53 protein-coding genes, 1 pseudogene and 2 riboswitches are annotated in these 48,712 nt (G+C 68.2%); of the genes and pseudogenes, 26 read left to right on the forward strand and 28 right to left on the reverse strand.

Annotated elements, in window-relative coordinates; genetic code table 11:
- Together DQP58_RS12535 and DQP58_RS12540 are read left to right on the forward strand one after the other, a co-directional pair.
- On the forward strand, positions 1–500 hold a 500-nt coding region (locus DQP58_RS12535), incomplete at its 5' end, for a chorismate-binding protein (protein ID WP_205869413.1).
- Entirely contained in the window at positions 497–979 is a 483-nt protein-coding gene (locus tag DQP58_RS12540; protein ID WP_112708698.1) for a GNAT family N-acetyltransferase, read from the forward strand. The genes DQP58_RS12535 and DQP58_RS12540, both read left to right, overlap by 4 nt.
- Here the strand turns inward: DQP58_RS12540 and DQP58_RS12545 are convergent.
- A complete protein-coding gene (locus DQP58_RS12545) occupies positions 931–1,362 on the reverse strand; it encodes a hypothetical protein (protein ID WP_112708699.1) in 432 nt (143 codons plus the stop codon). The two genes, DQP58_RS12540 and DQP58_RS12545, sit on opposite strands and share 49 nt — an antisense overlap.
- A gap of 75 nt (positions 1,363–1,437) precedes the next feature.
- Between DQP58_RS12545 and DQP58_RS12550 the strand changes: the two genes are divergently transcribed.
- Entirely contained in the window at positions 1,438–2,403 is a 966-nt protein-coding gene (locus DQP58_RS12550) for a diacylglycerol/lipid kinase family protein (RefSeq protein ID WP_112708700.1), read from the forward strand.
- Between the two features lie 282 nt (positions 2,404–2,685).
- Complete coding sequence (gene whiB1, locus DQP58_RS12555) at positions 2,686–2,940, forward strand: transcriptional regulator WhiB1 (protein WP_003874607.1); 255 nt, start codon at positions 2,686–2,688, stop codon at positions 2,938–2,940.
- A gap of 72 nt (positions 2,941–3,012) precedes the next feature.
- On the opposite strand, the gene DQP58_RS12560 is transcribed toward whiB1, so the two are convergent.
- Both DQP58_RS12560 and DQP58_RS12565 read right to left on the reverse strand, forming a co-directional pair.
- Entirely contained in the window at positions 3,013–4,512 is a 1,500-nt protein-coding gene (locus DQP58_RS12560) for a sensor histidine kinase (protein WP_112708701.1), read from the reverse strand.
- Positions 4,513–4,562: 50 nt separating this feature from the next.
- Positions 4,563–4,778: a biotin/lipoyl-binding carrier protein gene (locus DQP58_RS12565; protein WP_066867974.1), complete on the reverse strand. Its 216-nt coding sequence runs from the start codon at positions 4,776–4,778 to the stop codon at positions 4,563–4,565.
- Between the two features lie 252 nt (positions 4,779–5,030).
- Here DQP58_RS12565 and DQP58_RS27620 point away from each other — a divergent pair, with 252 nt between their 5' ends.
- A complete protein-coding gene (locus tag DQP58_RS27620) occupies positions 5,031–5,105 on the forward strand; it encodes a 50S ribosomal protein bL37 (RefSeq protein WP_085976515.1) in 75 nt (24 codons plus the stop codon).
- 7 nt (positions 5,106–5,112) lie between these two features.
- On the opposite strand, the gene rsrA is transcribed toward DQP58_RS27620, so the two are convergent.
- Positions 5,113–5,427, reverse strand: coding sequence for a mycothiol system anti-sigma-R factor (gene rsrA, locus DQP58_RS12575; protein ID WP_066867915.1), 315 nt, complete (start codon positions 5,425–5,427; stop codon positions 5,113–5,115).
- On the reverse strand, positions 5,424–6,086 hold the full coding sequence (locus tag DQP58_RS12580) for a sigma-70 family RNA polymerase sigma factor (RefSeq protein WP_112708702.1): 663 nt from the start codon (positions 6,084–6,086) through the stop codon (positions 5,424–5,426). Before DQP58_RS12580 ends, rsrA begins: the two co-directional genes overlap by 4 nt.
- A gap of 311 nt (positions 6,087–6,397) precedes the next feature.
- Here DQP58_RS12580 and DQP58_RS12585 point away from each other — a divergent pair, with 311 nt between their 5' ends.
- A complete protein-coding gene (locus DQP58_RS12585) occupies positions 6,398–7,246 on the forward strand; it encodes an SDR family oxidoreductase (protein WP_112708703.1) in 849 nt (282 codons plus the stop codon).
- Between the two features lie 18 nt (positions 7,247–7,264).
- Positions 7,265–7,750: a YbaK/EbsC family protein gene (locus DQP58_RS12590; protein WP_430915966.1), complete on the forward strand. Its 486-nt coding sequence runs from the start codon at positions 7,265–7,267 to the stop codon at positions 7,748–7,750.
- Here the strand turns inward: DQP58_RS12590 and DQP58_RS12595 are convergent.
- The 4 genes from DQP58_RS12595 to DQP58_RS12610 are packed head-to-tail and all read right to left on the reverse strand — an operon-like array spanning position 7,737 to position 11,923.
- Entirely contained in the window at positions 7,737–8,747 is a 1,011-nt protein-coding gene (locus DQP58_RS12595; protein WP_112708705.1) for a zinc-dependent alcohol dehydrogenase, read from the reverse strand. The genes DQP58_RS12590 and DQP58_RS12595 overlap by 14 nt on opposite strands.
- Complete coding sequence (locus tag DQP58_RS12600; protein WP_112708706.1) at positions 8,744–9,928, reverse strand: sulfotransferase family protein; 1,185 nt, start codon at positions 9,926–9,928, stop codon at positions 8,744–8,746. The genes DQP58_RS12595 and DQP58_RS12600 overlap by 4 nt, the downstream gene beginning before the upstream one ends.
- Positions 9,929–9,932: 4 nt before the next feature.
- Positions 9,933–10,682: an SDR family NAD(P)-dependent oxidoreductase gene (locus tag DQP58_RS12605; protein WP_112708707.1), complete on the reverse strand. Its 750-nt coding sequence runs from the start codon at positions 10,680–10,682 to the stop codon at positions 9,933–9,935.
- Positions 10,679–11,923 carry an alkyl sulfatase dimerization domain-containing protein gene (locus DQP58_RS12610; protein WP_112708708.1) on the reverse strand — a complete coding sequence of 415 codons (1,245 nt, stop codon included), beginning with the start codon at positions 11,921–11,923 and terminating at the stop codon, positions 10,679–10,681. Before DQP58_RS12610 ends, DQP58_RS12605 begins: the two co-directional genes overlap by 4 nt.
- 63 nt (positions 11,924–11,986) lie before the next feature.
- Between DQP58_RS12610 and DQP58_RS12615 the strand changes: the two genes are divergently transcribed.
- The 4 genes from DQP58_RS12615 (at position 11,987) to DQP58_RS12630 (ending at position 15,202) form a co-directional block, all read left to right on the forward strand.
- Complete coding sequence (locus DQP58_RS12615; RefSeq protein ID WP_112708709.1) at positions 11,987–12,757, forward strand: SDR family NAD(P)-dependent oxidoreductase; 771 nt, start codon at positions 11,987–11,989, stop codon at positions 12,755–12,757.
- Positions 12,758–12,765: 8 nt separating this feature from the next.
- Entirely contained in the window at positions 12,766–13,386 is a 621-nt protein-coding gene (locus DQP58_RS12620) for a TetR/AcrR family transcriptional regulator (protein ID WP_112708739.1), read from the forward strand.
- A 51-nt stretch (positions 13,387–13,437) separates the two neighbouring features.
- Positions 13,438–13,674: a hypothetical protein gene (locus DQP58_RS12625; protein WP_112708710.1), complete on the forward strand. Its 237-nt coding sequence runs from the start codon at positions 13,438–13,440 to the stop codon at positions 13,672–13,674.
- A gap of 148 nt (positions 13,675–13,822) precedes the next feature.
- On the forward strand, positions 13,823–15,202 hold the full coding sequence (locus DQP58_RS12630; RefSeq protein WP_112708711.1) for an HNH endonuclease signature motif containing protein: 1,380 nt from the start codon (positions 13,823–13,825) through the stop codon (positions 15,200–15,202).
- A gap of 10 nt (positions 15,203–15,212) precedes the next feature.
- Here the strand turns inward: DQP58_RS12630 and DQP58_RS27130 are convergent, their stop codons facing one another.
- On the reverse strand, positions 15,213–15,404 hold the full coding sequence (locus tag DQP58_RS27130) for a VOC family protein (protein WP_240629784.1): 192 nt from the start codon (positions 15,402–15,404) through the stop codon (positions 15,213–15,215).
- 8 nt (positions 15,405–15,412) lie between these two features.
- Between DQP58_RS27130 and DQP58_RS27135 the strand changes: the two genes are divergently transcribed.
- Positions 15,413–15,688 (forward strand): hypothetical protein, encoded by a 276-nt coding sequence (locus tag DQP58_RS27135; protein ID WP_240629786.1) that lies wholly within the window; start codon positions 15,413–15,415, stop codon positions 15,686–15,688.
- Here DQP58_RS27135 and DQP58_RS12640 read toward each other — a convergent pair.
- The 3 genes from DQP58_RS12640 to DQP58_RS12650 are packed head-to-tail and all read right to left on the reverse strand — an operon-like array spanning position 15,649 to position 18,901.
- Positions 15,649–16,380 carry a class I SAM-dependent methyltransferase gene (locus tag DQP58_RS12640; RefSeq protein ID WP_112708712.1) on the reverse strand — a complete coding sequence of 244 codons (732 nt, stop codon included), beginning with the start codon at positions 16,378–16,380 and terminating at the stop codon, positions 15,649–15,651. The genes DQP58_RS27135 and DQP58_RS12640 overlap by 40 nt on opposite strands.
- Complete coding sequence (gene metX / locus DQP58_RS12645; protein ID WP_112708713.1) at positions 16,377–17,519, reverse strand: homoserine O-acetyltransferase MetX; 1,143 nt, start codon at positions 17,517–17,519, stop codon at positions 16,377–16,379. The genes DQP58_RS12640 and metX overlap by 4 nt, the downstream gene beginning before the upstream one ends.
- Positions 17,520–17,530: 11 nt before the next feature.
- Complete coding sequence (locus DQP58_RS12650; protein WP_112708714.1) at positions 17,531–18,901, reverse strand: bifunctional o-acetylhomoserine/o-acetylserine sulfhydrylase; 1,371 nt, start codon at positions 18,899–18,901, stop codon at positions 17,531–17,533.
- Between the two features lie 161 nt (positions 18,902–19,062).
- A riboswitch (SAM riboswitch) is annotated at positions 19,063–19,185 on the reverse strand.
- A gap of 151 nt (positions 19,186–19,336) precedes the next feature.
- Here DQP58_RS12650 and DQP58_RS12655 point away from each other — a divergent pair.
- Positions 19,337–21,571, forward strand: coding sequence for an NADP-dependent isocitrate dehydrogenase (locus tag DQP58_RS12655; protein WP_112708715.1), 2,235 nt, complete (start codon positions 19,337–19,339; stop codon positions 21,569–21,571).
- Positions 21,572–21,598: 27 nt separating this feature from the next.
- Complete coding sequence (locus DQP58_RS12660) at positions 21,599–22,828, forward strand: NADP-dependent isocitrate dehydrogenase (RefSeq protein ID WP_112708716.1); 1,230 nt, start codon at positions 21,599–21,601, stop codon at positions 22,826–22,828.
- On the opposite strand, the gene DQP58_RS12665 is transcribed toward DQP58_RS12660, so the two are convergent.
- Positions 22,821–23,636 carry an alpha/beta fold hydrolase gene (locus DQP58_RS12665; RefSeq protein WP_112708740.1) on the reverse strand — a complete coding sequence of 272 codons (816 nt, stop codon included), beginning with the start codon at positions 23,634–23,636 and terminating at the stop codon, positions 22,821–22,823. The genes DQP58_RS12660 and DQP58_RS12665 overlap by 8 nt on opposite strands.
- A 151-nt stretch (positions 23,637–23,787) precedes the next feature.
- Here DQP58_RS12665 and trpS point away from each other — a divergent pair, with 151 nt between their 5' ends.
- Entirely contained in the window at positions 23,788–24,807 is a 1,020-nt protein-coding gene (gene trpS / locus DQP58_RS12670; protein WP_112708717.1) for a tryptophan--tRNA ligase, read from the forward strand.
- A 41-nt stretch (positions 24,808–24,848) separates the two neighbouring features.
- Positions 24,849–25,886 (forward strand): inner membrane protein YhjD, encoded by a 1,038-nt coding sequence (gene yhjD, locus DQP58_RS12675; RefSeq protein ID WP_112708718.1) that lies wholly within the window; start codon positions 24,849–24,851, stop codon positions 25,884–25,886.
- Here the strand turns inward: yhjD and DQP58_RS12680 are convergent.
- The 4 genes from DQP58_RS12680 to DQP58_RS12695 form a co-directional block, all read right to left on the reverse strand.
- Entirely contained in the window at positions 25,883–26,197 is a 315-nt protein-coding gene (locus DQP58_RS12680; protein ID WP_112708719.1) for a DMT family transporter, read from the reverse strand. The two genes, yhjD and DQP58_RS12680, sit on opposite strands and share 4 nt — an antisense overlap.
- Before the next feature lie 11 nt (positions 26,198–26,208).
- Positions 26,209–26,272, reverse strand: a riboswitch (guanidine-III (ykkC-III) riboswitch).
- 5 nt (positions 26,273–26,277) lie between these two features.
- Complete coding sequence (gene nagA / locus DQP58_RS12685; protein ID WP_430915977.1) at positions 26,278–27,387, reverse strand: N-acetylglucosamine-6-phosphate deacetylase; 1,110 nt, start codon at positions 27,385–27,387, stop codon at positions 26,278–26,280.
- Between the two features lie 14 nt (positions 27,388–27,401).
- A complete protein-coding gene (locus DQP58_RS12690) occupies positions 27,402–28,766 on the reverse strand; it encodes a sugar porter family MFS transporter (RefSeq protein ID WP_112708721.1) in 1,365 nt (454 codons plus the stop codon).
- 5 nt (positions 28,767–28,771) lie between these two features.
- Positions 28,772–30,013 (reverse strand): D-alanyl-D-alanine carboxypeptidase family protein, encoded by a 1,242-nt coding sequence (locus DQP58_RS12695; protein ID WP_112708722.1) that lies wholly within the window; start codon positions 30,011–30,013, stop codon positions 28,772–28,774.
- Positions 30,014–30,240: 227 nt separating this feature from the next.
- On the opposite strand from DQP58_RS12695, the gene DQP58_RS12700 reads away from it, so the two are divergent.
- Positions 30,241–30,492: a hypothetical protein gene (locus DQP58_RS12700; protein WP_112708741.1), complete on the forward strand. Its 252-nt coding sequence runs from the start codon at positions 30,241–30,243 to the stop codon at positions 30,490–30,492.
- Here DQP58_RS12700 and DQP58_RS12705 read toward each other — a convergent pair.
- A complete protein-coding gene (locus DQP58_RS12705) occupies positions 30,467–31,810 on the reverse strand; it encodes an aspartate aminotransferase family protein (RefSeq protein WP_112708723.1) in 1,344 nt (447 codons plus the stop codon). The two genes, DQP58_RS12700 and DQP58_RS12705, sit on opposite strands and share 26 nt — an antisense overlap.
- A 26-nt stretch (positions 31,811–31,836) precedes the next feature.
- Between DQP58_RS12705 and DQP58_RS12710 the strand changes: the two genes are divergently transcribed.
- Positions 31,837–32,772 (forward strand): sigma-70 family RNA polymerase sigma factor, encoded by a 936-nt coding sequence (locus DQP58_RS12710; RefSeq protein WP_112708724.1) that lies wholly within the window; start codon positions 31,837–31,839, stop codon positions 32,770–32,772.
- On the opposite strand, the pseudogene DQP58_RS12715 reads toward DQP58_RS12710, so the two are convergent.
- Positions 32,735–33,376 (reverse strand): annotated as a pseudogene (locus DQP58_RS12715) (carboxymuconolactone decarboxylase family protein); the annotation flags it as partial. The gene DQP58_RS12710 and the pseudogene DQP58_RS12715 overlap by 38 nt on opposite strands.
- Before the next feature lie 120 nt (positions 33,377–33,496).
- Here DQP58_RS12715 and DQP58_RS12720 point away from each other — a divergent pair.
- On the forward strand, positions 33,497–33,970 hold the full coding sequence (locus DQP58_RS12720) for a hypothetical protein (protein ID WP_240629790.1): 474 nt from the start codon (positions 33,497–33,499) through the stop codon (positions 33,968–33,970).
- Between the two features lie 5 nt (positions 33,971–33,975).
- Here DQP58_RS12720 and DQP58_RS12725 read toward each other — a convergent pair whose 3' ends face one another.
- Genes DQP58_RS12725 through sdhC form a run of 4 tightly spaced genes read right to left on the reverse strand, consistent with a single transcriptional unit; the run spans position 33,976 to position 37,382 of the window.
- A complete protein-coding gene (locus DQP58_RS12725) occupies positions 33,976–34,788 on the reverse strand; it encodes a succinate dehydrogenase iron-sulfur subunit (RefSeq protein ID WP_112708726.1) in 813 nt (270 codons plus the stop codon).
- On the reverse strand, positions 34,788–36,560 hold the full coding sequence (sdhA, locus tag DQP58_RS12730) for a succinate dehydrogenase flavoprotein subunit (RefSeq protein ID WP_112708727.1): 1,773 nt from the start codon (positions 36,558–36,560) through the stop codon (positions 34,788–34,790). Before sdhA ends, DQP58_RS12725 begins: the two co-directional genes overlap by 1 nt.
- A gap of 4 nt (positions 36,561–36,564) precedes the next feature.
- The gene (locus DQP58_RS12735; RefSeq protein WP_112708728.1) at positions 36,565–37,047 is read right to left on the reverse strand and encodes a succinate dehydrogenase hydrophobic membrane anchor subunit; all 483 of its coding nucleotides are present in this window, start codon (positions 37,045–37,047) and stop codon (positions 36,565–36,567) included.
- A complete protein-coding gene (sdhC, locus tag DQP58_RS12740) occupies positions 37,044–37,382 on the reverse strand; it encodes a succinate dehydrogenase, cytochrome b556 subunit (protein WP_240629792.1) in 339 nt (112 codons plus the stop codon). The genes DQP58_RS12735 and sdhC overlap by 4 nt, the downstream gene beginning before the upstream one ends.
- Positions 37,383–37,639: 257 nt before the next feature.
- On the opposite strand from sdhC, the gene DQP58_RS12745 reads away from it, so the two are divergent.
- Genes DQP58_RS12745 through DQP58_RS12760 form a run of 4 tightly spaced genes read left to right on the forward strand, consistent with a single transcriptional unit; the run spans position 37,640 to position 41,608 of the window.
- A complete protein-coding gene (locus DQP58_RS12745; RefSeq protein ID WP_067138533.1) occupies positions 37,640–38,044 on the forward strand; it encodes a cytidine deaminase in 405 nt (134 codons plus the stop codon).
- A gap of 49 nt (positions 38,045–38,093) precedes the next feature.
- Entirely contained in the window at positions 38,094–39,224 is a 1,131-nt protein-coding gene (locus DQP58_RS12750) for an alpha/beta hydrolase family protein (protein WP_133259367.1), read from the forward strand.
- A gap of 12 nt (positions 39,225–39,236) precedes the next feature.
- Entirely contained in the window at positions 39,237–40,523 is a 1,287-nt protein-coding gene (locus tag DQP58_RS12755) for a thymidine phosphorylase (RefSeq protein ID WP_112708743.1), read from the forward strand.
- A complete protein-coding gene (locus DQP58_RS12760) occupies positions 40,520–41,608 on the forward strand; it encodes an adenosine deaminase (RefSeq protein ID WP_112708731.1) in 1,089 nt (362 codons plus the stop codon). The genes DQP58_RS12755 and DQP58_RS12760 overlap by 4 nt, the downstream gene beginning before the upstream one ends.
- Here the strand turns inward: DQP58_RS12760 and DQP58_RS12765 are convergent.
- Positions 41,605–42,303 carry a GntR family transcriptional regulator gene (locus tag DQP58_RS12765; RefSeq protein WP_112708732.1) on the reverse strand — a complete coding sequence of 233 codons (699 nt, stop codon included), beginning with the start codon at positions 42,301–42,303 and terminating at the stop codon, positions 41,605–41,607. The genes DQP58_RS12760 and DQP58_RS12765 overlap by 4 nt on opposite strands.
- A 144-nt stretch (positions 42,304–42,447) precedes the next feature.
- On the opposite strand from DQP58_RS12765, the gene DQP58_RS12770 reads away from it, so the two are divergent.
- Together DQP58_RS12770 and DQP58_RS12775 are read left to right on the forward strand one after the other, a co-directional pair.
- Positions 42,448–43,470, forward strand: coding sequence for a cupin (locus tag DQP58_RS12770; RefSeq protein ID WP_112708733.1), 1,023 nt, complete (start codon positions 42,448–42,450; stop codon positions 43,468–43,470).
- Between the two features lie 54 nt (positions 43,471–43,524).
- Positions 43,525–44,532 (forward strand): VWA domain-containing protein, encoded by a 1,008-nt coding sequence (locus tag DQP58_RS12775; RefSeq protein WP_112708734.1) that lies wholly within the window; start codon positions 43,525–43,527, stop codon positions 44,530–44,532.
- A 1-nt stretch (position 44,533) separates the two neighbouring features.
- Here the strand turns inward: DQP58_RS12775 and DQP58_RS12780 are convergent, their stop codons facing one another.
- From DQP58_RS12780 to DQP58_RS12790, 3 genes are read right to left on the reverse strand one after another with little or no spacing between them, the layout of a single operon-like run.
- Positions 44,534–45,517 carry a VWA domain-containing protein gene (locus DQP58_RS12780; protein ID WP_112708735.1) on the reverse strand — a complete coding sequence of 328 codons (984 nt, stop codon included), beginning with the start codon at positions 45,515–45,517 and terminating at the stop codon, positions 44,534–44,536.
- Between the two features lie 44 nt (positions 45,518–45,561).
- On the reverse strand, positions 45,562–46,863 hold the full coding sequence (gene satS, locus DQP58_RS12785; RefSeq protein WP_112708736.1) for a protein export chaperone SatS: 1,302 nt from the start codon (positions 46,861–46,863) through the stop codon (positions 45,562–45,564).
- Positions 46,864–46,888: 25 nt separating this feature from the next.
- Complete coding sequence (locus tag DQP58_RS12790; protein ID WP_430915980.1) at positions 46,889–47,749, reverse strand: alkaline phosphatase family protein; 861 nt, start codon at positions 47,747–47,749, stop codon at positions 46,889–46,891.
- 121 nt (positions 47,750–47,870) lie between these two features.
- Here DQP58_RS12790 and upp point away from each other — a divergent pair, with 121 nt between their 5' ends.
- The gene (upp, locus tag DQP58_RS12795; RefSeq protein ID WP_112708738.1) at positions 47,871–48,605 is read left to right on the forward strand and encodes a uracil phosphoribosyltransferase; all 735 of its coding nucleotides are present in this window, start codon (positions 47,871–47,873) and stop codon (positions 48,603–48,605) included.
- Positions 48,606–48,712: the final 107 nt, after the last annotated feature.

Genomic DNA, 48,712 nt, shown 5'->3' on the forward strand with positions numbered 1-48,712 from the left:
GCGCCGCGCTGGCCGCCTCGGCGAAGAACCGGCACGAGCACCAACTGGTCATCGAGACCATCAGGGCCGCCCTGGAACCGCTGTGCGACGAGCTGTCGATCGCGGCCGAACCGCAGCTGAGCAGCACCGCCGCGGTCTGGCATCTGTGCACGCCGATCGGTGGCCGGTTGCGTGAAACATCAACGACCGCAATCGATCTGGCGCTGGCTCTGCATCCCACCCCGGCGGTCGGCGGGGTGCCGACCAAGGCCGCGATGCGGCTGATCGCCGAACTTGAGGGCGACCGCGGGTTCTACGCTGGTGCGGTGGGCTGGTGTGATTCCCGCGGCGACGGCCGCTGGGTGGTGTCGCTGCGTTGCGCGCAGCTGTCGGCCGACCGGCGCGTCGCGCTGGCCCGGGCCGGTGGCGGTATCGTCGCCGAGTCCGACCCCGACGACGAAGTCGCCGAGACGACAACGAAATTCGGCACGATCCTGCACGCCCTGGGAGTCGAGCGATGAGCCCAGACATCCGGCGCGCGTCGCAGCAGGACGCGGCCGCCATCACCGAAATGATCTACGCGCTGGCCGAATTCGAGCACGCCGTCGATCAGTGCACGGTGACCGAATCACAAATTGCGGCAGCGCTTTTCGGTGACCGCCCAACGGTGTACGGGCACGTGGCCGAGGTGGAAGGCCAGATCGCGGCGATGGCGCTGTGGTTCGTCAACTTCTCCACGTGGGACGGGGTGGCGGGCATCTACCTGGAAGACCTGTTCGTGCGGCCACAGTTCCGCAGGCGCGGGCTGGCCCGCGCCCTGCTGGCCGCGCTGGCCGCCGAATGCGTGCAGCGGGGCTACACGCGGCTGTCCTGGGCGGTGCTGAACTGGAACGCCGACGCCATCACGCTCTACGACGGGATCGGCGGGCAGCCGCAGAACGAATGGACGACCTACCGGCTGTCCGGGGCGTCGTTGGCGCGACTGGCGGAATCGCCCTGAGCGCCGGCGGCCCAGCGCACGGCCGCGGGGCTGAACAGCAATCCCAGCACGATCAGCGCCGCGCTCCCCGCCGGAATCCCGAAGCCCGGCCGGTGTGATCCGACGGCGAGGTACCAGGCCACCGGCAACAGCAGCAGCTGGGTGATCACGGCCAGCCCGCGACCCCAGCGCCTGCCGCGGACAAGCGCGCGCCCCGCGGCGATCACGGCGGCACCGACCAGGACGAACCAGCCCGCCGTCGCCAGGCCGTTGACCACCTGCTGATCGGCTCCGGCGATCCCGCGAACCACCAACACCACCGCCACGATCAGCGCCGCAACCCCCTGCAGCACAACGATCAGGCCCGCGCGGCGAACGGCGGTCGGGGTGGCTGGCGGCGTCACAGCGTCAGCGTAGTCAGGGCGGCCGCCCGTTCCCCCACAGCGGGGCCTTAGGCGGCCCGCCTAAGCTCGTGCTTCATGCGGGCCGTGCTGATCGTCAATCCCACCGCAACTTCCACCACTCCGGCCGCGCGCGATCTGCTGGCCCACGCGCTCAAGAGCCGCCTGCAGCTCAGCGTCGAGCACACCAACCATCGCGGTCACGGCACCGAACTCGCGCAAAAGGCCGTGGCCGACGGTGCCGACCTGGTGGTCGTGCACGGCGGCGACGGCACCGTGAGCGGGGTGGTCAACGGCCTGCTGGGCCCGCCCGGGCCGCTACCCAGCGGCCCGGTGCCCGCGGTCGCCGTGGTTCCCGGCGGGTCGGCCAACGTGCTGGCGCGGTCCCTGGGCATCTCCACGGATCCTGTCGCGGCCACCAACCAGCTGATCCAGCTGCTCGACGACTACCAGCGGCGCGCGATCTGGCGGCGGATCGGCCTGATCGACTGCGGCGAGCGCTGGGCGGTGTTCAACACCGGCATGGGCGTCGACGCCGAGGTGGTGGCCGCGGTCGAGGCCGAGCGGAACAAGGGCGGCAAAGTTTCGGCGTGGCGCTACATCCGCGCCGCGGTGCCCGCCGTCTGGGCCTACACCCGCCGCGAACCGATGCTGACGCTCGAACTTCCCGGCCGCGAACCCATCACCGGGGTGAGCTTCGCCTTCGTGTCGAACTCGAGCCCGTGGACGTTCGCCAACGAACGGCCGGTGTGGACCAACCCCGGCTGCAGCTTCGAGTCGGGCCTGGGGGTGTTCGCCCCTACCACCATGAAGCCGATCCCGACCCTGCGAATCGTGCGGCAGATGTTCGCCAAACGGCCCACATTCAACTTCAAGCACCTCATCACCGAGGACGACCTGCCGAGCGTGCGAGTTACCTCGACCGGCGGCGCCGTCGCGTGCCAGTTCGACGGCGATTACCTCGGCGCGCGCGAAACCATGACGTTCAAAGCCGTCCCGGACGCGCTGGCGGTGGTCGCCCCTCCGCAACAGAAACGGCACTGACCTGCGGTAATGCAACGTAGCGACCCGGATGTGGGGAAAATTACCGGTCAAGTAGCCCGTGCAGTGTAGTACAACGGAGTAAGAGCTTGGCTACGAGTTGATCAAAGTGAGATAGCCCACGAGCGAACTCACACTATTGACATCTGTTGAGCCTGTGAAACGATCAAAAGGTTGCATGCAGAAATTTACGCAGGAGTCCGGACTCCTTTTCTTCTGCACGCGTTAACAGCCGAAGAAAATGGCCGTGCGCCTTGCTGCGCACTCAGTGAGGAGTAAAGACGTATGGATTGGCGCCACAAGGCGGTCTGTCGCGACGAAGACCCGGAGCTGTTCTTCCCGGTAGGGAACAGCGGCCCGGCGCTCGCGCAGATCGCTGACGCGAAACTGGTCTGTAATCGGTGCCCGGTGACCACAGAGTGCCTCGGTTGGGCCCTGAACACGGGCCAGGACTCGGGCGTCTGGGGCGGCATGAGCGAAGACGAGCGGCGCGCACTGAAGCGTCGCAACGCCCGGACCAAGGCCCGCAGCGGGGTATAACCCAGATAACGCAAACAGTGCGGCCTCGACGAAAGTCGGGGCCGCACCTTTGCGTGCGGGTGCGCCGCGCGCCTACAACATCAACCGGGTGCGCCGGCCGATCGGCACCCGCAGCACCACATCGGTGCCACGGGCAGGCGCTTGACGCATGCCCAGGGTGCCGTCCAGCTCGGCCGACACCAGGGTCCGCACGATCTGCAGCCCCAGGCTGTCGGAGGTCTCCAGGCTGAATCCCTCCGGCAGCCCGCGACCGTCGTCGTGCACCACCACGTCGAGCCAGCGCGCCGAGCGCTCGGCGCGAATCGTCACCGAGCCCTCCTCGACCGCCGGGTCAAAGGCGTGTTCGATCGCGTTCTGCACGAGTTCGGTGATCACCATGATCAGCGCGGTGGCCCGGTCGGAGTCCAGCACGCCCAGGTCGCCGACCCGGTTGATGCGGATCGGTCGGTCCACGGACGCAACGTCGTTCATGATCGGCAGGATCCGGTCGATCACCTCGTCGAGGTTGACCTGCTCGTCCACCGACATCGACAGCGCATCGTGCACCAACGCGATCGACGACACCCGGCGCACCGACTCGATCAGGGCCTCCCGCCCCTCGGCGTTGACCGTCCGGCGGGCCTGCAGACGCAACAGCGCCGCCACGGTCTGCAGGTTGTTCTTCACCCGGTGGTGGATTTCCCGGATGGTGGCGTCCTTGGAGATCAGGGCCCGGTCGCGGCGCTTGACCTCGGTGACGTCGCGGATCAGCACCGCCGCGCCGGCGCTGGCCCCGTCGACCATCAACGGCAGCGTGCGCAGCAGCACGGTGGCTCCACCGGCGTCGACCTCCATGCGCATGCTGCGCCCGCCGGCGACCAGATCGCGCACGTGCTCGGCCACCTCCTGCGCCTCGAACGGGTCGGAGATCAGCGGGCGGGTGACCTCGATGAGGTTGTGCCCCTCGAGCTCGGTCGTCAGGCCCATCCGGTGATACGCCGACAGCGCGTTGGGGCTGGCGTATGCGACGACGCCGTGCACGTCGAGGCGGATGAAGCCGTCGCCGGCCCGCGGGGTCGAGCGCGACATCACCACGTCCCCGACGTCGGGGAACGTCCCCTCGGCGAGCATCTGGACCAGATCGGTCGCACACTCCCGGTAGGCGATCTCCAGCTGACCCGACGCACGGTCGGCGGCCAGCGCGGTCTGATGGTGGGTCAGCACCGCCACCACCTTGCCGCCGTAGCGCACCGGCGACGCCTCGACATGGGTGCCGGGCAGCCACGAATCTTCTTGTCCCGCAGCGCCATTGCGCTTCGCGGTGCCCGACGCGAACGTCTCGGCCACCAGCGCCAGCCGGTCGGAGCCCACGGCGGTGCCCACCGCATCCGTCAGTAGCGCCGTGGGTGCGGTGTTCGGCCGGCACTGCGCCACACACACCAGCACGCCGTCGTCGCGCCGCACCCACATCAGGTAGTCGGCGAAGGAAAGGTCTGCCAGCAGCTGCCACTCACCGACCACGGCGTGCAGATGGTCCACCGCGTTGCCCGGCAGCATGGTGTGTTCGGCGAGCAGATCACCGAGAGTTGACATTGCTTACTCCCCGGGTCGTTCCCCGGCGGCTGATCGAAGGGGCCGGACGGCTAGCTGATGACCGCGATGAGGTCGCCCGCCTGGATGACGTCGCCCACCGACACGCTGACCTTGCTGACGGTGCCGCCGACCTCGGCGAGGACCGGAATCTCCATCTTCATCGACTCCAGCAGCACCACGACGTCGCCTTTGCCGATCTGGTCACCCTCGTTGACAACGACTTCGAGCACGCTGGCCACGATCTCGGCGCGCACATCCTCCGCCATCTTCACCCCACTCGTCTCGGCCTTTTGCGCAGGCTGGCTGCTGGTTCATCACGGTTCTCTCGGGCCCATCAGGCTCGGATACATCGAACCACAGGACCGGTCGGGACCGCGGCACACGGCCCCCGTCAGGCCCCGACGAGGGCGAAGACACTGCACAGGAGGTCTCGTGAGAGAATGGTCGGCAAGCCAACGGGCGCCGGGCGCCTGGTTTGACAAGCAATCTTGGACAAGCAATCACGGAGGTTTTCGATCATGGCCAAACGTGGCCGGAAGAAGCGCGACCGCAAGCACAGCAAGGCCAACCACGGCAAGCGGCCCAACTCCTAAAGGGACGCTACTGCGAACCCCGGATGATCGTGGTGCGGCGGATCTCGAGCCGTAACCGCTCGCGCAATCCCTCGGGCGCCTTCTCGCCCCTGCACTTGGTGGCGATCAACGCCTTGATCCGCTCTTCGAGCCCGTAGTGCTTGAAGCAGCCGGGGCACGCCTCGAGGTGCTTGCGTAACTGCTCGCGGGTGTCGGGGCCGCATTCACCGTCGAGCAGCAGCCAGACTTGGCGGATCACCTCGGCACAGCCGACGCTGCCGTGGGACTCGTCGTTGGGGCAGGCGTCGGGCGAAGCACCGCCCTGGCCGGAGAACTCGCTCATGACGACACCTCCTCGTGCGTCTGCTGACCGCGGTTGAAGCCCCGCTCCTTGGCGACGTCGGCCAACAGGCCGCGCAGCTGCCGTCGGCCGCGGTGCAGCCGTGACATTACCGTTCCAATGGGCGTATCCATGATCTCGGCGATTTCCTTGTAGGGGAAACCTTCGACGTCGGCGTAATAGACCGCCATCCGGAATTCCTCCGGCAATGCCGCCAGCGCCTCTTTGATCTCCGAGTCCGGCAGCGCCTCGAGGGCCTCGACCTCGGCCGAGCGCAGCCCGGTCGACGAGTGCTCGGCGTTGGAGGCCAGCTGCCAGTCGGTGATCTCCTCGGTCGGATACTCCGCGGGCTGGCGCTGCTTTTTGCGGTAGCTGTTGATATAGGTATTGGTCAAGATCCGGTACAGCCACGCCTTGAGATTGGTGCCGGCCCGAAACGAGCGGAAGCCCGCATAGGCCTTCACCATGGTCTCTTGCAGCAGGTCCTCGGCGTCGGCGGGGTTGCGCGTCATGCGCAGCGCGCCGCCGTACAGCTGGTCGAGCAGGGGAATCGCGTCGCGTTCGAATCGCGCCGTTAATTCCGCGTCCGTCTCTTCGTGCGCTACGGGCTCGGGAATCTCGGGCCCAGTCACGCCATCGCGGCCATCGTCAGAGTCGGCCATGTCGATAAACCCGGTCCCTTCTGCGGCGGTGTCACCGGAGGCCGCCGAAGGCGCCACCGGACTCGCAAGGAAGCCAGCCAACAGCTCCTCGCCTAACAGGCTCGTCGCCGTTGACACCACGCTGCTCCTCCCAATCTAAAGGCTGACCCCGACACCGTCCGTCCGGGTCCGCTGCACGCATGTGAGACCGATTGGATCAACAGCGTGCGCGACCCCGCTATTTCCGCAGCGCGATCGGGCCGGGTGACGGTGCCGGCCGACCCGATCGGACCCCGATCCGGCCGATTCGGGCGTGGCGTTAGTGTGACGCCATGTCCCTGAATGGCAAGACCATGTTCATCTCCGGCGCCAGCCGCGGTATCGGCCTGGCCATCGCCAAGCGTGCGGCGCAGGACGGTGCCAATATCGCGCTGATCGCCAAGACCGCCGAGCCGCACCCGAAGCTGCCGGGAACGGTGTTCACCGCGGCCAAGGAGCTCGAGGAAGCCGGCGGGCAGGCCCTGCCAATCGTCGGGGACGTCCGCGACCCGGAGTCGGTGGAGGCGGCCGTGGCCAAGACCGTCGAGCAGTTCGGCGGCATCGACATCTGCGTCAACAACGCGTCGGCGATCAACCTGGGATCCATCACCGAGGTGCCGATGAAGCGATTCGACCTGATGAACGGCATCCAGGTGCGCGGCACCTACGCCGTTTCCCAGGCGTGTATCCCCCACCTGAAAGGCCGGGAGAACCCGCACATCCTGACGCTGTCGCCGCCGGTGCTGCTGGGCCAGGAGTGGCTGAAGCCAACGGCTTACATGATGGCCAAGTTCGGTATGACGCTGTGCGCGTTGGGCATCGCGCAGGAGATGCGTGAGGAGGGCATCGCCTCGAACACGCTGTGGCCGCGCACGCTGGTGGCCACCGCCGCGGTGCAGAACCTGCTGGGCGGCGACGAGGCGATGGGACGCGCCCGCAAGCCCGAGATCTACTCCGACGCGGCCTACGTCATCCTCAACAAGCCGTCCAAGGAGTTCACCGGCAACATGCTGTTGTGCGAGGACGTGCTGGTGGATTCCGGCGTCACCGACCTGTCCGTCTACGACTGCATCCCTGGCTCGAAGCTGGGCGTCGACTTCTGGGTGGACGGCGTCAACCCGCCGGGATACACGGGGCCCTAGCAGCCCTGGGACATTACGGTGGCCGCCACACCGGGCATCGCCGCTTTGGTGAAAGCCGGTGTGCCGCACCAGCTTTTGACCTTCGATCACGATCCGCGTCAGCAATCGTTCGGCGCCGAGGCGGTCAGCGCGCTCACCGCGGCGGCCGGAATCGAACCCGGACAGATCTACAAGACCCTCGTCATCACGGTGCCGAACGGATTGGCGGTCGCGATCGTGCCGGCGACCGCGCGCCTGTCGCTGAAGGCGGCCGCCGCGGCGCTGGGGGTCGCCAAGGCGGCCATGGCCGAGGCGGCGGTCGCCGAGCGGAGCACCGGTTACGTCGTCGGTGCGGTCTCGCCGTTCGGCCAGCGCCGGCGGCTGCCGGCGGTCGTGGACTCCAGCGCGCTGCGCTGGGAGCGGGTGTTCTGCAGTGCCGGCCGTCGGGGCTGGGAGGTCGCGGTGGCGCCGCAGGACCTGATCCGCCTCACCGGCGCGGTCACCGCCGACATCAGCCGAACGTGACGACGACCTTGTCCGCGGCCCCCGGGGTGTGCGCCAGTTCGAGCGCCTCGCCGACGTTGTCGAACGGGATGGTGTGGCTGACGATCACCGCATATTTCTCCCAGTTCGCGACGAGATCCTTGGTCACCTCGAAGATCTCGTCGGGATAGCCCATGGAGCCGAGGATGGTGATCTCGTTGCTCATCACGTTGACGAACTCGACGGGTACCGGTTCCTTGTGCACGCCAACGATTCCCAGCTTCGCGCCCCGCTGGGCGGCGGCCAGCGCGGTGTTGACGACGGCGGGCACACCGGCGGCGTCGAGGTAGATGTCGGTGCCGGCCTTGCCGGCGAACTTGCTCTCACCCTCGCCGTGCAGTTCGATCAGGCGCGCCACCACGTCCTCGTCGGCGGAGTTGATGACGGCGTCGGCGCCGATCTGCAGCGCCTTGTCCAGCCGCCCGGGGATCAGGTCGGCGACGACGACGTGGTTGACGCCAAGGGATTTGAAGGCCAGCACGGCACCCAGCCCGATGGGCCCGGCCCCGAACACGACGACCTTGTCCGTCGGTTTGGGCCGGCAGCGGTTGGCGCCGTGGCGCGCGACGGCCATGGGTTCGTTGAGCGCGGCCACCTCCCACGGGACGTGATCCGGGATCACCTCGAGACTCGTTCCGCGAACGGCGTTTTCGATCAACAGGTAGTCGGCGAGCGCCCCGCTGGCTCCGCCGTTGCCGATGATGCCGCTCGGCGCGGCCATCGGGTTGATGACGACGTGGTCGCCGACGGAGAGCCCACTCACCTGGGCGCCGACCTCGACGATCTCCCCGGCCGGCTCGTGCCCGAGCGGGGTGTGCCCCTGGCGCGGCGGGATGCCGCCGATGGTGATGTAGAACGCGTCCGACCCGCAGATGCCGCAGGCGCGCATCCGCACCAGGACGTCGCGGGGCCCGACGGTGGGCCGTTCGGTGTCGAGGACCTCCGCTTTGCCCGGTCCGGTGACCACGGATGCTTTCACGGGGTGCCCTCCAGCTCGATGTCGAAGGTGTCGAGATACTCGGCGAAGACCGGCGCCAGCGCTTCGACGCTCAGCCCGTACTCGTCGAGGCGATAGGCGTTGAGCGCGAACCGATCCTGCGGGTGCGCGGCGAGCCAATTGCGCATGCGGGCTTCGGTTTCGGCGGTCAGGGGTTCGTCGGCCCACTCGTAGATGCGCCGCATCACGTCCATCGGGTCGCGCATCATCTCGTGGTAGTACATGTGGAAGAACCGCTCGTCGCCGATGCGGTCGCGCGCCCGCAGCGGGCGGTCGACGTGGTAGCGCATCTGCCACATCGCGAGCCGGCCCATCTCGGTCTGGTCCAGCAGCTCGGTGTTCATCACCAGGCTCTGCGGGAGCCGCCACAGGTTGCACAGCGACCCGGTCGCCTTGTACGGATCGCGGTGCGCCCAGATCAGCCGGGCGTCGGGAAACACCTTCAGCAGCGCCTCGATGTGCACCGAGTGCGACGGCATCTTCAGGCTCCAGTTGCCCGGCGCGGTGGACTGCAGCACCTGCAGGTAGCGCTTCTGGTACTCGTAGGTGCTGCTCATGTCGGCCTCGTCGAACAGCCAGCGCGCGTAGCGGCCCGTCGGCAGGAACGAGTCCCAGGACAGGCCCTTGAAATCCTGGTTGTGGATGAACATGTCCTCGGTGGGACCGTCGGCGTCTTCCCAGTGCGGCAGCGGCATTTTCGCCTGCGTCACCATCTCGAGGATCTTGCGCTGCTCCTCCAGCAGGGCCAGGCAGCGCGGATCGGTGCGCAGCGTGTCGGTGCCGGCGGGCGGGATGGGATCCACGCACTGCCAATGCAACAGCGATCGCCGGCCCGGGTCCTGGTCGAGCAGGTAGCTGATGACCGTGGTTCCGGTGCGCGGCATGCCGAGCACGATCAGGGGCCGATCGACGGGCGCGTCCAGCACTTCGCGGTGCGCCTGAATGTAGCCGTGCACCTGCATGCGCCGCCCCAGCGCGTTGGTGGCGTCGTCGAGCACCCGTTCGCGCCCGAACGGGGTGAACACCGGCGAGGTGTTGACCTCGTCGAGGATCAGCTGCAATCCCGCACGCCATGAGTCCGAGTCGATTTCGGTGAGGCCGGTGCGCCCCGCCGCCAGTTTGAAGATGTCGTCGGCGGTCGTGAGGTTGTCGAAGTCGCTCATGGCTTTAGACCGTCAGGTATCCGCCGTCGACGGCGATGGTGCTGCCGGTGATGTACGAGGCGGCATCGGTACACAGGAACAGCGCCGCACCCGCGCAGTCCCGGGGCGTGCCGGGCCTGCCCAGCGGGGTGTGGAAACCGATCTCGACGTCCATCACCTCGGGAATTCCCATGGCGGGGTGGGTCATCCGGGTGTCGATGAGCCCGGGCGCGATGGCGTTGACCCGGATGCCGTCATTGGCCCACCGACGCGACAGGTTCATCGTCAGGGCGATCAGGCCCATCTTCGACGAGGCGTAGCCCGGGACGAAGACCGCGGAGCGGAACGCCGACATCGAGACGACGCTGACGACGCTCGCGCCGCCGGGGGCCTGGCTGGACTTGAGGCGCTCATAACAGCGCATGGTCAGCCGCATCGGGCCCAGCATGTTCTGCGTCACCGACGCGACGTACCCGTCCGGATCGTATTCGTCGCCCGCGGGGTAGGGGCCGCCCGCGTTGTTGACCAGGATGTCCAGCTCGCCCAGCGAATCAGCCAGCGCATCAACGGATTCCGGATCCTGGATCTGGCATTGACGGTAGGTGAATGCGCTCAGCTCCGTCTCGGGATAGTCCGCGGGCGATCCGCGGGTCCCGGTCACCGTGACGGCGGCCCCGGCGTCGGCGAACGCGGCGGCGATCGCGTTACCGATGCCGCTGGTGCCGCCGGTCACCAGCACGTGGGCGCCGGTGAAATCGAAGTTGACGGTGTTCATTCGGTCGTCCTCAATTCGTTGATCGACTTGGTGAGCCAGGCCTTTTCCCAGAAGTTGTCGGCGCCGGCCAGCAGCGCCTCGTGGGCGTCGGCGGCCGCCGCGCGCGCACCGGCATGCAGCGGCTGGGCGGCCAGGATCAGGTCGGTGAGGTGGATGGCCTGCACCGGCCGGCCGGCGGTCAGGTGAGCGCGCGCCGCGTCCACGAGCACGTCGGCGCCGGCGGCGCTGACCACGTCGGCGGCCACCGAATCCGATGGCACGCCATATAGTTCGGTGGTCGAGCGGTGCCGGAACCATCCGGTGTACATCTCCCAGATCGCCCGCACGTTCCAGGAGGTCTTGCCGTAGCCCTCGCCGATGTCGAGTTGTTCGGGCACCTTGACATCGCGCATCGCGGTGTGAATGTCGGCGCCGGAGTTCATCAGCTCGGCGGTGCGGTCGTGCACGGCCTGCATCCCGTCCCGCATCGCGGTGACCTCCTCGGCGATGCGATCGGCGCCCTCGATGGGGGCGAAGTGGCCGGTGATCAGCCGCCGCGGCCCGTAGTCCAGCACGGTGTTCAGCGATTCGATGTAGAGGATCGGGTCGCGGTACCGGTCGCCGCGGATGGTCATCAGGTTTGGGACGTGCCCGAACAGCGGCCCGAACAGGTTGCCGGTGAACAGGATTCGATCCTCGGGCAGCCACACCACCAGCGCGTCGGTGGTCTCGCCGCCGGGCGTCCATGCTAGTTCGAAAGTGCGGCCGCCGACCGTGAGGGTGTGGCGCTGGTCGAAGGTCGTGGTCGGCTCGGGAAACGAGAAGTCGATGGTGGCGGGGTCGATGGTCTTGAAGTGCTCGAGCACCGCGTCGGAGAATTTTCCGAAGGCGAACGACGTTTTGGGCACGCGGTAGCCCATCAGCAGCGTGTTGTCGTCGCGCCAGTACCGGTAGTTGCGATGCATCACCACTTGGGTGTCCGCGTCGCGCAGCGTGTTCACCCCGCCCCAGTGGTCGGCGTGGCCCTGGGTGACGACGATCGCCCGGGTCGGGCCTACCACGTCGGCAAAAGCCTTGCGGTGCAACGGTCCTTCGAACACCAGCCCGCTGTTGACGATGACCCGTCCGTCGTCGGTGGCCACCGCATACGAATTGGAGACGCCCGGCGACATCCAGACGCCGTCGCCCAGGGCCTGCGCGGGAGTGTCCGTCGCTGCCGAAAGGTCGCTCGCCCCGGGCCGCTCGCGATGTATCCCTGCCATGACTGGCGATCCTCTACAGTTCTAGAGGTAAAGTCAATATCCTCGTCTCGGGAAGGGGCGCTCATGGCACTGCGCGGACTGGCCGACAAGGTGGCGGTCGTCGTCGGCGGCGCCACCGGCCTCGGTGCGGCCACGGCCGCCCGGCTGGGCGAGGAGGGTTGTCGGGTGATGATCGGTGACGTCGCCGTTGACGCCGCGCAGCGCACGGCCGCGCGCATCACCGCCGCCGGCGGGGCGGCGACCCCCGTGGCGTTCGACCTGGCCGACCCGGCATCGGTCGCCGCCCTGATCCATTCCGCGGCAACGACTTACGGCGGGGTGGACCTGCTGTTCAACGTCGGCGCCGATATGGGCACCATCCGCGCCGACACCGACGTCGTCGACATCGACTTCGCCGTGTGGGACAGGGTGATGGCGGTGAGCCTGCGCGGGTATGTGGCGGCCATGAAATACGCGATCCCGGAAATGCTCAAACGCGGCGGCGGGGCGATCGTCAACATGTCCTCGGCGGCGGCGTTCCAGGGCGAGCCCGCACGCCCGGCCTACGCAACCGCGAAGGCCGGGATCGGCGCGCTCACCCGCCACGTCGCCTCGCGGTGGGGCAAGGACAACATCCGGTGCAACGCGGTCGCGCCCGGGTTCACCGCAACCGAGACCATCCGTGCGGTGCCGCAATGGCCGGACCTGCAGGCCGCCGCGCTCAAGCGCATCCGCGGCCCTCGCGTCGGCGAGCCGGGCGACGTCGCCGCGCTGGTCGCGTTCCTGCTGTCCGACGAGGGTGAATGGGTCAACGGTCAGGTCGTCAACATCGACGGCGGCACGGTGCTGCGCTGAGGATGGAGATGGCCACCGACAGATCGCGCAGACGCAACGGCGACGAACGCCGTCGCGTCCTGTGCGATGCCGCCATCCGGGTGCTGGCCGAGCACGGCTCGCGCGGGCTGACGCACGGTCAGGTCGACCGCGTCGCCGGCGTCCCCGAGGGCACCACGTCGTATTACTACCGCACCCGCGCCGCCCTGCTGCGCGGCGTCGGCAAGCGCGTCGCGGAGATCGATGTGGCCAACCTGCAGTCGGTGATCGACGAGCCGGTCGATCCGCTGTCGCCGTTCGCTCACTTGGCGCGGCTCACCATGATTCAGGCCAGCGGGGACGGCTTGATGCTCAACCGGGCGCGCCACGAACTGCTGCTCGGGGCCGCCCGCGATCCCGGTCTGGCCGAGACGTCGCAGGTGTTCGTCGCGCGGATCAACGCCATGGCCCACGACGCCATCGCCCACCTGCAGCCCGACACCCGCGACCCGGCGCTGCTCGACGCGCAGACCACCGCCGTCACCACATTCATCGCCGGTGTCTTCACCCGGCTGGCCGCCGGCGACCGCAACGTCGGGGACGCCGAGCAACTCGGCCGGCTGCTGGAGGCCGTGGCCACCGCGGTGGCGCTCGCGGCCCAGCGAAGTTGAGTTCCGGCGAAAACCACTCCCCGGTCCGTCGATTCCGCATACCGTTGCCCGATGGACATCAAGCGATTTGCCGCCGCGACTCTGCTGGCGATGGCCGGGCTGCTGACGATCGGTGTGGGCGTCAGCGGCGCCGACACGATCCAGACCGAGGGCAACTACCCGACGCGGGAGGCGTGCCAGAACGCCGGCCCAGGCGTGAAGGCCACCACCCCGGGCAGCTGGAACAACTTCTGGTGCATTCCGGACCGTAACGTCAACGGCAACTGGAAGTTGGTGCTCAGCAACTAAATTCGGCACCATTGCGGACACCAGTCCTGACACCAATGCCCACACCATATCGGATACTGGAAACGCATATCGAAATCACTTGAGCCACTTGTGTTTCAGTAGCCTCTAGCCGCCGATTTTTGTCGGTGGGTGCGGTTAGTTTCGGGGTGTGAGTGATCAGCTGGATGTCGAGGCGGTGTTCGACGCGCTCGATGCCGCCTGGGATCGGGTGTGCGCGCTGAACATCGACGCCCTGAACCCGCGCCAACAGTTGGCGGTGTTGGCGCGCTGCGAAAAGCAGCGCCGGCGCATCCCGGCCGTCGAGCATCCCGTGATCAATTCCCTGGCCCGCCAAGCCCCCTCGCTCGAACTCGGCGGCACGGTGATCCACGCCATCGCCGAGGCGGCCCTGATCAGCCGCGCCGAAGCCGCCCGCCGCCTCAACGAGGCACGCGACCTGGGCCCACGCCACGGCCTGACCGGCGAACCCATCCCACCCACCCTGGCCGCCACCGCCGCCGGACAACGCCGGGGCGAGCTGGGTGCGGGTCAGGTGGCGGTGATCCGCACGTTCTACCACCAGCTGCCCGGCTGGATAGACATGCCCATCCGCGAACAGGCCGAAGCGCGGTTGGTCACAGAAGGCAGCCGGTTTCGCCCCGAACAACTCGCCGGGCTGGCCAGCACCCTGGCCGACTGCCTCAACCCCGACGGCACCTACACCGACCAGGACCGGGCGCGGGCACGCGGCCTGACCCTGGGCAACCAGCAACCCGATGGCATGTCGGCGCTGCGCGGCTGGCTCACCCCCGAAGCCCGCGCCACCCTGGAAGCAGTGCTGGCCAAACTCGCCGCCCCCGGCATGTGCAACCCCGACGACGACACCCCGTGTGTGGACGGCGCACCCACCCAAGAGGCCATCAAGCGCGATCCGCGCTCGGCCGCCCAACGCAACCACGATGCATTGAAGGCGGCGTTGAGAGGATTACTCGCCTCCGGGAACCTGGGGCAGCACAACGGATTACCGGCCTCCATCATCGTCACCACCACACTGGCCGACCTCGAAGCCGCCGCCGGGCGCGGCCTGACCGGCGGCGGCACCCTCCTCCCGATGTCGGATGTCATCCGCCTGGCCCGCCACGCCCACCACTATCTCGCGATCTTCGACAAAGCCAAGGCCCTGGCGCTCTATCACACCAAACGCCTCGCCTCACCCGGTCAGCGAATCGTGTTATACGCCAAGGACCGCGGCTGCAGCAGCCCCGGCTGCACCGTGGGCGGCTACTACTGCGAAGTCCACCACGTCACCGACTACAGCACCTGCCACACCACCGACGGCAACGACCTCACCTTCGCCTGCGGCCCCCATCACCGCCTGCTACGCCCCGGCGGCTGGATGACCCGCAAAAACACCCGAGGCGACACCCAATGGATCCCACCCCCACACCTCGACACCGGCCAACCCCGCACCAACACCTTCCACCACCCCGAAAAGCTCCTGCGAAACGAGGATGAGGACGACGGGTGGCAACCCGGCTGGGGTACCTGAACTCCGGTAATCAGCCTTCTGAGAAATCGGGCACTGTGATCGCGCCGTCTTCGGCTAGCGCGAAACCCGGGTTGTAGGCGACCTCCCACGCGTGACCATCGAGATCGCGGAACGCGCCCGCATACCCGCCATAGAACGTGTCGCCAGCAGCACGTGTGATCGTCGCTCCGGCATCTTCTGCCGCGGCGAGGATCTCGTCCACTTCGGTACGTGACCGCACGTTGTGTGCCAAGCGACACCACCGAAACCGTCATCGCCTCGGTCGGCGATTCCGAGATCGGCCGAAAGCTTGTCGCGCGCCCACAGGCTCACCGCGAGACCGCCGGCCTGAAAGAAGACCGTTTCCTGCACTTCTTGACCGCGCCAGCCGAGGCGTTCATAGAAGCGGTGGGCGCGATCCAGATCGGCAACGCCGAGGGTGATCACACTCAGCCGTTGCTCCATGCTCACGCGGCCAGCGTCGCGCGGGTGCACACGGTGACGTAGGGCAGCGCCAGGCCGGTCGAATTCGCCAGTGCCGGATGGGTGGCCAGCAATTCACGCACCTGATCGAGCGTCCTGGTGCGGACCTCGGTCGGCGAGGTAATGCAATAGCTGCGCGACGCGACGAGATCGATCAGCGCTTGCGGTGTAAGGTAACTCGTCCACTCCACCTGATGATGCGCGAGATCGGTGAACGGCTCCGGCAGCGTCACCCGGGTGCGGCCGTCGCCGTCGCTGCCGATGATCTGGCCCAGTTCGCGCACCCAGCCGAGGCGTTCGTCGCGGGTGTTCCACACCAGACCCAGCCGCCCGCCGGGCCGCAGCACCCGGGCCACCTCGGGCACCGCGCGCTCGGGATCCACCCAGTGCCAGGCCTGCGCCACCAGCACCACGTCAACGCTGTTGTCCTCCAACGGAATCTCTTCCGCGGTGCCCAGCAGCGCCCGCGTCTCCGGCAGCGAGGTGCGCAACACCTCGAGCATGTCCGGGATCGGGTCGACGGCCACCACGTCCAGCCCGCGCTCCACCAGCCGGGTGGTCAGCTTTCCGGTGCCGGCACCCAGGTCGAGCACCTGGCGCGCTCCGACCGGCAGCAGCCAGTCGATCGCTTCCGGGGGATAGGAGGGGCGCCCACGCTCGTAGGCCGCGGCCGCCGAGCCGAACGAGAGGGAGCGGTCGTGCCGCGAGCGCGTCACGGTTGCGACGTGCCTTCCCCGTCGCCCGCCAACACCAGTGTTTGACGGATCAATTCGCCGACGGCGTCGGATTCCACCAGGAAGCCGTCGTGCCCTAACAGCGAGTCCACCACCCGCAGGCCGGCGCAGCCGGGCAGCTGCTCGGCCAGCTCCTGCTGCAGGCGCAGCGGGTACAGCCGGTCGGAGGTGATGCCGCCGACCACCACCGGAACCGGGCAGCTAGACAACGCATTACGCACGCCGCCGCGGTTGCGGCCGACGTCGTGACTGTTCAACACCTCCGTCAGCACCACGTAGCTGCCCGCGTCGAAGCGCTCCACCAGCTTGTCGCCCTGATACTCCAGGTAACTCTGCATTGCGTAGCGGCCGCCGTTGTTCGGATCCTCGCCGTCCTGCCCCTGGTTGCCGAACCGGGAGTCCAGTTCGGCCTCACCGCGATAGGTCAGGTGCGCGAAGCGGCGGGCGATCGCCAGCCCGGCGTCGGGCGCGAGGCCGGTGTCGTGGTAGTCACCGCCCTGCCAGTTCGGGTCGGCCTTGATCGCCGCGATCTGGGTGGTCTGGGTGCCGATCTGATCGGCGGTGGCCCGCGCCCCCACCGCCAAAAGCAGACCGGCCCGTACCCGGTCCGGATAACCGACGATCCACTCCAAAGCCCTTGCACCACCCAAAGATCCGCCGACCACCGCGGCGACCCGTTCGATCCCCAACCCGGCCAGCGCTGCGATATCAGCCTCGACCTGGTCGCGGACCGTGATGCGGGGAAACCTTGAGCCCCAAGGCTTTCCGTCCCGAGCCCGGGAGCTGGGTCCCGTGGAGCCGCGGCAACCACCCAGCACGTTGGTGGCCAGCGCGCACCAGCGGTTGGTGTCGATAGGCGCGCCCGGCCCGACCATCCCGTCCCACCAGCCGCCGGTGGGGTGTCCGGGTCCGGCGGGCCCGGTGATGTGCGAGTCGCCGGTCAGCGCGTGCAGAACCACCACCACGTTGTCGCGCGTCGGCGACAACTCGCCCCAGCGCTGGACGGCGATGTGCACGTCGTCGATGACCGCGCCGCCCTCGGTGGTCAACGAGCCGATGTCGACGAAGCCGATTTCGCCTTCTTCGGGCAGCGTCTGGGTCGGGACCCCGGAGATCGCCATCGCCGGGCTCCTTAGAACGCCGCCACGGCTTGCGGGTCGGTGCCCGAGGCCCCCGCGCTCACACCGAATTTGGCTGCCGCGGCGAAGCCGAGCTCGAGGTCGGCCAGGATGTCGTCGATGCCCTCGATGCCGACGGCCAGCCGCACCAGGCCGGGGCTGACCCCGGTGCTCAGCTGCTCCTGCGGGCTCAGCTGGGCATGCGTGGTGGACGCCGGGTGGATCACCAGCGAGCGCACGTCGCCGATGTTGGCGACGTGGCTGTGCAGCTTCAGCGCGTTCACGAATGCCTTGCCGGCCTCGACGCCGCCGGCCAGCTCGAAGGCCAGCACCGCGCCGGTTCCCTTGGGCGCCAACTTCTTTGCCCGCTCGTGCCAGGGCGAGCTGGGCAGGCCCGCGTAGTTCACCGACAGCACGCCGTCGTGGCCGGCCAGGTACTCGGCCACCCGCTGCGCGTTGGCGACGTGGCGCTCCATGCGCAGGCTCAGCGTCTCGATGCCCTGGGCGACCAGGAACGCGTTGAACGGCGACGCGGCCGACCCGAGGTCGCGCAGCAGCTGCACGCGCGCCTTGAGCGCGAAGGCCGGCGGACCGAGCTCGGCGAACACCACGCCGTGGTAGCTGGGGTCGGGGGTGGTGAATCCCGGGAAGCGGCCCTGCGTCCAGTCGAAGGTGCCGCCGTCGACGATGACCCCGGCGATCGCCGAGCCGTGGCCGCCGAGGTACTTGGTGGCCGAGTGCACGACGATGTCGGCGCCGTGGGAGAACGGCTGGATCAGGTACGGCGTGGCGATGGTGTTGTCGACGATCAGCGGGACGCCGTTGCCGTGCGCGACCCCGGCGACACCGGGGATGTCGAGGATGTCGATCTGCGGGTTGGAGATCGTCTCGGCGAAGAACGCCTTGGTATTCGGCCGGACCGCGGCCTGCCACGAATCCAGGTCGTCGGGATCCTCGACGAAGGTGACCTCGATGCCGAGCTTGGCCAGCGAGTAGTGCAGCAGGTTGTACGTCCCGCCGTACAGTCGCGGGCTCGACACGATGTGATCTCCGGCACTCGCCAGGTTCAATATGGCGAAAGTCTCAGCGGCCTGCCCGGAGCTCAGAAACAGCGCCGCCACCCCGCCCTCGAGCGCGGCGATGCGCTGCTCGACGACGTCGGTGGTCGGGTTGCCGATCCGGGTGTAGATGTTGCCCGGCACTTCCAGCCCGAACAGGGCGGCGGCGTGCGTGGTGTCGTCGAAGGTGTACGACGTGGTCTGGTAGATCGGCAGGGCACGGGCGTTGGTGGCTGGGTCCGGCTGCTGGCCGGCGTGCACCTGCTTGGTCTCGAACGACCAGTGCGCGGTCGGGTCGGTGTCGTGATCGGCGTTGTCGGAGGTCACGGGATCGCTTTCTGCTGGTAGGGAATCTGCATCGGGCGGCCGGGACGCGAGGATGAGGCGTCAACCGGCGGCGCGGATTAGCAGCGACGCACGATCGGGCGTGATTGGGTCAGGAGAATGCACATCACGTTTCCCTGTCTACTCAGGGGCCCGTCATGGCGGACCCGCGCTTGCCGGATAGCCGGTGTGTGTGGCTACTCAACCTGGTCATCACCCGGGGCACCCCACCGCGGTTGGAGGGTTGCCGGCCAGCAAGCCGGGGCTTGATGCTGGCGCTCATGACCAATACGAAGACTATCTTACTGTGCCGACTCAGTGCTAACCGCTGCGGTGCGCGTGCAGGTCGACACCTGTCCAAACACCCTTGATAACGTGGCAGTCAGAACGCTGAGCCCCCAAAATTTCCAACCCATCATCGACGCCGGGAGAGGGATCGTGAGCGCCGAACAGCCGACCGTCATCTACACACTGACCGACGAAGCGCCGCTGCTGGCGACTTATGCGTTCCTGCCAATCGTGCGCGCCTTCGCCGAGCCGGCCGGCATCCAGATCAAGACCAGTGACATCTCGGTGGCCGCCCGCATTCTGGCCGAGTTCCCCGAGCAATTGAGCGAAGAACAGCGGGTGCCGGACAACCTGGGCGAACTGGGCCGGCTGACCGAGCTGCCCGACACCAACATCATCAAGCTGCCGAACATCAGCGCCTCGGTTCCCCAGCTGATCGCTGCGGTCAAGGAGCTGCAGGGCAAGGGATACAAGATTCCGGACTTTCCGCAGAGCCCAAAGACGGACGAGGACAAGGAAATTCGCGCCCGCTACGCCAAATGCCTTGGCAGCGCGGTGAACCCGGTACTGCGGCAGGGCAACTCGGACCGGCGTGCGCCCAAGGCGGTCAAGGAGTACGCCCGCAAGCACCCGCACAGCATGGGGGACTGGTCACCGGCCTCGCGCACGCACGTCGCGACCATGCGGCACGGCGACTTCTATCACGGTGAGAAGTCGATGACGCTGGACCGCGCGCGCAACGTGAAGATGGTGCTGGAGACCAAGGGCGGACAGACCCTGGAGCTCAAGGGAAAGGTCGAGCTGCGCGACGGCGACGTCATCGACTCCATGTTCATGAGCAAGAAGGCCCTCGTCGAGTTCTACGAGGAGCAGATGCAGGACGCCTACGAAACCGGCGTGATGTTCTCGCTGCACGTCAAGGCGACGATGATGAAGGTGTCGCACCCGATCGTCTTCGGTCACGCGGTGAAGGTCTTCTACAAGGACGCCTTCGCCAAGCATCAGGAGCTCTTCGACGAGCTCGGTGTCGACGTCAACAACGGCCTGAGCGATCTGTACAGCAAGATCGAGTCGCTGCCCGCGTCGCTGCACGAGGAGATCATCCGCGACCTGCACGCCTGCCACGAGCACCGCCCCGAGCTGGCCATGGTGGATTCGGCCAAGGGCATCACCAACTTTCACTCGCCCAGCGACGTGATCGTGGATGCCTCGATGCCGGCGATGATCCGCGCTGGCGGCAAGATGTGGGGCGCCGACGGGCGGCAGAAGGACACCAAGGCGGTCAACCCCGAATCCACGTTCTCCCGCATCTACCAAGAGATCATCAACTTCTGCAAAACCCATGGGCAGTTCGATCCGACGACGATGGGCACGGTTCCCAACGTCGGGCTGATGGCGCAGCAGGCCGAGGAGTACGGCTCGCACGACAAGACTTTCGAAATTCCCGAAGACGGTGTCGCCAACATCGTCGACCTCGGCAGCGGGGAAGTGCTGCTGACCCAGAACGTGGAGGAGGGCGACATCTGGCGGATGCCCATCGTCACCGATGAGGCGATCCGCGACTGGGTCAAGCTGGCCGTCACCCGGGCGCGTAACTCCGGCATGACGGTGGTGTTCTGGCTCGACACCGAGCGGCCGCACGAGGTCGAACTGCGCAAGAAGGTCAAGGCGTACCTGAAGGAGCACGACACCGAGGGCCTGGAGATCCAGATCATGCCGCAGGTGTGGGCGATGCGCTACACGATCGAGCGCGCGATGCGGGGGCAGGACACCATCGCCGCGACCGGAAACATCCTGCGCGACTACCTCACCGACCTGTTCCCGATCCTGGAGCTGGGCACCAGCGCCAAGATGCTGTCCATCGTGCCGTTGATGGCCGGCGGCGGCATGTATGAGACCGGGGCGGGCGGTTCGGCGCCCAAGCACGTCCACCAGCTGGTGGAGGAGAACCACCTGCGGTGGGATTCGCTGGGCGAATTCCTGGCTCTGGGAGCATGTTTCGAAGACATCGGCATCAAGACGGACAACGAGCGCGCCAAGATACTCGGCAAGACGCTGGATGCCGCGATCGGCAAGTTGCTGGAGAACAACAAGAGCCCGTCGCGCAAGACCGGTGAGCTCGACAACCGCGGCAGCCAGTTCTACCTGGCGCTGTACTGGGCGGCCGAACTGGCGAAGTCCGACGACGAGGAGTTGCGCCAGCACTTCGCCCCGCTGGCCGACTCGCTGGCCGAGAACGAAGAGACCATCGTGTCCGAACTGGCCGAGGCGCAGGGCGAGACGGTTGATATCGGCGGCTACTACTATCCGGACAGCGAGAAGACGACGGCAATCATGCGGCCCAGCAAGACATTCAACGAGGCGCTAGCGGCTTCAACCGGCTAGGGCCGCAAGCAGGAAGCCGGACTCGACATGGCAGGCGAAGCCAAGATCAAGGTCAAAGGCCGCGTCGTAGAGCTCGACGGTGACGAAATGACCCGCGTCATCTGGAAGTTCATCAAGGACCTGCTGATCCTGCCGCACCTCGACATCGACCTGGACTACTACGACCTGGGCATCGAGCATCGCGACCGCACCGACGACCAGGTGACGATCGACGCGGCCTACGCCATCAAGAAGCACGGCGTGGGCGTCAAGTGCGCGACCATCACCCCCGACGAGGCCCGCGTCCAGGAGTTCAACCTGAAGAAGATGTGGCTTTCGCCGAACGGGACGATCCGGAACATCTTGGGCGGCACCATCTTCCGTGAGCCCATCGTGATCTCGAACGTGCCGCGGCTGGTGCCGGGCTGGACCAAGCCGATCGTCATCGGCCGCCACGCGTTCGGCGACCAGTACCGGTCGACCAACTTCAAGGTCGACAAACCCGGAACCGTCGCAATCACTTTCACCCCCGCCGACGGCGGCGAACCGATGGTGCACGAGGTGGTGTCCATCCCCGAAGACGGCGGCGTCGTGATGGGGATGTACAACTTCAAGGACTCCATCCGCGATTTCGCCCGCGCCTCGTTGAAATACGGGCTGAACGCCAAGTGGCCGGTGTACCTGTCCACCAAGAACACCATCCTCAAGGCCTACGACGGCATGTTCAAAGACGAGTTTCAGCGCGTCTACGACGAGGAGTTCAAGGACGACTTCGAGGCCGAGGGTCTGACCTACGAGCACCGGTTGATCGACGACATGGTCGCGGCCTGCCTGAAGTGGGAGGGCGGCTACGTGTGGGCCTGCAAGAACTACGATGGCGACGTCCAGTCGGACCTCGTGGCTCAGGGTTACGGCTCACTGGGGCTGATGACGTCGGTGCTGATGACCGCGGACGGCAAGACGGTCGAGGCCGAGGCCGCGCACGGCACCGTCACCCGGCACTTCCGCCAGTACCAGGCCGGCAAGCCGACCTCGACCAACCCGATCGCCTCGATCTTCGCCTGGACACGCGGACTGGCGCACCGCGGCAAGCTGGACGACACCCCCGAGGTGACCGATTTCGCGCAAACGTGTGAGAATGTGGTGGTCGCCACGGTCGAGAGCGGGAAGATGACCAAGGACCTGGCCGTTCTGATCGGCCCCGACCAGAAGTGGCAGCGCAGCGAGGAATTCCTCAACTCGATCGCCGAGAACCTGGAAAAGCGGCTGGCTAGCTAGCCGGTGGCCGGTGCCGGTCGGTCTGACGGCTTGCGGCGCACTCGTCGACGAAGTCGGCGATGACCGCGGTGACCCGGTCGGGCGCCTCGAACATCGGCACGTGCCCGACACCCTCGAGCTCGGTGATCCTCGTTCCCTTGGGCAGGTAGGTGGTGAAGTGCCGGTTGAACCTGCTCGCGGGCACCACCCGGTCCTTCTCGCACAGCACCAGCTGGACGGGCACCGCGGTGTCGGCCAACTGCAGCAGGCCGGGATCCAGCAGCGACTTGACCAGCAGCTGGAAGTACGCGGGGCAGTGCGCGGCATCGTCGACCACGACGGAGAGTTGCTCGGAGCTGATGCCGTCCGGTCTGGCCGTGAGCGGCAGGGTCGCCAACCGTCGGCTGAGCGGCAACCGGAGCACCCGCTCCCCGAACAGCCGCGCCAAGGCCAGCGCGGGCATGCCCGCGATGAACTTGCTGATGACCTCGAACTTCACCGGGCTCCACCGCGTCCATCCGCCCGCGGCGCCGATGCCGGTGACGCTGCGCGCGCGCCCGCGCCGCTCCAGCTCGAAGGCGACCCAGCCGCCCAGCGAGTTGCCGACCAGGTGGGCGGTCTCCCAGCCCAGCTGGTCGAGCTGGCGCTCGACGTGGTCGGCCAGCACCGACGAGCTCAGCAACCAGGTGCCGGCGTATGGCCCGCCGTTATGCCCGGCCATGGTCGGCGCGAACACCTCGAAGCGGCCCCCAAAACGGTCGCTGTCGGCCAGCCGCGGCGCGACCGGTTCCCAGACAATCTGCGACATCAGGAACCCGTGCAGCATCAGGACCGGCTCCGCGGAACCATCCCTGGGGCCGAGGTGGATCGGCGCGCGAGTTGTCATGCCCTCGACCTTACCCAGTACCGCCGGTACCGAAACCGGGTGTCCAGCGATGCCGGGGCTCGCCCGAACGCTGGCGTGAAAAGATCGGTGCATCATGAGCACCGCTACCGGATCCAGCCGGATTTTCTCCGGCGTGCAGCCCACCTCTGATTCGCTTCATCTGGGTAACGCGCTGGGCGCCGTCACGCAGTGGGTCGCGCTGCAGGACGATCACGACGCGTTCTTCTGCGTGGTCGACCTGCACGCCATCACCGTCGCCCAGGATCCCGAAGCGCTGCGTCGCCGCACCCTGATCACCGCCGCCCAGTACCTGGCGCTGGGCATCGACCCGGCCCGCAGCACCGTGTTCGTGCAGAGCCACGTGCCAGCGCACACCCAGTTGGCCTGGGTGCTCGGGTGCTTCACCGGCTTCGGGCAGGCGTCGCGGATGACGCAGTTCAAGGACAAGTCGCTGCGCCAGGGCGCCGACTCCACCACGGTCGGGTTGTTCACCTACCCGGTGTTGCAGGCCGCCGACGTGCTGGCCTACGACACCGATCTGGTGCCGGTGGGCGAGGACCAGCGTCAGCACCTCGAGCTGGCGCGCGACATCGCCGAGCGGGTCAACAGCCGCTTCCCGGACACGTTCGTGGTGCCGGACATGCTCATCCCCAAGGCCACCGCCAAGATCTACGACCTGCAGGATCCGACGTCGAAGATGAGCAAGTCCGCGGCCACCGATGCCGGGTTGATCAACCTGCTCGACGATCCGGCGGTGTCGGCCAAGAAGATTCGCTCCGCGGTCACCGACAGCGAGCGCGAGATCCGCTTCGACACCGAGGCCAAGCCGGGTGTGTCCAACCTGTTGAGCATCCAGTCCGCGGTCACCGGCGTCGCGATCGACACGCTCGTGGACGGCTATGCCGGAAGGGGTTACGGCGATTTGAAGAAGGACACCGCCGAGGCGGTCGTCGAGTTCGTCGCCCCGATCAAGGCCCGCGTCGACGAACTGTCCGCCGATGTGGCCGAATTGGAGGCCATGTTGGCCGCCGGAGCGGAAAAGGCCAACGATGTGGCCGGGAAAACGGTCCGGCGGGTTTACGATCGGCTCGGGTTTCTTCCACCAGGGAACTAGATCCCAACGGAGCTAGATCCGCTTCTCATTGGAGTCGTGCGATGAGCGAGCCGGCCAAGCCGGGCATTTTCGATCGACTGCGGACCCGCTACGGGTGGATCGACCATGTCATCCGTGCCTACCGGCGTTTCGACGATCGCAACGGCGGGTTCTTCGCGGCCGGCCTCACCTATTACACGATCTTTGCGTTGTTTCCTTTGCTCATGGTCGGTTTCGCGGTCTTCGGGTTCGTGTTGGCCCGCCGGCCCCAGTTGTTGAGCACCATCGACGACCACATCCGCTCCCAGGTGAACGGCGCGCTGGGTAATCAGCTGCAGGAGTTGATGAATTCGGCGATCGATGCCCGAACCTCTGTCGGTGTCATCGGTCTGGCCACCGCGGTGTGGGCGGGCCTGGGCTGGATTTCGCACTTGCGCCAGGCGTTGACGGAGATGTGGTGGGACACCCACATCGAATCACCGGGCTTCGTACGCAACAAGCTCTCCGACCTGCTGGCGATGGTGGGGACGTTCGCGGTGATCGTGGTCACCGTCGCGCTGACCACCGTCGGCCACGCCACGCCCATGGCCGCGCTGTTGAAATGGCTTGGCATACCGCGGTTTATGGTGTTCGACTGGCTGTTCTGGTTGATTTCGCTTTTGATCGCGACGCTGGTGTCGTGGCTGCTGTTCACCTGGATGATCGCCCGGTTGCCGCGCGAGAAGGTCAACCTGACCGATTCGATGCGCGCCGGGCTGATCGCCGCGATCGGCTTCGAGGTGTTCAAACAGGTGGCGTCGATCTATCTGAAGACGGTGCTGCGCAGCCCCGCCGGCGCCGCGTTCGGGCCGGTGCTCGGATTGATGGTATTCGCCTACATCACCGCCTATCTCGTGCTGTTCTGCACCGCCTGGGCGGCGACGGCGTCCGCCGATCCGCGCAGTCAGCCCGTCGCGCCTCCGGCCCCAGCGATCATCGCGCCGCGGGTGCAGCTGGACGAGGGCCTGGGCACCCGCCAGACGCTGACGGCGATGGCGCTGGGAGCCATTGGTGCGCTGACGCTTTCCCGCATCGCCCGCTCCACCCGCCGCGCTCGCTAGCCGACCAGCTTCAGGCCCGCGACACAGGCCACGATCCCGGCGATCAGCGCCAGCTTGATCGGCGACGCGGATTCGTCGCCGGCCAGCATCGCATAGCCCGCCGTGAGCGCGGCCCCGATGCCGACCCAGACCGCATAACTGGTTCCGACCGGCAGCGTGCGCATGGCGATCGCCAGCCCGGTCATCGAAAGAGCGACGGCCGCAAGGAAAACCAGTGAAGGGACCGGCCGGGAGAAGCCGTCCGATTTGTTCAGGGCGGTCGCCCACACCGCCTCCATGATCCCCGACGCAATCAGGACGAGCCAGGCCATCACGCACCCCCACGGCGCCGTCTTGTCGCTGGCCGGGTACGGGGCCCCTCGTCCGGTGTCAGGTGCTGACGGGCTCGATGCTAACAAACGTCGCGCGGGCGACCGTGCCAGGTGCCGCGCACCATGACGTCCGAGATGCCCAGACGATCGTCCAGCACAACGAGATTGGCGTCATAACCCACCCGCAGCTCGCCCACCCGCCCCAGTCCGAGGGCCCGCGCCGGCGTCGCGGCCGTCGCCTGCACGGCCGGCGCCAGCCCCGCGTCGGCGTGCACGGTGCGGAAGAGTTGATCCATGGTGGCGGTGCTGCCGGCGATCGTCGACGTCCCGTGCACCCGGGCCACGCCGGAGACGACGTCGATGGCCACCGACCCGAGCCGAAACGCGCCGTCGGGCCGGCCGGCCGCGGCGATCGCGTCGGTGACCACGGCGACCCGGTCGGCTCCGGCGGCCGCGATCACCGCCCGTACCACGTCGGGGTGCAGGTGCACGCCGTCGGCGATCAACTCGACGACCACGCGCGGGTCGCGAAGCAGGGCCAGGACCGGGCCGGGCTCGCGATGGTGCAGCGGCGGCATCGCGTTGAACAGATGCGTGCCGACCGCGGCGCCCAGCGCGATGGCGTGCCGGGTCTGCTCGTAGGTCGCGTCGGTATGGCCAAGCGCCACAACGACTCCCGCGTCGGTGAACCGCCGGATCGCCGCGTCCGCCCCGGGCAGCTCCGGCGCCAGCGTCACCATCCGGATCGCGCCGCCGCCCGCGGCCAGCACCGCGTCGATCTCGGCCGGGTCCGGATCGCGCAGCTGGGTGCGGTCGTGGGCCCCGCAGTGTGCCCGGCTCAGCCACGGCCCCTCGAGATGGATGCCCGCGATGGTCCCCCGTCCGGTGGCCTCGGCCAGCGCCCGCACACCGGCGAGCAGGTCGGGCGGTGACGCGGTCACCAGGCTGGCCAGCGTGGTGGTGGTGCCGTGCCGCTGGTGGAACGCGGCGGCGCCGGCGATGCCGTCGGCGTCGGTGTAGGAGGCGCCGCCGCCGCCGTGCACATGCATGTCGATAAAGCCTGGCACCACAGTGCAATCCGGGAAATCCCGGTCGGCCGGGCCCGGCGGCGGGCCGGGCGCGCAGGCCGCGATCCGTTCGCCGGAGGTTTGCAGCCAGCCCGGGCGGCAGACCCGGCCGTCGAGCACCATGGTGCCCGCGGCGATCACGGGCACGGGTTCTCCCAGTGGCCGCCGTTTTCCCAGAAGTGGCGGATGTCCTCGAGCTGGCGGCCCTTGGTCTCCGGCGCGTAGCGGTAGACGAAGAGGAACGCGACCACCGCGAGCGCGGCGAACAGCGCGAAAGTCCCTGCGCCGCCCAGCGAATGGAGCAGGGTCAGGAACACGGCGGCGATGATGGCGTTAGCCACCAGGTTGGAGGTCAACATGGTGCTCGACCCGATCGAGCGTAGCCGGGATGGGAAGCTTTCGCTGGCGTACACCCAGCCCAGGGAGCCGAAACCCATGGTGTAGCCGAAGATGAACAACAGGATGCCGGCGAACCCGGCGATCGTGCCGCCGAAACCCCGCCCGAACACCGCCATCAGCACGACGTCGGCGACGATCATCATGGCGGTGCCCCACAACAGGATTGGCCGCCTGCCCACCCGATCGACCAGCAGCAGCGCCGCGCCCACGGCGGCCAGCCCGGCGACCTGGAGCAGCGCCGGCAGCCCGAGCAGCGCGAAATTGCCGGTGAAGCCCATGGCCGCAAAGATGCGGGGGCTGTAGTAGATGATCGCGTTGATGCCGGTGATCTGGATCAGGAAGCCGAGCACCACCACGAAGGCGGTGGCGCGCAGGTACGGGGGGCGCAGCATCTCGGCGAACCCGCCCCTGGCGCCGGGCTCGGCCTCGCTGAGCGCGCGGCCGATCTCGGCCAGCTCCTCATCGACGCGCGCCGTCGGTTCGACCCGCAGCAGCGCCAGGCGGGCGTCATCCATCCGGCCCTTGAGCACGTACCACCGGGCGGTGTCGGGCATGCCGATGATCAACGGCAGCAACAGGATTGCGGGCACGCAGGCCAGACCCAGCATCCACCGCCAGCTGTGAGTGCCGGCCAGCACGTAACCGGTCAGATAGCCGACGATCAGACCGGAAACGATCGCCAGCTGATAGGCCGTCAGCAGCGAGCCGCGCACCGCCGTCGGGGCCGATTCGGCCACGTACACCGGGACCACCACCACCGTCACGCCGATGGTCAGGCCCAGCAGCAGCCGCGCCGCCAACAGCATCGGCAGCGAGATCGAGAATGCGGCCAGCAGCGCGAAAACCGTGTACGCGCACAGGATCAGCACCACCGATCGCTTGCGCCCGATGACGTTGGCCAGCACGCCGGCGCCCAGCGCCCCGACGATCTGGCCGATCACCACCATCGTGGTCAGCAGTTCTTGCTGGCGCGTGGACAAGCCGAAGTCCTCGGTGACGAACAACTGCGCCCCGGCGATGATGGACAGGTCGTAACCGTAGATGACGCCCACACTGGCGGCGGTCAACCCGACCAGCAGTCCGCGCCGCGATCCGCGTGCCACGGCGCTCAGCGGTGCTGCGGTCGGCGGTTCATCGAGCGGGCCATCATGATCAGCGCGAACACCACGACGGTGCCGATCACCGCCACGCCCACCCGGATCGGCATGGCGTCGGCCGACGGGATGATCCCGGCGGCCGCGGCGTTGCTGGCGAGCGGGTCGGCGGCGGTGTCGCGCTTGGCCGGTGCCAGCGACGGGTCGGGGGCGATCAGCGAGCCGACCTGGGTGCCCTGCGGCGTGGAGAAGCCGTAGTCCAGCAGGTGCGCGGCCTGTTCCCACGGCGCGATCGGCTGACGCGTGCCGTGCAGCAGCACCGCCACCAGGCGTCGCCCGTCGTGGTTGGCCGCGCCCACGAACGTCTGGCCCGCGTCGTCGGTGTAACCCGTCTTGCCGCCCAGGGCGCCGGGATACTTGTAGAGCAGCTGGTTGTCGTTCTCCAGCTCGTAGCCCGGGTGGTCGCCGTGGCCGGGGAAGTCGAACGTCCGCGTCGCGACGATGTCGGCGAACGTCGGGTTCTGCCAGGCGTAGCGGTAGAACAACCCGATGTCGTAGGCCGAGGTGCTCATGCCCGGCGCGTCCAGCCCCGACGGCGAGGCCACCCGGGTGTCCTGGCCGCCCAGCTTGGCCGACAACACGTTGATCTTCTCCAGCGCCTGCTGCATGCCGCCCAGCTGCATGGCCAGCGCGTGCGCGGCGTCGTTGCCGGAGTGCATCAGCAGCCCGTGCAGCAGCTGGTTGACGGTGAACACGCCGCCCTCCTCGACGCCGACCTTGGTGCCCTCGGCCGCGGCGTCGTCGGCGGTCCCGGGAACCGCCTTGTTGAGGTTGAGTGCGTTGATGGCGGCCATCGCGACCAGCACCTTGATGATGCTGGCCGGGCGGTGCCGCCCGTGTGGGTCCTTGGCCGCGATCACCGCGCCGCTGTCGAGGTCCGCGACCAGCCACGCGTCGGCGGAGACGTCGTTCGGCAAGGCCGGTGTGTTCGGCGCGGCGACGATGCCGCAGCTGCCCAGCGCGTCACCGCCGACGGGCTTGGCGGGCACCGCCAGCGGGATCGGCGGGTCACCGGCGGTGGGGGCCTCGGAGGAATCCACCGCGGGCGGCGTGGTCACCTTGTACGGGCAGTTGGCCGGCGCGGCATTCGGTTCGGCGCCGGGCTCGGCGTTGGCGAGCGGCATCCCGAGCGTGACCGGGGCGGCGATCAGGAAAAACGCCGCTGCCAGGCATGATGCGGAACGTAACAGGGTCATTGTCTGAGCACAGTAAGCGATCGACCGCCCGAATCCGGGGAGCCGCGCTGTGACTGGTGAGACGGAAGTTACTGAGCCGGGTCGGTCTGGCCGGGTTACGCTGGGCACGCGGTCCGTTCGGAACCCATCGACCGCCCCGAATCCCCGAGGGATGTGCCATTTCAAACGATCGGTTCTGGTCTCGAACGTGGTCTCAGTTGCGGCGCGACGGCGACGGCCCGCGATCGTTGGAACAGCTACTCAAGCGGGTGGAGAAGGGCAGCCAGGTTCGCGGCTCCGACGACGACCGCGTGCTGGAAGAGCTGAAGCTGCACCGCGACGCCACGCCCGAGGGCGACCTGCGGTCCGCACTGGCCTGGCTGTGCAACGCGCAGTCGCGGATCACGAGCAGCCCCACGACGGCGCATTCCCGCGAGGTGCTGCTGGCCGCCTACGAGGTCAAGCGGATCCTGGCTACAGCCGACGGCACTCGTCGCTGAGCACGCCGCGCAGCGCCGCCTCGATGAGGTCGAATTCGGCCTGCCCACTGATCAGCGGCGGCGCCAGCTGAATGACCGAATCGCCGCGGTCGTCGGTGCGGCAATACAACCCCGCCTCGAACAGCGCCGCGGAGACCCGGGCGAGCAGCGGGCGGCGCTCGTCGTCGCTGAAGGTCTGCCTGGTGGCCTGGTCCTTGACCAGTTCCACGCCGTAGAAGAAACCCTCGCCGCGCACGTCGCCGACGATGGGCAGGTCGTACAGCTTCTCCAGGGTGGCGCGCAGCGCGGGCGCGTGGGTTCTGACGTGATCATTGAGGCCCTCGCGCTCGAAGATGTCCAGGTTGGCCAGCCCGACGGCGGCCGAAACCGGGTGCCCGCCAAAGGTATAGCCGTGCGGGAACATGGTGGCGCCATCGTTGAACGGCTCGAACAAGCGCTCGCTGGCGATCATGGCACCGATCGGTGAGTAGCCCGACGTCATTCCCTTGGCGCAGGTGATCATGTCGGGCACATAGCCGAAGTCGCCGATGTCCGAGGAGCAGGCGAACATCGACCCGATCCGGCCGAACGCGCAGATCACCTCGTCGGAGACCAGCAGCACGTCGTATTCGTCGCAGATCTGGCGCACCCGCTCGAAATAGCCTGGGGGAGGCGGGATGCTGCCGCCCGCGTTCTGCACCGGCTCCAGGAACACCGCGGCCACGGTGTCGGGGCCCTCGAACTCGATGGCCTCGGCGATCCGGTCGGCGGCCCACCGCCCGAACGCCTTCGGGTCGGTGCGCAGCGTTTCCGGCGCCCGGTAAAGGTTGGTGTTGGGCACCCGGAAGCCGCCGGGCGTCACCGGCTCGAACGGGGCCTTGTATTTCGGCAGCCCGGTGATCGCCAGCGCGCCTTGGGTGGTGCCGTGGTAGGCGACCGAGCGCGAAATCACCTTGTGCTTACCGGGTTTGCCGGTGAGCTTGAAGTACTGCTTGGCCAGTTTCCACGCCGTCTCGACGGCCTCGGTGCCGCCGGTGGTGAAGAACACCCGGTTCAAATCACCCGGGGTGTGGCCGGCGAGACGTTCGGCGAGCTCGATGGCCGGCGCAGTGGCGTAGCCCCACAGCGGGAAGAACGCCAGCGTGCCCGCCTGGCGGGCGGCGACCTCGGCGAGCTCGGTACGGCCGTGGCCGACCTGGACGGTGAACAGGCCGGACAGGCCGTCGAGGTAACTCTTGCCGCGGTCGTCGTAGATGGTGACGCCCTCGCCGCGGGTGATGATCGGCGGCGTGATGTCCGGGCCGTGCCGGGCGAAGTGGAGCCAGAGGTTGTCAGTCATGTTGTTGGTGAGCGTAACCTCGCGACATGACCGCAGCGCAGCAGGTCAGCGAGTTCGAGTCGCTACGGCCCCATCTCATGGCGGTGGCCTACCGGCTCACCGGCACGGTGGCCGACGCCGAGGACATCGTCCAGGACGCCTGGCTGCGCTGGCACCGGCAGGAGCCCGACAGGGCAACGGAGATCACCGACCTGCGGGCCTGGCTGACCACGGTGGTGAGCAGGCTCGGCCTGGACAGGCTGCGCTCGGCCGCGCACCGCCGCGAGACCTACACCGGCAACTGGCTGCCCGAGCCGGTGGTCACCGGGTTCGGCTCCACCGCTTCGGAAGCCGATCCGCTGTCCGCGGTGGTGGCCGGCGAGGACGCGCGGTTCGCCGCGATGGTCGTGCTGGAACGGTTGTCACCCGATCAGCGGGTCGCCTTCGTGCTGCACGACGGGTTCGCCGTGCCGTTCGCGGAGGTGGCGCAGGTGCTGGGCACCAACGAGGCCGCCGCGCGGCAGCTGGCCTCGCGGGCCCGCAAGACCGTCTCGGCCGAGCCCGCGCCCAAGCCCGATCCGGCGCACGCCGAGGTGGTCGGCAAATTGCTGGCCGCCATGGCCGCAGGGGACCTGGAGGCCGTGGTGGCGCTGCTGCACCCCGATGTGATCCTGACGGGCGACGCAAACGGCAAGGCGCCCACCGCAATCAACGTCATCCACGGCGCCGACAAGGTGGCCCGGTTCTTCTTCGGCCTGGCCCAGCGCTACGGCCCGGCGATGTTCAGCTTGTATCAGCTGGGGCTGGTCAACGGCGAGCTCGGCGGTTACACGCCCGGCTGCCCCGCCGGCGACGGCTACCGCGAGATGATGCCGCGGATCATGGCCGCGACGGTGCGCGACGGAAAGGTCTGCGCCCTATGGGATGTCGCCAATCCCGACAAATTCACCGGGTCCCCGTTGCGGGCTGATCGACCGAGCTAGCCCACGGAACGCGGCACGCGTCACCGGAATTGAAGCCCTGCTCGGTGATGCCCAGCGCGGTGTTCATCCGCGCCCGCATGTTCTCCACCCCGATCTGATAGGTCAGCTCGATCACCCCGGTGTCGCCGAAGCGGGCTCGCAGATCGGCGACCTGCTCGTCGGTGACGGTGTGCGGGTCGGTGGTCATCGCGTCGGCGTAGGCGATGGCCGCGCGCTCGTCGTCGCTGAATGCCGTTGACGTGGCGTAGTTGTCGATGTCCTTCAGGCGCGCGATGTCCAGGCCGTCGAGGCGCTGCAGCATGGACCCGAAGTCGACGCACCACGAGCAGCCGACCGTGCGGGCGGTCCAGAACACCGCCAGTTCGCGCACGCTGACCGGAAGCGTCTTCGACGCCCGGTCGAGCATGGTCTCGTGCAGGGCGCCGGTGATCAGCAGCCCGCGGTGATGTGCGGTGACGGTGAAGGGCTCGGGAACCTGTCCGTAGCGCCGCTTGGCGATCCGGTACATGGTCCGGGTCAGCAGCCCGGTGCGCTTGGGGGGCAGGGGCTCGATGCGGGTTTTCTGTGTCATACCGATCAGACGAGGCGGCCACGGGTTGTGTGACAGGTCCCCGAGGCGCCGGCCGTCAGCAGGTGTTTCCCGCCGATAGGTCCGGGTACCCGGACCTCACCCCCGTCGCGCCAACCGGCGCGTCGGGGTAGCGAGAGGGTGAGGAGATTGATGATGACCTCTCAAAACGATCAACAGTCCGACGATCCGAGGCTGGAACATTTCGACGATCCCGAGCTGGGCAGCGGTGCGCGCGACACCGGCACGGACACTCCGGAGCCCGGTGGGGGAGATCGTCCGGTGGGCACCGTGGACGAAGACGCGAATCCGCCGATGAGCGATCCGACCGCCTCGGATGTCTACAGCGGCACCGGCGAATTGCCCCCGCAGGACACCGGAAGCGCGATCCCGCCCTACGAGGGACGCCAGCAAACCGCCGCGAGTGACTCGGAAGGCGCCGGCGGCGCCACGAGACCGGCGACGAACCCCGATTACGACTCGGTCAGCCCGGAGGACACCCCCGGCGGGGCGACGCAGTCCCCGGCGGACGAACAGCCCGCTGCGCAGATGCCCGAATCCGACCGCGACGACGACCGCGTCGGGCCGGCGCATGTGGCGGGCACCCGTACCGGCGAATCCAAACCTTAGGGCGCCTAGCGCGAGAACATAATCGCGCGCTTGACCTCTTGGATCGCCTTGGTGATCTGGATGCCGCGCGGGCAGGCCTCGGTGCAGTTGAACGTGGTGCGGCAGCGCCACACGCCGTCGACCTCGTTGAGGATGTCCAGGCGCTCGGCGGCGGCCTCGTCGCGGCTGTCGAAGATGAACCGGTGCGCGTTGACGATCGCCGCAGGGCCGTAGTAGCTGCCCTCGTGCCAGAAGATCGGGCAGCTGGTGGTGCACGCCGCGCACAGGATGCACTTGGTGGTGTCGTCGTAGCGGGCGCGGTCGGTCGGGCTCTGGATGCGTTCGCGGGTGGGGGGATTGCCGGTCGTGATCAGGTACGGCTTCACCGCGCGGTAGGCGTCGAAGAACGGCTCCATGTCGACGACGAGGTCCTTCTCCACCGGCAGCCCACGGATCGGCTCGACCGTGATGGTGAGCGACTTACCGGGCTTTTTGGGCAGCAGGTCGCGCATCAGCACCTTGCACGCCAGCCGGTTGACGCCGTTGATCCGCATGGCGTCCGAGCCGCACACGCCGTGCGCGCAGGATCGCCGGAAGGTCAGCGTGCCGTCCAGGTAGCTCTTGATGTAGATCAGCAGGTTGAGCATCCGGTCGCTCGGCAGGCACGGCACCCGAAAGCTTTGCCAGCCACCGGTTTCCGCGTAGGCGTCGGGCTGGTCGGGATTGAAGCGGGCGATCTTGACGGTCACCATCACCGCTCCGTCCGGAATCGCCGGCAGCGGCGGTTCCAGGCTGGTCTCGACCTCGGCGGCCCCTTCGGCTCCGACGCTCTCGGCCATCAGTACTTCCGTTCCTTGGGTTCGTAGCGCGTCTGCACCACCGGCTTGAAGTCCAGCGCGATGTCGCTCAGCAGATCGCTGCCCTGCTTATCGGCCCCAATTTCCTTGTAGGCCATGGTGTGGCGCATGTAGTTGACGTCGTCGCGGTTGGGGTAGTCCTCGCGGGCGTGGCCACCGCGCGACTCCTTGCGATTCAGCGCACCGACCACGGTGACCTCGGCCAGCTCCAGCAAGAAGCCCAGCTCGATGGCCTCCAGCAGGTCGCTGTTAAACCGTTTCCCCTTGTCGTGCACGCTGATTCGGGCGTAGCGCTCCTTCAGCGCATGGATGTCGGTGAGCGCCTGCTTGAGCGTCTCCTCGGTGCGGAACACCGCGGCGTTGTTGTCCATCGACTGCTGCAACGCGTTGCGGATGTCGGCGACGCGCTCGTTGCCGTGCTCGGAGAGGATGTCACCGACCCAGCCCACCACCATCGCCGCCGGTTCCGGCGGCATGTCCACGAAGTCGTGTCCCCGGGCGTAATTCGCGGCGGCGATGCCCGCCCGGCGGCCGAACACGTTGATGTCCAGCAGTGAATTGGTGCCCAGCCGGTTGGCGCCGTGCACCGACACGCACGCGCACTCGCCGGCCGCGTACAGGCCCGGCACCGTAGAAGTGTTGTCCCGCAACACCTGTCCGGTCACGGTGGTGGGGATGCCGCCCATCACGTAATGACACGTCGGGTAGACGGGGACCAACTCGTGCACCGGGTCCACACCCAGGTAGGTGCGGGCGAACTCGGTGATGTCGGGCAGCTTGGCCTCCAGCACGTCCTCACCGAGGTGTCGGACGTCGATGTAGACGTAATCCTTGTGCGGCCCCGCACCGCGACCCTCCAGCACCTCCAAAACCATGGAGCGGGCCACGATGTCGCGCGGTGCCAGGTCCACGATCGTCGGGGCGTAGCGCTCCATGAAGCGCTCACCCTCGCCGTTGAGCAGCCGGCCACCCTCGCCGCGCACCGCCTCGGAGATCAGGATGCCCAGGCCGGCCAGGCCGGTCGGATGGAACTGGTGAAACTCCATGTCCTCCAACGGAAGTCCCTTGCGGAACACGATGCCGATGCCGTCACCGGTCAGCGTGTGCGCGTTGGAGGTGGTCTTGTACATCCGGCCCGAACCGCCGGTGGCCAGCACGACCGCCTTGGCGTGGAAGACGTGGATGTCGCCGGTGGCCAGCTCGTAGGCCACCACGCCGGTGGCCACCGGGCCGCTCGGCGTCTGGGTGAGCACCAGGTCCAGCGCATAGAACTCGTTGAAGAACTGGACGTCGTGGCGCACGCAGTTCTGATACAGCGTCTGCAGGATCATGTGGCCGGTGCGGTCGGCGGCGTAACAGGCCCGGCGCACCGGGGCCTTGCCGTGGTCGCGGGTATGCCCGCCGAAGCGGCGCTGGTCGATGCGGCCCTCGGGGGTGCGGTTGAACGGCATCCCCATCTTCTCCAGGTCGAGCACGGCGTCGATGGCTTCCTTGCACATGATCTCCACCGCGTCCTGGTCGGCGAGGTAGTCGCCGCCCTTGACGGTGTCGAAGGTATGCCATTCCCAGTTGTCCTCTTCAACGTTGGCCAGCGCCGCGCACATGCCGCCCTGCGCCGCCCCGGTGTGGCTGCGGGTGGGGTAGAGCTTGGTCAGCACCGCGGTGCGCACCCGCGGGCCCGCCTCCACCGCGGCCCGCATGCCGGCACCACCCGCGCCGACGATCACCACGTCGTACCGGTGTTGCTGGATCATCGGGTCAGCCTCCGATATTCGGGTCGAATGTCAGCAGCACGTAGGTGCCCAGCACCAACGTGAACCCCATCGACAGCAACAGCAGGCTGTTGAGCCAGAAGCGGGTGCTGTCCTTGCGGCTGTAGTCGTCGATGATGGTGCGCAGGCCGTTCCCGCCGTGCAGCTGCGCCAGCCACAGCAGCGCCAGGTCCCAGAACTGCCAGAACGGCGACGCCCAGCGCTGTGCCACATAGTTGAAGTCGATGCGGTAAACGCCGTTATCCCACATCAACATGATGAACAGGTGCCCGATCGCCAGCACGAACAGCGCGATCCCGGAGAACCGCATGAACAGCCACGCGAACTTCTCGAAGTTGGGGATGCCGGCCCGCCGCCGCGGGGAGCGCGGGTTGTCCAGGCTGGCGGGGCGGTCGTACAGGCGCTGCTTGACCGGGGCGAGGTCGCCTCTTTGGTTTGTAAGACCCAGCTGAAGGTCCGGGCCGCTCATCGGAAGTGCTCCATCATGTGGATGACCGTCACCACGCCGGCCGGAACCATCAGCAGCAGGAACACAACACCGACGATCCAGAACATCAGCCGCTGATAGCGCGGGCCCTCGGACCAGAAGTCGATCAGGATCACCCGGATCCCGTTCAGGCCGTGGAAGAGCACCGCGGCGACCAGGCCGTATTCCATCAGCCCGACGACCGGCATCTGGTAGTCGTGGATCACCGCGTTGTAGGTCTGCGGGCTGACCCGCAGCATCGCGGCGTCCAGGACGTGGACGAACAGGAAAAAGAAAATCGTCGCGCCGCTGATCCGGTGCAGCACCCACGACCACATGCCGGGGTCACCCCGGTACAGCGTGCGTGGTGGCCTGCGTTTGCGCGAGGGAGCCGGAGCCGCCGGATCCGCGGTTGTCGGTTGCGTAGTCACCCAGTATCACCCCAGTCCTGCGCCTTCTTCCGGCTTCAACGTCGGTCACGCCGGGCACTTGAGCTTAGCTCGGACACGCTGTGACTTGGGACAATGTCCGTCGAGCGAAATACCGTTTTGCGGCTAGGGTGACTGTCGGAATCGGCATCGGTGAGTGGGGTTTCATGACGCCTGAGATCGACTGGAAGATGTTGCGGGACAAGGCGATAGATGCCGCCGAGGGTGCCTACGCACCGTACTCGCGATTCCGGGTCGGGGCGGCCGCGCTGGTCGATGACGGCCGGGTGGTGACCGGCTGCAATGTGGAGAACATCTCATATGGCCTTGGTCTCTGCGCCGAGTGTGCGGTGGTGTGTGCCCTGCATTCGGGCGGCGGGGGGCGCCTGGTGGCGCTGGCGTGCGTGGACGGGCGGGGATCGGTGCTGATGCCGTGCGGGCGGTGCCGTCAGGTGCTGGCCGAACACGGCGGCCCCGAGCTGCTGATCGACCATCCGCGCGGGCCGCGCCGCCTCGGCGACCTGCTGCCGGACGCCTTCGGGCCCGACGACCTGGCACGCGGACGTGGCTGATGCACGCGGTCGCTTGCTGAGCGTTACCGGTCGGCTTACCGTCATGCGTGTGCAACGGGGGAGCGCGCCGCCGACGGGATCGCTGCCCCGGTTTTTTGTTGCGGTGCTGATCGCCGCGGGTATGGCGGCCGCGGGATGCGCGTCGCAGTCACCCACCGCAAAGCCGCCGTCGGGGACCTCGTCGTCCTCCTCATCGTCGTCCTGGGTGGAGGACTCCGTCTCCTTCCCGGTCGCGGACATGACGGTGTACGGCACGTTCCGGCATCCGGCGGGGCGTGGCCGGGTCGTGCCGGCGGCGCTGCTGATCGCCGGCAGCGGGCCGACGGATCGCAACGGCGACTCGGCCGCTATGCCGGGTCAGGTCGACACGCTGCGGAATCTGGCGCGGGCGCTGTCCGACGACGGCGTCGCCAGCCTGCGCTACGACAAGCTCGGCACCGGTCAAACCGGGCTCGGCCCCTACGCGAGCGATCCGGCCAAGCTCGATATCGGCGTGTTCCGGGACGAGGCGAGCGCCGCCTTGAACTTCCTGGCCCACCAATCCGGCATCGACCGGGCTCACCTGATGGCGCTCGGCCACAGCGAGGGCGCCCTCTACGCGATGATGCTGGCCACCGCGGCCCCTGGGACAGCTCCCGCGGTGCGGACCCTGGGCCTGGTGGAGCCGGCCAGCCGGCGCATCCTCGACCACGTGTCCGAGCAGGCCCACGCCCAGGCCGACGCGGCCGTCGGGTCCGGACGGGTCAGCGCGGCCCGGGCCGCCGAAAGCACCGCGGCGATCGATCGCGCGATACAGGAGTTCCGCGCGACCGGGCAGGTCCCGCCCGACGAACCGCCGGGGCTGAGGGCGGTGATCAACGCCGCCAATGCGCACGCCCTGTTGCAGGAAGATGCGATCGACCCGGCGGCACTGGCCGCCAAGCTGCCGCGCGACCTGCCGGTGCTGGTCACCTGCAGCGACGCCGATGTGCAGATCACCTGCCAGGACGTCGATGCCCTGGTAGCCGGCCTGACCGCCGCGGGCGCCAAGACCGACTACGTCCACCTGACCGGTGTGGACCACGTCCTCAAAGAGGACGCCAGCCGGATGCCGGCCAATTACCCGAAGCCCCTACCGTTCTCCGCCCAGCTCGTCGGGGCGCTGGCGTCGTTCACCAAAGAGAACGGGGCGACACCCTGAGTGGGGACTCGCTTGACTGACCCCGGGTTCGACGCGCCCACGGTGATCCGGACCAAGCGCGACGGCGGCCGGTTGTCCGACGCCGCCATCGACTGGGTCATCGGCGCCTACACCGACGGCCGGGTGGCCGAAGAACAGATGGCGGCGCTGCTGATGGCGATCCTGCTGCGCGGCATGGACCGCGACGAAACCGCCCGGTGGACGGCGGCGATGCTGGCGTCGGGGGACACGCTCGATTTCGGTGACCTGGGCCTGGCCACCGTCGACAAGCACTCCACCGGCGGGGTGGGGGACAAGATCACCCTGCCGCTGGTGCCCGTCGTCGCCGCCTGCGGAGCCGCGGTCCCGCAGGCGTCGGGCCGCGGGCTCGGCCACACCGGCGGCACCCTGGACAAGCTGGAATCCATCGCCGGGTTCACCGCCCAGCTGTCCAACCGGCGGGTGCGCGAGCAGCTGCGCGTCCTCGGCGCGGCCATCTTCGCCGCCGGCGACCTGGCCCCCGCCGACGCCAAGCTGTACGCGCTGCGCGACATCACCGCCACGGTCGAGTCGCTGCCGCTGATCGCCAGCTCGGTGATGAGCAAAAAACTGGCCGAGGGGGCCGGCGGACTGGTGCTCGACGTGAAGGTCGGCTCCGGGGCGCTGCTGGACTCCGAGCGGCAATGCCGCGAGCTGGCGCACACCATGGTCGAGCTGGGGGCGGCGCACGGCGTGCCCACCCGTGCGCTGCTGACGGACATGAACCGCCCGCTGGGCGCCACGGTCGGCAACGCCCTCGAGGTGGCCGAGTCGCTCGAGGTGCTGGCCGGGGGCGGGCCGCCCGACGTCGTCGAGCTGACCCTGCGGCTGGCCTCCGAGATGCTGGAGCTGGCCGGGATCGGCGACCGCGACCCCGCCGACGCCCTGCGCGACGGCACCGCGATGGACCGGTTCCGCCGGCTCGTCGCGGCCCAGGGCGGCGATCTGTCGGTGCCGTTGCCCCTCGGTCGGCATGCCGAGACCGTGACCGCGCACCGGGGCGGCACAATGGGCGATATCGACGCGATGGCAGTGGGGCTGGGGGCATGGCGGCTCGGCGCGGGCAGGTCCCGACCGGGCGAGCGGGTGCAGCTGGGGGCGGGGATCCGGATCCACCGCCGGCCCGGCGAGCCGGTCACCGCCGGCGAGCCGTTGTTCACCCTCTACACCGACACCCCGGAGCGTTTCGGTGCCGCGCTGGCCGCGCTGGCCGGCGGGTGGAGCGTCGGCGACACGGCCCCGGCTTCCCGGCCGCTGATCATCGATCGGATCGTGACATGACCGCACCGCTGGGGCTCGAGCAGATCAGGAAGGCCCCCAAAGCCCTGCTGCACGATCATCTCGACGGCGGCCTGCGCCCGTCGACCGTGCTGGAGATCGCCGGGCAGATCGGTTACGACGGGCTGCCCGCCACCGACGTCGACCAGCTGGCGACGTGGTTTCGCACCCGTTCGCACAGCGGCTCGCTGGAGCGCTACTTAGAGCCGTTCTCGCACACCGTCGCCGTGATGCAGACGCCCGAGGCGCTGCACCGGGTCGCCTACGAGTGCGTGCAGGATCTGGCCGAGGACTCGGTGGTGTACGCCGAGATCCGGTTCGCGCCCGAACTGCACATCGACCGCGGGCTGTCCTTCGATGCGATCGTCGACGCCGTGCTGGCCGGCTTCGCCGACGGCGAGAAGGCCTGCGCCGCGGCCGGACGCCCGATCGTGGTGCGCCTGCTGGTCACCGCGATGCGGCACGCGGCGGTGTCCCGGGAGATCGCCGAGCTGGCAATCCAGTTCCGGGACAAGGGAGTTGTCGGGTTCGACATCGCCGGCGCCGAGGCCGGCAACCCACCGACCCGGCACCTGGATGCTTTCGAGTACATGCGAGACCACAATGCGCGCTTCACCATTCACGCCGGTGAGGCGTTCGGCCTGCCGTCCATTCACGAGGCGATCGCCTTCTGCGGCGCGGACCGGCTGGGCCATGGGGTGCGCATCGTCGACGACATCGAGGTGCTGGGCGACGGAAAGGTCCGGCTGGGTCAACAGGCATCCATCTTGCGGGACAAGCGTATTCCGCTGGAGCTGTGCCCCAGCTCCAACGTGCAGACCGGTGCCGTCAACAGCATCGCCGAGCACCCGTTCGATCTGCTGGCCCGCACCCGCTTCCGGGTGACCGTGAACACCGACAACCGGCTGATGAGCGACACCTTCATGAGCCGCGAAATGCACCGGCTGGTCGAGGCTTTCGGCTACGGGTGGAGTGACCTCGAGCGGTTCACCATCAACGCGATGAAATCCGCGTTCATCCCGTTCGACGAGCGGCTGGCGATCATCGACGAGGTGATCAAGCCGCGCTATGCCGTGCTGATCGGCTAGACGCCAAGTCCGGTAGCCCATAACGGGTCCGGCTCGACCGACAGCCCCATGGCCCGCACCGTGCTGGCCAGGTGGGTCTGCACCGCGCGGAGCGCCCGCGCTAAGTCGCCGTCACGCAGGGCCTCGGCGATGCCCCGATGCTCGGCCATGATCGTGGCCACCCGATCGGGTTCGCGCAGCGCCGATTCGCCGATCATCCGCATCTGGCGGTCGCGCAGCGTCGAGTAGAAGTTGGACAGGATGGCGTTGCCCGACTCTTCCAGGGTGATGGCGTGGAAGGCGCGGTCGGACTCCAGGAATTCCCGCCAGTCGGCGGCCGCCGCGGCCTCACCCTGCCGTCGCAGCTCGCCGGATTGCCGTTCGAAGACCACGGCCCACCCGGCGGGACCGCGTCCCACCACCTTGGCCGCCGCGAACTGCTCGAGCACCAGCCGGGCCTCCATGACCGCGCGGACCTCGCCGGGTGAGACCGGGACCACCAAAGCGCCGCGCTGGGGATACAACCGCAACAGCCCCTCGGCCTCGAGCCGCAGGAAAGCCTCGCGCACCGGGGTGCGCGACATCCCCAGGGCGGTCGCGACGTCGCCTTCGCTGATCAGCTCGCCGCCGGCGAACTCGCCGGTGAGAATCTGGGCCTTGACGTGATCCAGCGCGCGATCCTTGGCCGTGCCCGGCCGCGGGCCCTTCGCCGCCATACCGCCCCACCCTGGTAGCTAAGTCGTATCTCGAGTGTGCTCCTGACCGTACACGAGCCTCCTTTTACCAGGGCGTATTGACACTGAGATACAAGATAAATACTATTCGGATACGAGAGATGCCCAAGCGGTAAGGAGACCGAGATGGCCACGACGCAGACATTGACCCCGAACCTGGATCCGACGATCCCGGCGCCGATGATCAACGTGGCCGAGTACGGGTTCGAGGGCCGCTTCGAAGAGTGGGCCGCCCAGGCCGAGTACTTCGAGTACTCCAAGGCGGCCAACCCGATCGGGTCGGGGCATGTCCCGGCGGTTCCGCTGCGCCGGTTCGATCCCGAGCTCTACCTCGATGCCGCAACCGGCGTGATCCCGCTGGACCTGTCCCCGGAGCTGGGCATCGGCACCGGCGCGGCGACCAGCCCGGCGCTGCTGGCCAACTTCGTCAGCATCCGCGCCAACGAGCAGATCGACACCAGCCCCAACGCCACCTCGCAGCTGTACTACGTGCTGTACGGGCGCGGCTTCGCGGCGGTCAACGGCCGGCTGATCGAGTGGGAAAAGGGTGACTTCGTCACGCTCCCCGCCGGTTGCCGGTCGGTGTTCTACGCCGCCGCCGACACGGCCATGTACTGGGTGCACGACGAGCCGTTGATGCGATACCTGGGCGCCGAGGCCACCCAGCCGCGCTTCGAGGCGACCAAGTTCCGCCGCGCCGACGCGGTGGCCAAGCTCCAGGAGATCGCGGCGCGCCCCGGCGCCAACGAGAAGAGCCGGGTGAGCGTGCTGTTGGCCAACGCCGATCAGGAGCAGACGCTGACCATCACGCACGTGCTGTGGGCCATGTTCGGGGTGCTGCCGCCCCACCAGGTCCAGCGCCCGCACCGGCACCAGTCGGTCGCGCTGGATCTCATCCTGGACGCCCCGGCGTCCGGCTGCTACACGCTGCTGGGCACCCGCCTCGACTCCCGCGGCGACATCGTCGATCCCATCCGGGTGGACTGGCGGGCGGGTTGCGCCTTCACCACCCCGCCGGGCATGTGGCACGCCCACTACAACGAGACCGACGAGCCCGCCCACCTGATTCCCGTTCAGGACGCGGGGCTGCACACCCACCTGCGCAGCCTGGACATCAAGTTCACCCAGCGCCGCGATCTGGCCGGGTGATCCCCCGGCGGCGGCCCATGCACCGCCGGAGTTCGGCGAATAGTGTGGCTGGACATGAAGGTGCCCCTGCTGGGACCGGTGTCGCTCACGGGCTTCCAGAACGCCTGGTTCTTCCTGGTCCTGCTGATCGTGCTGCTGGTGATCGGCCTTTACGTCGTGCAGCAGTTCGCCCGTCGTCGCCGGGTGCTGCGCTTCGCCAACATGGAGGTGCTGGAGCGGGTCGCGCCGCCGCGGCCAAGTAAGTGGCGCCACGTGCCGACCATCCTGCTGGCCGCCGCGCTGGTGTTGCTGACCACCGCGATGGCGGGGCCGACGTCGGACGTCCGGATTCCGCTGAACCGCGCGGTCGTGATGCTGGTGATAGACGTCTCGGAGTCGATGGCGTCCAACGACGTGCCGCCCAACCGTCTGGCCGCGGCCAAGGAGGCCGGCAAGCAATTCGCCGACCAGCTGACCCCGGCGATCAACCTGGGGCTGGTGGAGTTCGCGGCCAACGCCACGCTGCTGGTGCCGCCGACGACCAACCGCGGCGCGGTGAAGGCGGGAATCGACAGCTTGGCGCCGGCCCCGAAAACCGCTACCGGAGAAGGCATTTTCACCGCGCTGCAGGCGATCGCGACGGTCGGTTCGGTGATGGGCGGCGGCGACGGTCCGCCGCCGGCCCGCATCGTGCTGGAGTCCGACGGCGCCGAGAACGTGCCGCTGGACCCCAATGCCCCGCAGGGGGCATTCACCGCGGCCCGGGCAGCCAAGGCCGAGGGCGTGCAGATCTCGACGATCTCGTTCGGCACCCCGTACGGCACCGTCGACTACGAGGGCGCCACCATCCCGGTTCCGGTGGACGACCAGACCCTGCAGAAGATCTGCGAGATCACCGACGGCCAGTCGTTCCACGCAGACAGCCTGGACTCGCTGAAGAACGTGTACTCGACGCTGCAGCGCCAGATCGGCTACGAAACCGTGAAGGGCGACGCCAGCATGGCCTGGATGCTGCTCGGCGCGTTCGTCCTGGCCGGCGCCATCCTGGCCGGGCTCCTGCTGAACCGCAGGCTGCCCGCCTGAGTCAGCTGGGCAGGCGCCGGTTGATCAACAGTGCCAGCGCGGTCGCGATCAGGGCGGTCAGCACGGCCAGCCGCAGCCAGCCGGAGCTGCCCGGACCCGGCACCGTGCGGTAGCCGATCTCGTTCTCGATGGCGTTGTAGCTCTTTTCCAGCTCGCCCAGGGTGGTGGCGGTGTAGGACTGCCCGCCCGACAGCTTGGCCACCATCTTCATCTGGTCGGTCGAGACCGGGACGGCGATGTGCTGCCCGTCCATCTCGATCTCGCCGCCCTTGGTCCCGAACGAGATCGTCGAGATCGGCACGCCTTCGTCCTTGGCCAGCCGCGCCGCCGTGTAGACGCCGTCGTGCGGATCGCTGGGATTGGAAGGCTTGTTCTCGCCGCCGTCGGAGAGCAGCACGATGCGCGCCGGCGGCGGCTTGTCCCCGCCGGCGACCGCGGTGGCGCTGATCGCGTGCAGCGCGGTGAAGATGGCCTCGCCGGTGGCGGTGCTGTCGGCGAAATCCAGCTTCTTCAGCGCGTCGATGGTGGCCTGGTGCTGCGGGGTCGGCGGCACCAGCAGGTAGGGCGTGCCGGCGAACCCGACCAGGCCGAGGTTGATCCCGGGGGTCAGCTGACCGGCGAACTGAGAGGCGGCCTGTTCGGCGGCCTTGAGCCGGTTGGGTTCGACGTCGCTCGCCCGCATGGACTGCGACATGTCGATCACCAGCATGATGACGGCGCGATTGCGCGGGATGCGCATGTCGTGGGTGGGGGTGGCCAGCGCGATGGTCAACAGCACCAGGCTCAGCAGCGACACGGCGATCGGCAGGTGCCGCCACGGCGACTGCGGCACCGGCGTGTCGGTGTAGCGGTGCAGCCGTTGGCGGCGCCGGGCCGCGACGTAAACGTAGACGGCCAGCAGGGCCAGCGGCACCAAGCCGAACAACAACAGGCCCGGACGCTGGAACCCGTAGAGGGGCAGCGGGCCGATACCGGGAAGCGACACGTCACCAACCTTCCCGTCCAGCCCGCAACCGTCAAACGATGGGACTACTCGCGGCGCAGCCGTCCATCGACGAACTGCTCCAGTTTCTCCCACTCGCGGACCGCCGCGGCGTACGGCGGTGACGGCTTGGTGACCGAGTCGGGCTCGAGCACGGCCGCCACCAACTTGCCCAGCGGCCGGCTGGTCTCGAGCGCCTTGTCGACGGCGGAATCCTCGGAGTAGTCGCCGATGTCGCGCAGCACCTCAACGGCCAGCTCCAGCTGCTCGCGATCCACCGCGTCCGGCCCGTCGGCCAGGTCGTCGGCCAGCCCGCTGAGCACGTAGATGTTGTCCTCGGTGATCTCCACCGCCAGCGATCCGTCGGTCGCCGCGGTGCGGATGTCGTCGTAGGTGCTCAGGTCGGCCAGGTCGTGGTCGTGCTCGTCGGCCAGGTAGCGGGCCAGCGCACGCTCGGAGGTGAAGACGCTGATGCGCCCGTTGCGGCCCAAAAAGATCGGCTGGTCGTCCAGGTAACAGCGCAGCGTGTAGAAGGTGCCAGAACTCGTCATGATCCGGATCGGGTCGATGCCCACCTGCAGCCAGAAATCCTTGTCACTGCCCAGCACCGCGGTGTCGCCGGTGGCCCGCTCCTCGGTAGCCTCGTCGTCGTCCTCGGTCTCGGCCTCGTCGTCGGGATCCGCGGATTCTTCGACGCCCTCGTCGGCGGCGTCGGCGGCGTCGGTGTCCTCGTCGGCCTCGACCTCTTCGCGCTCTTCGGCGAGCTCGTCGGCGGCCTTCTCCGACAGCTTCTCGTCCACCTCGGGGGTGGTGACGATGCCGTCGATCGCGGCGAGCACGTCGTCCCAGCTGCGGCCGATGACCTCGGCAATCGCGTTCCAGCGTTTGGTGCCGGCCTTGCCGGTGAAGTGCTCGATGCCGCCGGACACGGTGCCCAGGATGGGGTTGCCGTTGAAGAACTTCGACACCGCGGGCAGTTCGCACACCGACCCGATGGACGACACGATGGCCAGCGTGCCGGCCAGCGCGGCCACCGACTCCTCGGTGGGCTTCTCCGCCACCAGCTCCTCGACGGCGATCAGGTCGAACTGCTGATCCCCGGCGGGTTCGAAGGTGTGCGCGTGCGCCGAACGCAGCTCGTTCCACGACGGGTGGTCGGCCAGGTCGTTGTCGTCGTTCGAACGCACGAAGGCAACCAGGTCCGCGACGGAGGCGAACGCGAACAGGTCCTCGTCCTTGCCCAGGAACGCCTCCCACTCGTCGCCGGAGTCACGCCACCGGGGCGCCCACACGGTGTAGCGGTCACCATCGGACAGGCTCAGGCGGATGGGCACGAGGTCAGCAGCCATGCGGCACACAATAGCGACCTGATCTCTAGCCCCAGATATCGGTGATGGGCGCCGCGCTGGCGGCGTACCCGGTCTTGGGCAGTCCGTACATCTGCTCCACCGTGGACAGCACGTTGTAGTGGTTGATCTGTTCGCTGTAGCTCCCGGGCCGCACGTGCGCGCCGTAGAACACCGTCGGGATCTGGTTGCGGCTGCCGTTATCGTCCTCGTCGAACGTGACGATCAGCAGGCTGTTGTTGGCCGCCGCCCAGTTCGCGTACCCGGACAGGTTGCGGTTCAGCCACGAGTCGGCCTGCGCGATCGAGCCGTCGTGCATGTTGTCGTCGTTGTTGGGGATGACGAACGAGACGGTGGGCAGGCTAGCGTAGTTGCCCATCGGGAACGCGGAGAACGGCAGCGAGTTCGCCGCGGGCACGTTGGTGAAGTTGGCCCATGGCACGTGCTTGCGCGCGTACTTGCCCGCGCTGCACACCGGCGAGCCGGCCGCGGGCAGGCCTTCGGCGAAACCGACGAATGTGTGGCCCGCGGCGAGCAATTCGGATCCCAGGTTGGGTGCGGCGCCGCCGTTGACCGGGCACAGGTCCTTGGTGACCCCGAAGGTGTTACCGGCGAACAGCGCCAGATAATTCGGTTCGCTGGGGTGAGTTTCGGCGTACGACTGGGTCATGTTGGCGCCGGCCGCGGCCAGCGAGGTGATGAAGGGCGCCGACTTGTTGCCGATGATGCCGTTCTCGGAGCGATTCTCCTCGACGACGATCACGATGTGTGCGGGTTGCGGAATGGCCGCTGCCGCAAGGCCTATGCGTGGGGTCAACGGGCTGGCCGCGAGCGCCAGCAACGCCACCGCGGCCAGTGGCCGCAGGGCCCGGCACGCCCGGCCGATCAGCCTTCTCGGACTTCGAAATTCGCCCAACACGCCCGGAGTATATGAACGGGCGCAGGCGTTTTCCTGCGACGGCCGCAGCGTGTCCGGAGGGCTTTGCGCGATCGTTATATACCCTCGACCCATGGAAGTGTGCGTCATCGATCACCCGTTGGCCGCCGCCCGGCTGACGGTGCTGCGCGACGAACGCACCGATGCCGCCGGTTTCCGCGCCGCGCTGGGAGAGCTGACGCTGATGCTGGTCTACGAGGCCAGCCGGGACGCGCCGCGAAAGTCGGTGCGGATCCGGACCCCGGTGGCGTCGACCGTCGGGACGCGGTTGGTCAAGCCGCCGCTGCTGGTGCCGGTGCTGAGGGCCGGGCTGGGCATGGTCGACGCCGCGCACGCGGTGATACCGGAGGCCGAGGTGGGATTCGTCGGGGTCGCCCGCGACGAGCAAACCCACCTGCCGGTGCCCTATCTCGAGGCGCTGCCCGACAAGCTTGCGACCAGGCCGGTGATCATCCTGGATCCGATGCTGGCCACCGGCGGGTCGATGGCGCACACCATCGGCCTGTTGCAGCGCCGCGGCGCAACGGATCTCACCGTGCTCTGCGTGGTGGCCGCCCCGGAAGGCCTTGCGGCGGTGCGGGAAGCGGCGCCGGACGCCCGGGTGTTCACCGCCGCGGTCGACAAGGGGCTGAACAAGTCGGCCTATATCGTGCCCGGCCTCGGCGATGCCGGTGACCGCCAATTCGGGCCCCACCTGTTCACCAGCTCTGCACCGCAGCGACCAGCCGCTCGCGCAGGGCGCGGGCGCGCCGCCGCGAAGCGCTCAGGTCGTCGTCAACCGCGCAGCGAATCTCCAAGTAGCACTTGAGTTTCGGCTCGGTCCCCGACGGGCGCACCACCAGCCTGATCGACGCGCCGTCGCCGCCGGCGGTGAAGATCAGCGCGTCGGTGATGTCGGTGAGCTGCGCGGGGTAC

Origin of the sequence: Mycobacterium colombiense, assembly GCF_003284975.1 — a bacterium.
Lineage (GTDB): Bacteria > Actinomycetota > Actinomycetes > Mycobacteriales > Mycobacteriaceae > Mycobacterium > Mycobacterium europaeum_A.

What these genes read in the sequence shown, in the direction of transcription:
- trpS (WP_112708717.1), top strand. Translation starts at nt 23,788, where the DNA reads ATGAGCACCGCTACCGGATCCAGCCGGATTTTCTCCGGCGTGCAGCCC.
- DQP58_RS12560 (WP_112708701.1), bottom strand. Translation starts at nt 4,512, where the DNA reads ATGTCAACTCTCGGTGATCTGCTCGCCGAACACACCATGCTGCCGGGC.
- DQP58_RS12605 (WP_112708707.1), bottom strand. Translation starts at nt 10,682, where the DNA reads ATGAACACCGTCAACTTCGATTTCACCGGCGCCCACGTGCTGGTGACC.
- yhjD (WP_112708718.1), top strand. Translation starts at nt 24,849, where the DNA reads ATGAGCGAGCCGGCCAAGCCGGGCATTTTCGATCGACTGCGGACCCGC.
- DQP58_RS12580 (WP_112708702.1), bottom strand. Translation starts at nt 6,086, where the DNA reads ATGGCCGACTCTGACGATGGCCGCGATGGCGTGACTGGGCCCGAGATT.
- DQP58_RS12695 (WP_112708722.1), bottom strand. Translation starts at nt 30,013, where the DNA reads ATGACCCTGTTACGTTCCGCATCATGCCTGGCAGCGGCGTTTTTCCTG.
- DQP58_RS12585 (WP_112708703.1), top strand. Translation starts at nt 6,398, where the DNA reads ATGTCCCTGAATGGCAAGACCATGTTCATCTCCGGCGCCAGCCGCGGT.
- upp (WP_112708738.1), top strand. Translation starts at nt 47,871, where the DNA reads ATGGAAGTGTGCGTCATCGATCACCCGTTGGCCGCCGCCCGGCTGACG.
- sdhC (WP_240629792.1), bottom strand. Translation starts at nt 37,382, where the DNA reads ATGTGGTCGTGGGTGCTGCACCGGATCAGCGGCGCGACGATTTTCTTT.
- DQP58_RS12720 (WP_240629790.1), top strand. Translation starts at nt 33,497, where the DNA reads ATGACCTCTCAAAACGATCAACAGTCCGACGATCCGAGGCTGGAACAT.
- satS (WP_112708736.1), bottom strand. Translation starts at nt 46,863, where the DNA reads ATGGCTGCTGACCTCGTGCCCATCCGCCTGAGCCTGTCCGATGGTGAC.
- nagA (WP_430915977.1), bottom strand. Translation starts at nt 27,387, where the DNA reads ATGGTGCTCGACGGCCGGGTCTGCCGCCCGGGCTGGCTGCAAACCTCC.
- DQP58_RS12770 (WP_112708733.1), top strand. Translation starts at nt 42,448, where the DNA reads ATGGCCACGACGCAGACATTGACCCCGAACCTGGATCCGACGATCCCG.
- metX (WP_112708713.1), bottom strand. Translation starts at nt 17,519, where the DNA reads ATGGCGATCTCCGGGGTCCCGACCCAGACGCTGCCCGAAGAAGGCGAA.
- DQP58_RS12725 (WP_112708726.1), bottom strand. Translation starts at nt 34,788, where the DNA reads ATGGCCGAGAGCGTCGGAGCCGAAGGGGCCGCCGAGGTCGAGACCAGC.
- whiB1 (WP_003874607.1), top strand. Translation starts at nt 2,686, where the DNA reads ATGGATTGGCGCCACAAGGCGGTCTGTCGCGACGAAGACCCGGAGCTG.
- DQP58_RS12625 (WP_112708710.1), top strand. Translation starts at nt 13,438, where the DNA reads ATGGACATCAAGCGATTTGCCGCCGCGACTCTGCTGGCGATGGCCGGG.
- DQP58_RS12760 (WP_112708731.1), top strand. Translation starts at nt 40,520, where the DNA reads ATGACCGCACCGCTGGGGCTCGAGCAGATCAGGAAGGCCCCCAAAGCC.
- DQP58_RS12775 (WP_112708734.1), top strand. Translation starts at nt 43,525, where the DNA reads ATGAAGGTGCCCCTGCTGGGACCGGTGTCGCTCACGGGCTTCCAGAAC.
- DQP58_RS12745 (WP_067138533.1), top strand. Translation starts at nt 37,640, where the DNA reads ATGACGCCTGAGATCGACTGGAAGATGTTGCGGGACAAGGCGATAGAT.
- DQP58_RS12600 (WP_112708706.1), bottom strand. Translation starts at nt 9,928, where the DNA reads ATGAGCGACTTCGACAACCTCACGACCGCCGACGACATCTTCAAACTG.
- DQP58_RS12540 (WP_112708698.1), top strand. Translation starts at nt 497, where the DNA reads ATGAGCCCAGACATCCGGCGCGCGTCGCAGCAGGACGCGGCCGCCATC.
- rsrA (WP_066867915.1), bottom strand. Translation starts at nt 5,427, where the DNA reads ATGAGCGAGTTCTCCGGCCAGGGCGGTGCTTCGCCCGACGCCTGCCCC.
- DQP58_RS12705 (WP_112708723.1), bottom strand. Translation starts at nt 31,810, where the DNA reads ATGACTGACAACCTCTGGCTCCACTTCGCCCGGCACGGCCCGGACATC.
- DQP58_RS12620 (WP_112708739.1), top strand. Translation starts at nt 12,766, where the DNA reads ATGGCCACCGACAGATCGCGCAGACGCAACGGCGACGAACGCCGTCGC.
- DQP58_RS12615 (WP_112708709.1), top strand. Translation starts at nt 11,987, where the DNA reads ATGGCACTGCGCGGACTGGCCGACAAGGTGGCGGTCGTCGTCGGCGGC.
- DQP58_RS12610 (WP_112708708.1), bottom strand. Translation starts at nt 11,923, where the DNA reads ATGGCAGGGATACATCGCGAGCGGCCCGGGGCGAGCGACCTTTCGGCA.
- DQP58_RS12550 (WP_112708700.1), top strand. Translation starts at nt 1,438, where the DNA reads ATGCGGGCCGTGCTGATCGTCAATCCCACCGCAACTTCCACCACTCCG.
- DQP58_RS12660 (WP_112708716.1), top strand. Translation starts at nt 21,599, where the DNA reads ATGGCAGGCGAAGCCAAGATCAAGGTCAAAGGCCGCGTCGTAGAGCTC.
- DQP58_RS12710 (WP_112708724.1), top strand. Translation starts at nt 31,837, where the DNA reads ATGACCGCAGCGCAGCAGGTCAGCGAGTTCGAGTCGCTACGGCCCCAT.
- DQP58_RS12565 (WP_066867974.1), bottom strand. Translation starts at nt 4,778, where the DNA reads ATGGCGGAGGATGTGCGCGCCGAGATCGTGGCCAGCGTGCTCGAAGTC.
- DQP58_RS12735 (WP_112708728.1), bottom strand. Translation starts at nt 37,047, where the DNA reads ATGAGCGGCCCGGACCTTCAGCTGGGTCTTACAAACCAAAGAGGCGAC.
- DQP58_RS12680 (WP_112708719.1), bottom strand. Translation starts at nt 26,197, where the DNA reads ATGGCCTGGCTCGTCCTGATTGCGTCGGGGATCATGGAGGCGGTGTGG.
- DQP58_RS12765 (WP_112708732.1), bottom strand. Translation starts at nt 42,303, where the DNA reads ATGGCGGCGAAGGGCCCGCGGCCGGGCACGGCCAAGGATCGCGCGCTG.
- sdhA (WP_112708727.1), bottom strand. Translation starts at nt 36,560, where the DNA reads ATGATCCAGCAACACCGGTACGACGTGGTGATCGTCGGCGCGGGTGGT.